The organism is Butyrivibrio sp. M55, from assembly GCF_900116865.1.
GTDB lineage: Bacteria > Bacillota > Clostridia > Lachnospirales > Lachnospiraceae > Butyrivibrio.
On sequence record NZ_FPCD01000008.1, the window covers coordinates 1 to 57,671 of the forward strand.

Annotated in this window: 52 protein-coding genes (1 of these 52 running past the window's edge); 41 read left to right on the forward strand and 11 right to left on the reverse strand. The window is 41.5% G+C overall.

The window, feature by feature from the left end; all coding sequences use genetic code 11:
• A partial coding sequence (locus BM398_RS17610; RefSeq protein WP_175531906.1) for a transposase zinc-binding domain-containing protein occupies positions 1-234 on the reverse strand: 234 nt, incomplete at its 3' end.
• A gap of 128 nt (positions 235-362) precedes the next feature.
• On the opposite strand from BM398_RS17610, the gene BM398_RS09990 reads away from it, so the two are divergent.
• From BM398_RS09990 to BM398_RS17155, 13 genes are all read left to right on the forward strand, one after another.
• Positions 363-1,178, forward strand: coding sequence for a VanW family protein (locus BM398_RS09990; protein WP_092337534.1), 816 nt, complete (start codon positions 363-365; stop codon positions 1,176-1,178).
• Positions 1,179-1,354: 176 nt separating this feature from the next.
• Positions 1,355-3,100, forward strand: a complete 1,746-nt coding sequence (locus tag BM398_RS09995; RefSeq protein ID WP_092337535.1) for an ABC transporter ATP-binding protein — start codon at positions 1,355-1,357, stop codon at positions 3,098-3,100.
• Positions 3,101-3,112: 12 nt separating this feature from the next.
• Positions 3,113-5,053 carry an ABC transporter ATP-binding protein gene (locus BM398_RS10000; RefSeq protein ID WP_092337536.1) on the forward strand — a complete coding sequence of 647 codons (1,941 nt, stop codon included), beginning with the start codon at positions 3,113-3,115 and terminating at the stop codon, positions 5,051-5,053.
• A gap of 327 nt (positions 5,054-5,380) precedes the next feature.
• A complete protein-coding gene (locus BM398_RS10005) occupies positions 5,381-5,971 on the forward strand; it encodes a hypothetical protein (RefSeq protein ID WP_092337537.1) in 591 nt (196 codons plus the stop codon).
• 396 nt (positions 5,972-6,367) lie between these two features.
• Positions 6,368-6,577, forward strand: a complete 210-nt coding sequence (locus BM398_RS10010) for a hypothetical protein (RefSeq protein WP_139233810.1) — start codon at positions 6,368-6,370, stop codon at positions 6,575-6,577.
• Between the two features lie 81 nt (positions 6,578-6,658).
• The gene (gene recQ, locus BM398_RS10015) at positions 6,659-8,542 is read left to right on the forward strand and encodes a DNA helicase RecQ (RefSeq protein ID WP_092337539.1); all 1,884 of its coding nucleotides are present in this window, start codon (positions 6,659-6,661) and stop codon (positions 8,540-8,542) included.
• Positions 8,543-8,675: 133 nt separating this feature from the next.
• Complete coding sequence (locus tag BM398_RS10020) at positions 8,676-10,253, forward strand: M56 family metallopeptidase (protein ID WP_092337540.1); 1,578 nt, start codon at positions 8,676-8,678, stop codon at positions 10,251-10,253.
• Between the two features lie 35 nt (positions 10,254-10,288).
• The gene (locus BM398_RS10025) at positions 10,289-11,002 is read left to right on the forward strand and encodes a DUF2845 domain-containing protein (protein WP_092337541.1); all 714 of its coding nucleotides are present in this window, start codon (positions 10,289-10,291) and stop codon (positions 11,000-11,002) included.
• Positions 11,003-11,026: 24 nt separating this feature from the next.
• Complete coding sequence (locus tag BM398_RS10030; protein ID WP_092337542.1) at positions 11,027-11,389, forward strand: BlaI/MecI/CopY family transcriptional regulator; 363 nt, start codon at positions 11,027-11,029, stop codon at positions 11,387-11,389.
• A gap of 3 nt (positions 11,390-11,392) precedes the next feature.
• On the forward strand, positions 11,393-12,697 hold the full coding sequence (locus BM398_RS10035) for a M56 family metallopeptidase (RefSeq protein ID WP_092337543.1): 1,305 nt from the start codon (positions 11,393-11,395) through the stop codon (positions 12,695-12,697).
• Between the two features lie 22 nt (positions 12,698-12,719).
• The gene (locus BM398_RS17150; RefSeq protein WP_175531907.1) at positions 12,720-12,968 is read left to right on the forward strand and encodes a penicillin binding protein; all 249 of its coding nucleotides are present in this window, start codon (positions 12,720-12,722) and stop codon (positions 12,966-12,968) included.
• Positions 12,969-13,006: 38 nt separating this feature from the next.
• Entirely contained in the window at positions 13,007-14,155 is a 1,149-nt protein-coding gene (locus BM398_RS10040; RefSeq protein WP_175531908.1) for a M56 family metallopeptidase, read from the forward strand.
• Positions 14,156-14,186: 31 nt separating this feature from the next.
• Positions 14,187-14,345 (forward strand): hypothetical protein, encoded by a 159-nt coding sequence (locus tag BM398_RS17155; RefSeq protein WP_175531909.1) that lies wholly within the window; start codon positions 14,187-14,189, stop codon positions 14,343-14,345.
• 365 nt (positions 14,346-14,710) lie between these two features.
• Here the strand turns inward: BM398_RS17155 and BM398_RS10045 are convergent, their stop codons facing one another.
• The 9 genes from BM398_RS10045 to BM398_RS10085 form a co-directional block, all read right to left on the reverse strand.
• Entirely contained in the window at positions 14,711-15,073 is a 363-nt protein-coding gene (locus BM398_RS10045; RefSeq protein WP_022764589.1) for a response regulator, read from the reverse strand.
• A 177-nt stretch (positions 15,074-15,250) separates the two neighbouring features.
• Complete coding sequence (locus BM398_RS10050) at positions 15,251-15,661, reverse strand: hypothetical protein (RefSeq protein ID WP_051199050.1); 411 nt, start codon at positions 15,659-15,661, stop codon at positions 15,251-15,253.
• Positions 15,658-16,188: a hypothetical protein gene (locus tag BM398_RS10055; RefSeq protein WP_092337545.1), complete on the reverse strand. Its 531-nt coding sequence runs from the start codon at positions 16,186-16,188 to the stop codon at positions 15,658-15,660. The genes BM398_RS10050 and BM398_RS10055 overlap by 4 nt, the downstream gene beginning before the upstream one ends.
• A 3-nt stretch (positions 16,189-16,191) precedes the next feature.
• Positions 16,192-16,686: a DUF4860 domain-containing protein gene (locus BM398_RS10060; RefSeq protein WP_092337546.1), complete on the reverse strand. Its 495-nt coding sequence runs from the start codon at positions 16,684-16,686 to the stop codon at positions 16,192-16,194.
• A 10-nt stretch (positions 16,687-16,696) separates the two neighbouring features.
• Positions 16,697-17,038, reverse strand: a complete 342-nt coding sequence (locus BM398_RS10065; RefSeq protein ID WP_026654157.1) for a hypothetical protein — start codon at positions 17,036-17,038, stop codon at positions 16,697-16,699.
• Between the two features lie 6 nt (positions 17,039-17,044).
• Complete coding sequence (locus BM398_RS10070) at positions 17,045-18,100, reverse strand: type II secretion system F family protein (RefSeq protein WP_092337547.1); 1,056 nt, start codon at positions 18,098-18,100, stop codon at positions 17,045-17,047.
• Between the two features lie 17 nt (positions 18,101-18,117).
• A complete protein-coding gene (locus tag BM398_RS10075) occupies positions 18,118-19,101 on the reverse strand; it encodes a transglutaminase-like domain-containing protein (protein ID WP_242949800.1) in 984 nt (327 codons plus the stop codon).
• 5 nt (positions 19,102-19,106) lie between these two features.
• On the reverse strand, positions 19,107-19,847 hold the full coding sequence (locus tag BM398_RS10080) for a GGDEF domain-containing protein (RefSeq protein ID WP_092337549.1): 741 nt from the start codon (positions 19,845-19,847) through the stop codon (positions 19,107-19,109).
• 139 nt (positions 19,848-19,986) lie between these two features.
• Positions 19,987-20,805, reverse strand: a complete 819-nt coding sequence (locus tag BM398_RS10085; protein WP_092337550.1) for a histidinol-phosphatase HisJ family protein — start codon at positions 20,803-20,805, stop codon at positions 19,987-19,989.
• A gap of 189 nt (positions 20,806-20,994) precedes the next feature.
• Here BM398_RS10085 and gap point away from each other — a divergent pair, with 189 nt between their 5' ends.
• The 14 genes from gap to BM398_RS10155 all read left to right on the forward strand — a co-directional run bounded on the left by gap (position 20,995) and on the right by BM398_RS10155 (position 38,451).
• Positions 20,995-22,020 carry a type I glyceraldehyde-3-phosphate dehydrogenase gene (gene gap, locus BM398_RS10090; protein ID WP_026654163.1) on the forward strand — a complete coding sequence of 342 codons (1,026 nt, stop codon included), beginning with the start codon at positions 20,995-20,997 and terminating at the stop codon, positions 22,018-22,020.
• Positions 22,021-22,098: 78 nt separating this feature from the next.
• The gene (locus tag BM398_RS10095; RefSeq protein ID WP_092337551.1) at positions 22,099-23,334 is read left to right on the forward strand and encodes a phosphoglycerate kinase; all 1,236 of its coding nucleotides are present in this window, start codon (positions 22,099-22,101) and stop codon (positions 23,332-23,334) included.
• A 126-nt stretch (positions 23,335-23,460) separates the two neighbouring features.
• Positions 23,461-24,207, forward strand: coding sequence for a triose-phosphate isomerase (gene tpiA, locus BM398_RS10100; RefSeq protein WP_026668197.1), 747 nt, complete (start codon positions 23,461-23,463; stop codon positions 24,205-24,207).
• A gap of 166 nt (positions 24,208-24,373) precedes the next feature.
• Positions 24,374-24,676 carry a hypothetical protein gene (locus BM398_RS10105; protein ID WP_092337552.1) on the forward strand — a complete coding sequence of 101 codons (303 nt, stop codon included), beginning with the start codon at positions 24,374-24,376 and terminating at the stop codon, positions 24,674-24,676.
• Positions 24,677-24,681: 5 nt separating this feature from the next.
• Positions 24,682-25,053 carry a hypothetical protein gene (locus BM398_RS10110; RefSeq protein WP_092337553.1) on the forward strand — a complete coding sequence of 124 codons (372 nt, stop codon included), beginning with the start codon at positions 24,682-24,684 and terminating at the stop codon, positions 25,051-25,053.
• A 26-nt stretch (positions 25,054-25,079) separates the two neighbouring features.
• Positions 25,080-27,017, forward strand: coding sequence for a hypothetical protein (locus tag BM398_RS10115; protein WP_092337554.1), 1,938 nt, complete (start codon positions 25,080-25,082; stop codon positions 27,015-27,017).
• 13 nt (positions 27,018-27,030) lie between these two features.
• A complete protein-coding gene (locus BM398_RS10120; protein ID WP_092337555.1) occupies positions 27,031-27,303 on the forward strand; it encodes a hypothetical protein in 273 nt (90 codons plus the stop codon).
• A 296-nt stretch (positions 27,304-27,599) separates the two neighbouring features.
• Positions 27,600-29,054 (forward strand): nitrogenase component 1, encoded by a 1,455-nt coding sequence (locus tag BM398_RS10125; protein WP_092337556.1) that lies wholly within the window; start codon positions 27,600-27,602, stop codon positions 29,052-29,054.
• Positions 29,054-30,343 (forward strand): nitrogenase component 1, encoded by a 1,290-nt coding sequence (locus BM398_RS10130; protein ID WP_092337557.1) that lies wholly within the window; start codon positions 29,054-29,056, stop codon positions 30,341-30,343. The genes BM398_RS10125 and BM398_RS10130 overlap by 1 nt, the downstream gene beginning before the upstream one ends.
• 226 nt (positions 30,344-30,569) lie before the next feature.
• The gene (locus BM398_RS10135; protein ID WP_092337558.1) at positions 30,570-32,336 is read left to right on the forward strand and encodes a 1-deoxy-D-xylulose-5-phosphate synthase; all 1,767 of its coding nucleotides are present in this window, start codon (positions 30,570-30,572) and stop codon (positions 32,334-32,336) included.
• Between the two features lie 123 nt (positions 32,337-32,459).
• On the forward strand, positions 32,460-32,897 hold the full coding sequence (locus BM398_RS10140) for a PH domain-containing protein (RefSeq protein WP_092337559.1): 438 nt from the start codon (positions 32,460-32,462) through the stop codon (positions 32,895-32,897).
• A 158-nt stretch (positions 32,898-33,055) separates the two neighbouring features.
• Positions 33,056-34,852, forward strand: coding sequence for an HD-GYP domain-containing protein (locus BM398_RS10145; protein WP_092337560.1), 1,797 nt, complete (start codon positions 33,056-33,058; stop codon positions 34,850-34,852).
• A gap of 10 nt (positions 34,853-34,862) precedes the next feature.
• Complete coding sequence (locus BM398_RS10150; RefSeq protein ID WP_092337561.1) at positions 34,863-35,363, forward strand: shikimate kinase; 501 nt, start codon at positions 34,863-34,865, stop codon at positions 35,361-35,363.
• 10 nt (positions 35,364-35,373) lie between these two features.
• Positions 35,374-38,451 (forward strand): DEAD/DEAH box helicase, encoded by a 3,078-nt coding sequence (locus tag BM398_RS10155; protein WP_092337562.1) that lies wholly within the window; start codon positions 35,374-35,376, stop codon positions 38,449-38,451.
• A 702-nt stretch (positions 38,452-39,153) separates the two neighbouring features.
• Here BM398_RS10155 and BM398_RS10160 read toward each other — a convergent pair.
• Positions 39,154-40,668 carry a DHH family phosphoesterase gene (locus tag BM398_RS10160; protein WP_092337563.1) on the reverse strand — a complete coding sequence of 505 codons (1,515 nt, stop codon included), beginning with the start codon at positions 40,666-40,668 and terminating at the stop codon, positions 39,154-39,156.
• A gap of 301 nt (positions 40,669-40,969) precedes the next feature.
• Here BM398_RS10160 and BM398_RS10165 point away from each other — a divergent pair, with 301 nt between their 5' ends.
• The 14 genes from BM398_RS10165 to BM398_RS10230 form a co-directional block, all read left to right on the forward strand.
• Positions 40,970-41,602, forward strand: a complete 633-nt coding sequence (locus BM398_RS10165; protein WP_092337564.1) for an endonuclease III domain-containing protein — start codon at positions 40,970-40,972, stop codon at positions 41,600-41,602.
• 80 nt (positions 41,603-41,682) lie between these two features.
• Positions 41,683-43,641, forward strand: a complete 1,959-nt coding sequence (locus BM398_RS10170) for a fructose-1,6-bisphosphatase (protein WP_092337565.1) — start codon at positions 41,683-41,685, stop codon at positions 43,639-43,641.
• Between the two features lie 135 nt (positions 43,642-43,776).
• Positions 43,777-43,974, forward strand: a complete 198-nt coding sequence (locus tag BM398_RS10175; protein WP_092337566.1) for a hypothetical protein — start codon at positions 43,777-43,779, stop codon at positions 43,972-43,974.
• Positions 43,975-44,186: 212 nt separating this feature from the next.
• Positions 44,187-44,486 carry a hypothetical protein gene (locus BM398_RS10180; protein ID WP_026654182.1) on the forward strand — a complete coding sequence of 100 codons (300 nt, stop codon included), beginning with the start codon at positions 44,187-44,189 and terminating at the stop codon, positions 44,484-44,486.
• Positions 44,487-44,503: 17 nt separating this feature from the next.
• On the forward strand, positions 44,504-44,986 hold the full coding sequence (locus BM398_RS10185; protein WP_092337567.1) for a flavodoxin: 483 nt from the start codon (positions 44,504-44,506) through the stop codon (positions 44,984-44,986).
• Between the two features lie 150 nt (positions 44,987-45,136).
• Positions 45,137-46,297: a hypothetical protein gene (locus tag BM398_RS10190; protein ID WP_092337568.1), complete on the forward strand. Its 1,161-nt coding sequence runs from the start codon at positions 45,137-45,139 to the stop codon at positions 46,295-46,297.
• Entirely contained in the window at positions 46,278-48,854 is a 2,577-nt protein-coding gene (locus BM398_RS10195; RefSeq protein ID WP_092337569.1) for a hypothetical protein, read from the forward strand. The genes BM398_RS10190 and BM398_RS10195 overlap by 20 nt, the downstream gene beginning before the upstream one ends.
• Positions 48,855-48,964: 110 nt before the next feature.
• Complete coding sequence (leuS, locus tag BM398_RS10200; RefSeq protein WP_092337570.1) at positions 48,965-51,385, forward strand: leucine--tRNA ligase; 2,421 nt, start codon at positions 48,965-48,967, stop codon at positions 51,383-51,385.
• Between the two features lie 367 nt (positions 51,386-51,752).
• On the forward strand, positions 51,753-53,093 hold the full coding sequence (locus BM398_RS10205; protein WP_092337571.1) for an ABC transporter substrate-binding protein: 1,341 nt from the start codon (positions 51,753-51,755) through the stop codon (positions 53,091-53,093).
• A 115-nt stretch (positions 53,094-53,208) separates the two neighbouring features.
• Entirely contained in the window at positions 53,209-54,063 is an 855-nt protein-coding gene (locus BM398_RS10210; protein WP_092337572.1) for a carbohydrate ABC transporter permease, read from the forward strand.
• Entirely contained in the window at positions 54,063-54,911 is an 849-nt protein-coding gene (locus BM398_RS10215) for a carbohydrate ABC transporter permease (RefSeq protein WP_092337573.1), read from the forward strand. Before BM398_RS10210 ends, BM398_RS10215 begins: the two co-directional genes overlap by 1 nt.
• 22 nt (positions 54,912-54,933) lie before the next feature.
• The gene (locus BM398_RS10220) at positions 54,934-55,947 is read left to right on the forward strand and encodes a LacI family DNA-binding transcriptional regulator (protein ID WP_092337574.1); all 1,014 of its coding nucleotides are present in this window, start codon (positions 54,934-54,936) and stop codon (positions 55,945-55,947) included.
• A gap of 52 nt (positions 55,948-55,999) precedes the next feature.
• Positions 56,000-57,487, forward strand: coding sequence for a 4-alpha-glucanotransferase (gene malQ, locus BM398_RS10225; protein ID WP_092337575.1), 1,488 nt, complete (start codon positions 56,000-56,002; stop codon positions 57,485-57,487).
• Positions 57,488-57,505: 18 nt separating this feature from the next.
• A protein-coding gene (locus BM398_RS10230) for a glycogen/starch/alpha-glucan phosphorylase (RefSeq protein ID WP_242949801.1) crosses the window boundary here: on the forward strand, positions 57,506-57,671 show its start. Its footprint extends 2,090 nt past the window's final position; 166 of the gene's 2,256 nt are visible here — the first part of the coding sequence; its start codon is at positions 57,506-57,508; its stop codon lies beyond the right edge, outside the window.

A 57,671-nucleotide genomic window follows, 5' to 3' on the forward strand; every position in this document is an offset into this window, starting at 1 on the left:
TCTCTCAATAGAGTACTTGGCACCGCAGGAGGGACAGAAACGAGAATGACATCGAAAAGGAACAAACTTAAAATTCCCGCATTTGGGGCAGCCATACATGGCACCTCCAAATGCAGGGTCACCACAGTTGATCATCTTGTCTATGTTTTCCGTGACAGATGACCGTGGATGAAGAGTATATTGAATTTCTTCGTAATGGTCGATGAACAATTCTTGTAATGTATTCCGTTTCATAAAACCATTATGGAAGATTTAAGGCAAAAAACAACCCCAACCCCTCATGAGTGAGGGGCAGGGGAGTTGAAGTGCCACAGGCACTTTTTTATTGAAAAAATCTAGAAAAAAGGAATTACGTGCAAGCAATGAGAAAGAAAAGTATTACTATGGCAATCGCAGTGCCGGTGCTGTGCGCAACAATCACCGGATATGGTAAGGTTTCATCAACATCTGAAGAAGTTTTTGTACACATGGAAGAAACATTTGCTCCGGGAGATCAGGAAGGAATTACCGAAACAGTTGAAGCCGGCGCAGAAGTAACTATTCCGGTTGAAAATAATGAAGCTACACAGGAAGTTGTAATTGAATCGCCCGTCGCTGAAGCTCCGGCTCCGGCACCTGAAAATATAGCTTGGGCAAGCATCGGTCATGAAGATATCATGTTGTATCCCGCTAATGAGGATGCAAATAACGTAAACGCAAGAGTTGCATGCGGATATATAAACGGATATATTGTAAAACCCGGAGAGACATTCTCATATGCAAGTACGATTGGAAGAGGAACACCACCTGAAAGAGGATATGTTATTGCACATGTTGTCGGAGGATATGATTACGGCGGAGGCGTATGTAAGATAAGCAGCGCTCTTTACCACGCAGCAATGAATGCCGGTTGCAAGATTGTTGAAAGACACAATCATTCAAAACCTGTTGACTACTATAAGCAGGGAGATGATGCAGCTATTGCATATAAGACCAGAAAAGATTTCAGATTCAGAAATATATTTGATCATGATGTTATGATACAGGCAGCATATGATGAAACAGGATATCATCTTGATATCCTTGCACCACAGCCGGCAGGAGCGCCTGCGGCACCTGCACCGCAGCCAGAAGGAACACCGGTTGTTCTTGCACCGCAGCCTGAAGGAACACCGAATACTCCTGATCCTCAGCTTTAAGAAAAATTGATTTACTATTAAAAATAGAAAGCACCTCTTTCTTGGATGTTGGTTCTAAACCAAGTCCGGTGATGAAAGAAGGTGCTTTTTTAATCTTAAATAACTATAAAATCAATTGAACACAATTTTTTTTAGTTATATAATACTTGATTGAAGATTACAACAGGAGAGAGACTATGATAAAAACGTTAGGTAAAGAACTAAAAGAATATAAGCTCGTATCCGTTTTGACGCCGCTGTGCATGATAGGTGAGGTTGCGGCGGAGATGATCATCCCAAAGCTCATGGGAAAGATTGTCGACAACGGAATATACGGCGAGAATATGGCGTACATTTTCAGAGTGGGTGTGATGATGCTTTTGATTGCTCTGTTTGGACTCGCTGCGGGACTTGGAGGAGCGTACTACGGATCAAAGGCGTCCACAGGCCTTGCAAAGAACCTTAGAAAGGCTATGTTCGATAATATTCAGACTTTTTCTTTTTCCAATATAGACAAATTTTCTACATCGGGTCTTGTAACAAGGCTTACAACCGATGTCACCAATATTCAGAATGCATATATGATGCTTCTTCGAATGGCAATGAGAGCGCCGGCGACCGTTATAGGCGCGATGATCATGTCATTTATGATCAACCCCAAGCTTGCTACGATCTATCTCGTGGCTGTAGGTGTTCTTGCCGCGTTCATGGTTATTATCATGAGTAAGGCGACTGTTTATTTCAAAGAAGTTTTTGAAAAATATGATGAACTCAATGAGAGCGTTCAGGAGAATGTTTCCGCAATCAGAGTGGTAAAGGCTTATGTTCGTGAGGACTATGAGAATGATAAGTTCAAAAAAGCTGCCGGAAACATTTACAACATGTTTGTAAGGGCAGAGATGAATGTTATCAAGATGGGACCCATGATGACAGCAACCGTTTATGTGTGCATTCTTCTGATCAGCTGGGTCGGTGCGCACATGATCGTTGCGGGAAGCCTTACAACAGGAGAGCTTATGGGACTTCTTGCTTATTGCATGAATATCCTTATGAGTATGATGTTTCTTGCAATTATCTTTGTTATGCTCACAATGGCACAGGCAAGCGGAAAGCGTATCGCAGAAGTCTTGGAAGAGACACCCGATATCACAAACAAGCCTGATGCGGTTACAGCTGTTCCCGATGGAAGCATCAGCTTTGAACATGTTAATTTTGCATACAATACGACTTCGGAAGAGCCTGTTTTAAAAGACATCAATATTGATATCAAGTCAGGTGAAACAATCGGAATTATCGGTGGAACAGGATCTGCCAAGTCTTCTTTGGTTAACCTTATCAGCAGACTTTATGATGTAACTGAAGGTGCCGTTAAGGTAGGTGGAATCGACGTAAGAGATTATGATATGGAGACACTCAGGGATCAGGTTTCCGTGGTGCTTCAAAAGAATGTTCTTTTCTCCGGAACTATAATAGAAAACCTCAGATGGGGCGATAAGAACGCGACAAAAGAGGATTGCATAAGAGCCTGCAAGATGGCTTGTGCAGATGAATTTATTGAGAGAATGCCCGATGGATATGACACATACATAGAGCAGGGCGGTGCCAATGTATCAGGCGGTCAGAGACAGAGACTTTGTATTGCAAGAGCGCTTCTTAAAAAGCCCAAGATACTTATTCTCGACGATTCAACAAGTGCGGTTGATACCGCTACGGATGCCAAGATCAGAAAGGCGTTTGCAGAGGAAATACCCGGAACTACCAAGCTTATAATTGCACAGAGAATCGCGTCCGTTCAGGAATGTGACAGGATAATCGTCATGGACGACGGTCAGATCAGCGGTTTTGGAACACACAAAGAGCTTCTTGAGAATAACACTATTTACAGAGAAGTATACGAATCGCAGACCGGTGGTGCAAATGCGGACTTTGATAAGCAGGCTTAAGGAGGATTCATTATGGCAGAAGAAGCAAAAGAGATAAAAGTAGGGCCGGGCGGCGGTAACAGACGCGGCATGCCAAAGCCTAAGATTGAAAATCCCGGAGCTCTTTTTAAAAGGCTCATGGGTTATGTGTTTAGATATTATCCTGTGCACATGGTTACTGTTTTGGTGTGCATACTTATAACGGTTGCCTCAAATATTCAGGGAACATTTTTTACAAAAAGTCTTATTGACTCGTATATACAGCCAATGCTCGACAGCGGAAGCAATGATTTCGGACCGCTTCTTGGTGCGATAGGAAGAGTTGCAATTTTCTATGCTCTCGGCGCATTGTCGGCATACGTTCAGTCAAGAGTAATGGTATATATCAATCAGGGAACGCTCAGAAGACTTCGTGAGGAGCTTTTTACCCATATGGAAAGCCTTCCCATCAAGTATTTTGATACAAATGCGCACGGCGATATCATGTCAATTTATACAAATGATATTGATACGCTCAGGCAGATGATAAGCCAGAGTATTCCTCAGCTTATTAACAGCGGAATTACGATTGTCAGCGTGCTGATATCAATGTTTATCCTTAGTGTGCCGCTTACTTTTGTGACTCTTGTTATGGTAGGAGTTATGCTTTTTTGCTCAGCTATGGCAACCAAGGCTTCGGGAAAAAACTTTATGGAGCAGCAAAAGAGCCTCGGTGCGCTTAACGGTTACATTGAAGAGATGATGACGGGACAGAAGGTGGTTAAGGTATTTAATCACGAGTCTGAGAGTATTGTGAAGTTTGATGAGCTTAATGAAGCTCTTTGCAGCAGTGCATTTAAGGCTAATGCTTTTTCGGGATCGCTTGGTCCCATCAACGCGCAGCTTGGTAATACAAGTTACGTTATCTGTGCGATGGTAGGCGGTGCGATAGCTCTTTCTGATAATATTGCCGTAGGCTTTACGGTTGGTGCGCTTGCATCCTTCCTTACATTTAACAGAAATTTCAGTATGCCGATCAACCAGGTCAGCATGCAGCTTAATTCGATAGTTATGGCTCTTGCCGGTGCGGATCGTATCTTTAAGCTTCTCGATGCACAGCCTGAGACGGATGACGGCTACGTAATGCTTGTCGATGCGATTGAGGAGAACGGCGAGATAAAAGAGGCCGATCATCATACGGGTCACTGGGCTTGGAAGCACTATCACAAGGCTACCGATACGACAACTTACCAGCCGATGGAGGGTGATGTAACTTTCAACGGCGTGGACTTTGGTTATACGGATGAAAAGATGGTTCTTCATGATATCGTTCTTCATGCCACACCCGGACAGAAGATTGCTTTTGTAGGTTCTACGGGAGCAGGAAAGACCACGATAACAAACCTGATCAACAGATTCTATGATATTCAGGACGGTAAGATCAGATATGACAACATCAATATCAATAAGATAAAAAAAGCGGACCTTCGCCGCTCGCTCGGAATAGTGCTTCAGGATACGCACTTATTTACGGGGACGGTTAAGGACAACATCAGATACGGCAAGCTTAATGCAACTGATGAGGAAGTAATCGCAGCAGCTAAGCTTGCAAATGCACACAGCTTTATCAAGAGGCTTCCCGAGGGTTATGACACCATGCTCACGGGAGACGGAGCAAACCTTTCACAGGGACAGCGACAGCTTCTTGCAATTGCCAGGGCTGCCATTGCAGATCCTCCGGTACTTATCCTCGATGAAGCTACATCATCAATCGATACAAGAACAGAGAAGATTGTTCAGGACGGTATGGACAGGCTTATGAAGGGCAGAACGACATTCGTTATCGCTCACAGACTTTCTACCGTAAAGAACAGCGATTGTATAATTGTCCTTGAGCAGGGCCGAATCGTTGAGCAGGGCACGCACGACGAGCTTATCGCAAAGAAGCAGAGGTATTACCAGCTCTATACAGGTATGAAATCGGAGACGGCGTAAAGTTATTGTGGCAAACAGGGATATGGATTAGTTTTATCACTAATTTCACGTATTGACATTCAAGGCATAAATAAGACAGAACCGAACATTCTTCGCTCCAAACTCGCCCATAAATGGGCTCAAACAGGTGGAGCGAAAACAGAATGTTCGGTTCTGTTTATTTATGCTCTTGAATGTAACAATCCATGAAAATAGTTCTAAAACTAATCCATATTCCCTTGCTTGCGTACAGAATAATTTAATGCGTAGATTATTGCCTGTAATTTTCTATGCATATTATAATCTAAATAACGATAATACATAAACTAGATTAGGAGGATTATGAGAATGGCAAATTTATTTTCGGTTATTTTTTTAGTAGCTCTTATAGTCGGTATTGTTTTTATTAGAAAAGCAGGTAAATTAAAAAAATCAGGAATGGATAATTCGCGATCAAAGAAAATAGGTATTGTTTCTATTGCGATTGCATTAGTTGCAATGGTTATTATTGGGATAATTACTCCAACTACGGAACCTTCCGCTGAGCCTGTAGCTACAAGCGATGATAAAGAGGAAGTGGAAGCTAAGGAAGAGGCAGAAAGTGCTATTCGTGAGGGAGGCATTATTATTAAGGATGCAGAAAAAGGAAAATATGGTAAGGATTTGGTACTTAATGAAGGCAGTGATGCGCCGGATAATATTATTGGACATTTTGTTCCCAGTGGAAAATATGAGGTGACAAATTTAGGAGATAAACCAACACAGGTTAATGTATATAAAAATGAAAAAGCTGTCACTGAGGAAGGTTGGGAAGAATGGGCAGATACAGGAGATATTGCTCTGCTTAAGCCTAATGAAAGTGCTGAAATTACAATTGAAGATGGGTATTTTGTTAATGCTGATGCTCCGGCATATATTGTTTTAAATCCTATAGGATAGTAGTTTTTTATTTCATTTCCTTGAAAATTGCTGATAGCGAGTATTTTCTAAAGAGGATTGGATGAAGCTTTATTTGCACGAGTTGTAATAGTCATGAGCATAAAAACAAAATCTTGCATTCTGCTTTCGCTCCATTTGTTTGAGCCCATTTATGGGCGAGTTTGGAGCGAAGAATGCAGGGTTCTGTTTTTATGTGCCATGACTATCAACAAGTGCAACAAAAGCTTCAGTCAATCCTCTTAGATTATATCGCTATCGCATATTTCAGATGACAGTGAGAAGCTGCATGATATAATAATGTCAGGAAGCGATGAATTAAAGGTGAAGACCGTTGAAATGATAAATATGTTTGCCGGTACCAGAATTTCTACAGATAATGCGAAAGGGGGGCAAGTCATGGTTAGTAAGGCGTGGAAGGAATTGGTTGATGCAGAAAGAGAGATAGGCCGCGAGGAAGGCTGGGAAGAAGGAATTTCGGAAGGCGGCGATATGCTTGCAAAACTCCTTAAGATTTTAGTGCCAGGTAGTATAGAGTTTGACAAAGCGTTAAATGCTACAGGTAATGAGCGAATGAAGCTTTATAAAAAGTATGGCATCTTAGATTAGCTTAATTAGTATGTTATGTGGCCGGATAGACAAGCGCTGTCCGGCTTTTTCTATGATAATAAAAAATAACATGGTGAAGGTATGAGTGACAATTTGAATATAAATAAAAAATATAAAAACCCTGAAGAGGTACTGAAAGTCCTGTTTGGATACGACACTTTCAGACCGGGGCAGAAAGATATAGTTGATGCAATATTAGATGGAAGAGATGTATTTGCCGTTATGCCTACGGGGGCGGGAAAATCTTTATGTTATCAAATACCTGCAATGATGTTGGATGGCATAACATTAGTGGTTTCTCCACTTATCTCTTTGATGCAGGATCAGGTTAATTCTTTGAATGAAGCGGGAGTTTCGGCTGCATATATTAATAGCTCTCTTTCTGACAGAGATTTTTTTGAAACGGTAAAAAAGACCGGAAATGGTGAATTTAAAATCTTGTATGTTGCGCCTGAACGACTTATGACGGAAGGGTTTATAGAACTTGCAAAGTCTGTAAATATTTCAATGATCACGGTTGATGAAGCTCATTGTATATCGCAATGGGGGCAGGATTTTAGACCAAGCTACATGAAAATTGTTGAGTTTGTGAAACTTTTGGGCAAGAGGCCTGTTATTAGTGCGTTTACTGCTACAGCGACTGAGACTGTCAGAGAAGATATTGTGTGTACACTTGGACTAGGTAATCCGTATGTTCTGATTGGTGGATTTGACAGGGAGAATCTTTATTTTCAAGTTGACAAACCGAAGAATAAGGAACAGTACATTTTGGATTATATCGATAATCATCCGAATGAAAGTGGAATAATCTATTGTGCCACAAGAAAGAATGTAGACAGCTTATATGAGATATTGACAGATAAAGGAATCGCGGCAGCAAAATACCACGCAGGGATGAATGCTTCTGAAAGAAAGCAGATGCAGGATGATTTTGTTTTTGATTACAAAAGTATTGTTGTAGCTACCAACGCATTTGGTATGGGGATTGATAAGTCGAATGTCAGATTTGTCATTCACTATAATATGCCTCAGAGCATGGAAAATTACTATCAAGAGGCGGGGCGTGCAGGAAGAGATGGGCTTGAATCAAAGTGTATTCTTTTGTTTTCACCGCAAGATATTGTTATAAATAGATTTCTGTTAGAGCACAAAGAAGTGGCAGATATTGATCCGGCAGATCTTGAAACAATCAGGGAACGGGATAATCAAAGGTTGCAGGTTATGGAAAGATATTGCTATACAACAGGGTGCCTTCGTAATTATATTTTGAAATATTTTGGAGAGAACCATGAAAAGCCTTGCGAAGATTGCGGCAACTGCAATCGTGAGTTTGAAACACTTGATATGACTGATGCGGCAAAAAAGATAATAAATTGCGTTTATGAAGCTAAAGGAAGATATGGCAGGGGAATTATCATAGATACTGTTCTTGGAGCAAAAACGGCAAGGTTAAAAGAAGTGGGGGCTACGAACTACAGATCGTACGGAGTGCTTAATTCAATAAACAGAAGTATGTTAATGAGAGTTATCGATCAGCTTGTTTATGAAAAATACCTTGTTGTAGGAGATTATCAGGTTTTGAAAATGGGAGATATAAGGAGGCTGAAAGATTCAGCTACCTCGGTTATGGTCAAGATAACAGATGAGGACAAGCGTCCTGTTAAAACACCAAAAGTGAGTAAGAAGGCAACTGAAAAGAGCTCTCTTACATCTTCGGGATATAAGCTTTTTGAAAAACTTAGGGAGCTTAGGCTTGAGATTGCCCGTGAGGAAAACATGCCTCCATACATTGTTTTTAATGATAAAACATTGATAGATATGTCAGCCAAGGTTCCGACAACAAAGGAAGAAATGCTGCAAGTTTCCGGTGTCGGAGAGAATAAATTTAAGAAGTACGGTGATAGATTTTTGAAAGCGATTTCTGAGTGCTGTAAAGAGCTTACGGAGCTTATCACGAAAAAATAAATTATTGGGATATGAAAGGCTTGAGCTTTTCATATCTTTTTTTGTATCAGAAGTATATTGACAGCGTGGTCTAATGGTAGTAGACTATAACTAAAGAGTTTACAATCAGTAGACCAAAGAAAGGAGGGAATGGATGGAGCAATTATTCATAGGTATTTTGAATAATGCCATTACCGTAAGCGCACTGATCGTTGCAGTCATCGTGGTAAGAGCATTTGGAAAAAAGATGCCTAAATGGATTTCATGCATGCTGTGGATGATAGTTGCGATAAAACTGGTTGTTCCCATACAGTTTGAAAGTGTACTTAGCTTGATACCTTCGGGAAAACCGATTCCAACAAACATCGTTTTGGAAGAAAATCCGCAGATAAGTTCCGGTATAAACGGCTTGGACAGTTTTGTTAATCCAATGATCAGTCAGAACTTTACACCGGATAAGGCGGTAAGTATCAATCCGTTGCAGATTTTTTTCCATATAGGTGCACTTGGGTGGCTTGCAGGAATGTCAGTAATGCTGATTTACGCTCTTATAACATACATACTTATAAGGAAAAGAGTCAGCACTTCGGTGAAGATTGATTCAAAGGTTTATGTGTGTGATGATATTTCAGATTCATTTATTCTTGGGACAATATCTCCGAAAGTTTATATACCGTCAACACTGTCTGATGAAGCAAGAAAGTACATATTAAAACATGAATTTGCACATCTGAGCAGGCGAGATCATGTTTGGAAACCGCTTGGCTTCTTGATCTTATCGGTATATTGGTTTAATCCGCTATGCTGGATAGCTTATATTCTTCTTTGCGAGGATATAGAGTATGCATGCGATGAAAAGGTAACTAAAAACATTCAAAAGGGTGAGAAAGCTGAATATTGCAGAATACTATTGGAAAATAGTATGCCAAGAACTATGATTTCGGCTTGCCCGGTGACATTTGGAGGGATAGACGTGAAGAAAAGAATTAAGAATGTTGTAAATTATAAGAGACCGGCTTTTTTGATCACAACCGCATCTATTATGGCGTGCGTTGCAGTAGGAGTGTGTTTTGCAACCAGCAGAGATGTGAAAGTTGAAAGTGATGAGCAGAAGTTACAGATGACCGAAGTTGAAAACAAAGTTATATCATCTGACGGCGTTGCCGAACTTGAGGAAAAAGCAGATGTAAAAGCTGCAGCCGGTGATTCAGTTGTGGCAGCCGGTACAGAAAATACAAGCAAGGGCGATCTTAAGGATACTGATTTTACATATAACGGAAAGACTGTATCTATAATGGATAATTTTGAAGCAGTAGATAAGGCTTTGGGAGGATATAATGCTTCAAATTCAAATATACAGGATGTGCAGTCATTATATTCATACGGAGATAAACAAGAAGTTGATATGATCACGCGAAATGATAACGGAACCGAAACACCGATCACTATCGGCACGTGTAAACCGGGTATGACTACTTCACGTGGTATCACAATCGGAAGTTCCAGAGATGAACTCATGGCTGCATACGGAACGCCAAACGGTAAGCACCCGACCGCATATGACGCTCAATCAGGAAGAGAATTGACTGAAGAAGAATACAAGCAGATTTTTGGAGAAGAATTCGACTACGATATGGGTGACTACACGATTGTTTTCACTGTTGAGAATGATAAGGTGGCATCAATTCAGTACAAAAACAATGTAAATTACAATAAGTTCAAGTGGTCATAACATGATTGGTTAAAAGATAATAGGAGAAGACTGAAATGAAAAATAAAACGACAGCAATTCTTTTGGCAACACTTATGATTTCCACACTTGTTGGGTGTGGCGCAGTTTCATCAAATGCATCTGAAGCAGGCGCAAGTATTTTGGATAGTACAAGTAGTGATAATGATGCTTTGGCAGAAAACGGGGAAGTAGAAGATGCAGCTTCTTCAGATACAGATGACGTCAATACAGATTCCGAATCATCTGAAGCGGCTTCGGGAGATCTTAAGGATGCCGGGTTTACGTATAACGGAAATTCTGCATCTGTAATGGATAGTTTTGAAGCTGTAGATAAAGCTATGGGAGGATATAATGCTTCGGATTCACATATAAATAGTGAGCAGTCATTATATTATTACGGAAAAGATGAAGAAGTCGGTATGATCACGCGAAATGATTCCGGAACTGAATCAATAATCACTATCGGCACACGTAAACCGGGCATTATTACTTCACGAAATATTAAAGTCGGAAGTACAAAAGATGAACTCGCAGCTGCATACGGAACACCAAACGAAACAAAGCCTTATTCACAGACTGAATACGTTTATGAAGAAGGCTCAAATGAAGAAAAAACTATAGATCATACCGGCGAAGAAATTGTATATGACTTTGGTGACTACAAGATCACATTTACTGTTGAGAATGATAAGGTAATGTCAATTGAATTTAAAAACAATGTAAATTACAATAAATTCGATTGGGGTTAAATTTTATAAGTTACGGAGGTAATGATGGAAGAACTGAGGTTAGGCGCTGTAGAAAGACAGTTTGCAGATATTATATGGCAAAATGAGCCTATCCCTTCAGGTGAGCTTGTAAAGCTGTGTGAGCAAAAACTGGAGTGGAAAAAGTCTACCACTTACACAATGTTGAAGCGCTTGTGTGAGCGTGGAATATTCAAAAATGAAAACGGTGTTGTATCATCTGTTCTCACCAAAGAGGAATTTGGTGCGGCACAAAGCGAAAAGATAATTGAGGATACGTTTGAGGGTTCACTTCCTGCATTCATTGCTGCATTTACTTCACGTAAAAAGCTTTCGGCCGATGATGTTGATGAGATACAGAAGATGATTGATGCAATAAAAGGGGAATAGCATATGGAGCGAGTTTTTTTGTTCGTGCTCAATAATGCCATTACGGTCAGTGCGCTTATCATAGCAATCATCATAGTAAGGGCTCTTGGAAAAAAGATGCCCAAATGGATTACATGCATGCTATGGATGATTGTTGCTGTAAAGCTGATTGTTCCTGTACAGTTTGAAAGTGTGTTCAGCATGATTCCTACAGGAGAACCGATTTCTGTAAATAATGTTGTGGGAAAAAGCATGCAGATTGTTTCCGGTTCGAAGGTTATGGAATTGTATTTTAAAATGTTTCATGTAGGCATGTTGTTGTGGCTTGTCGGAGTGGCGGTAATGCTGACGTATGCCGTGACAACATATGTGTTGATCAGGAAAAAAGTCAGTGCTTCGGTGAAAATTGATTCAAAGGTGTATGAATGCGATGATATTTCGGATTCATTCATCCTTGGAATTATATCTCCGAGAGTGTATCTGCCGTCGGCATTATCCGGAGAAGCAAGAAAGTATATATTAAAACACGAATTTGCACATTTAAGCAGGCGCGATTATATATGGAAACCGCTTGGATTTGCAATCTTATCGGTATACTGGTTTAACCCTTTGTGCTGGGTGGCATATATCCTTCTTTGCAAGGATATAGAGTATGCCTGTGATGAAAAAGTAACTAAGAATATCGAGAACGGCGAAAAGGCAGAATATTGCAGAATACTGCTTGAAAACAGCGTTCCAGGAAAAATGATAGCCGCATGCCCTGTGGCATTTGGAGGTATAGACGTGAAGGATAGAATAAAGAATGTTGTAAATTATAAGAAACCTGCTTTTTGGATCACAATCGCATCCATTATGGTGTGTATTGCAGTGGGAGTGTGCTTTGCAACAAATAAAGGCTCAAAAACTGTAGATGAGCAGCAAATGGCAGAAGCTGAGCAGCAGGCGGCTGTTGAGCAAAATACAGCAGATCAGCAGGAATCACAGATTCAGGGCAATGATCAGGAGGATGTTTCGGTAAAAACTGAGCAAAATGGAGATTTGATGCCTGTTTCAAATGTAGAAGATGCAGCTGCTTCCGTTGATTCTATACCTGAAGGAGCTAAATTGGTTGGATTGATTGAAACGCCTGAAGGTGTTCTCAAAGTTCGCCAAGCCCCCGGTGATGATGCTGAATGTATCGGTTATTTAGCTCCTGATGAAGTAGTTGATATTATTGAAGAAGCTGATGGCTGGTACAAGATTAAACTCGACGAAGGCGAAGGCTATATAAAAAGTGATTATGTAAACATTGGTTGGGTGAAGGATGTAACTAATTCGGAATCCAATTGACAAGATAAAGGGAGTATAGCGCATGGAACAAATATTTTTGTTCGTATTAAATAATGCTATCACAGTAAATGCGCTTATCATTGCGATAATCGCTGTTAGGGCACTTGGGAAAAAGATGCCTAAATGGATTATATGCATGCTATGGCTGATCGTTGCAGTAAAGCTGATCGTTCCTGTGCGTTTCGAAACCGGATTCAGTCTGATTCCTACAAGAGAACCGATTCCGACGGAAATAGTTATGGAAAAAGTGCGCAGGGCGATAGTGGAGTAAGTGGTCTTTATAATGAGAAGGATTTTGCTTCCGATACGATGACAGACAATTCATATGAAAACGTTACTCAGATATCGGATGCAGAGCTCACGGGAAATGCCGGCTCGGTAGATAATGACAGCATATTGGCGAAGGCAGAACAGGTAATGTTTTATCTGCATATTGGCGGGATTGTTTGGGATGCAGGCATGGGCGTGATGTTGCTGTATGCCGTAATAACCTACATTCTCATAAGAGAAAGAGTAAGCGCATCAGTTAAGATCGCATCAGGAGTCTATGAGTGTGATGATATTTCAGATTCTTTTATTCTCGGAATCATATCTCCGAAAGTATATTTGCCATCTACGTTATCGGAAGATGTGAAAGGATACATATTAAAGCATGAGTTTGCGCATCTGAGCAGATACGATCATGTATGGAAACCTCTTGGATTCGTGATTTTATCGGTATACTGGTTCAATCCTTTGTGCTGGATTGCATATATTCTTCTTTGCAGGGATATCGAATATGCATGTGATGAAAAGGTGGCAAGGAATATTGAAAAGATAGAGAAGGCAGAATACTGCAGAGTATTGCTGGAATACAGCATGCCAAGAAGTATGATTGCAGCGTGCCCGGTGGCATTTGGAGGAATAGACGTGAAGAGTAGGATAAAAAATGTTGCAAATTACAAAAAGCCGGCGTTTTGGATTACAGTGGCATCCATTATGGTTTGTGTCGGTGTCGGAGTATGTTTTGCCACAAGCAGAGGAACAGAAGGAGAGAAATTAAGTGATAAAGCGTCTCTAATACAGGCAGAAGTCGGCGAAAAGCTGAGTGTCGATAGCAAGTGGCATACAACTAAAGTTGCGGGAGATTGCGTCCTTTTGGAAAAAAAGCAACCAAATCAGGATGAAAATAATGCAAAAGATATTTACGATAGCCCTGAAGCTGCCCTTAAAGTTCTTGAGAGTGACGGCGAAGATTGGGGCATGATAGCTTCTGATGAGAATTATGTTATATTGACAAGACATGAACAGGCTGCAGATGGTGATTTGACTTCTGAAAGTGATGCTAAGTGGGATGAGAAACTACAGGAATCAAATAACAGTATTCTTGAAGAGTATATTACGGATGATTCTGTAGAATTTGATGATATGCTCAAGAAGCTGAACGGAATACCGGATAGAGATCATCTTGTAGAGTAAAAAACACCGAATGATCGAGAGGAGCGTCAGTATGTCAGCATTAATTACATTGATGGTGTTTGGGAACAGTATAGGAATATACCATGCTTTCGCGGGAATTATTTTGCTGGTTTGGCTATTTGTATTTTTTATCATAGGTGATAACTACGATATGAGAAACGATGTCCTTGCAAGCATGGGAAGCAAATAATTGAAATATATGTGACTAAAACGGAGTACATGACCCTGAGAGCTAAAAATGCCTTCTAGGGAATCGAAAACCTGCTTTATGTTTTACAGGCTATTTTCGTAGACAGCCCATCCTCAACGTATCTGTTTGGAAATGAGCAGTTCTAGGACGAGGATGATGATTTTCAAGATTCATGAATGAAGAGAACTCGACTGCTTCGAACAACGCTGAGAGGAGAGCTCTCTTCATTTATGAATCTTAGAAAATCACACCGCAGACGAAAACAAGCATTTCCAAACGGATACCTTGGAGAAAGGCATAAGAAAAGGCTGTCACACTAATTAGTGCGACAGCCTTTGATTTTACGCTTTGACATTATGTAAATATTATCCGATAGCTTTTTTAACGGCTTCAAGAACACGGTCTGCCTGGAAAGGCTTAACGATGAAGTCCTTAGCACCCGCCTGAATTGATTCGATAACCATCGCCTGCTGACCCATTGCGGAACACATGATACATACAGCGTTAGGATCTGCAGCCTTAATTCCCTTAAGTGCGCCAATTCCATCAAGCTCAGGCATTGTGATATCCAGAGTAACAAGGTCGGGTTTCAACTCATTATATTTCTCGATTGCGACTTTGCCGTTCTCAGCTTCACCCGCAATTTCATATCCATTCTTGGAAAGGATATCCTTAAGCATCATACGCATGAAAGCGGCGTCATCAGTAATGAGTATTCTTTTTCCCATATTGAACCTCCAAAAAGTATTTTTAGTTGCTAAAAAAATTTAAGCAATTTTTTTCAAAATTAAGTAATTCGGTACATAATATATTGTAACACATGATTATGATAAAGCGAGTTAAAACGTTATTTAAAAAATAAAAATTTGATAAAATTTCGTTTTTTAACCGGCTAAACTTATCTGTTACCTTGATTTCATTACCGGCAGAGAGTAGTCATACTCTGTATCGTCGTGATTAACGACCTGCCACTGAATTATACTACAAGTATTGTTTGAATTGAAGGATTTTTTTGCACTATTAGCAATTATCGCAATTTCAAGCGATTGTTTGTCGGTTAATGGTATGCTTTCCTTCATTATATCACCTGATATTCCTTTGCGATAGCCCGAATTTACAGCGGTGACAAAAGCATTGCCTTTATGACATGCTTCGTAGTAAGCGAGTTGTCTGTCGGACAGATTTTTACTTAAGTTGTAATCCGCTTTCGCATTTACTAGCGTAAGCGTTGCAAATGAGATAAGACACAAAACGGAAAAAACCAGAAGAATAGAGGCTGTTCCGATATTTATGCCGTGTTTACCTTTCTTTTTCACTTGGACTCCTTTTGGCTGAGCGGTGTGTCAACCGAATAACTAACTATTACGAGATCTTGGTCGTTTGGAATTGAAGAAATTACTTCATCGGTTTCCTTAACATTAAGTATTGCCACGTTACCTTTAATCGCTTTTCCGGAATATGTGGATCCGTAGTCTTTGACATCAGAGTAAACTGAAGAAGCATCTGCTTTCTCAGCCACCAGCAGAGCCTCATATGAGGCGTCTGAGTGAGCTTCCTGCAATACATTCCATTCTTTATCGAAAAAGAGAATTACGGCGTCTTCAGTGACGTATGCGTAGGGGTATAGTTCTGCAATCTTTGAAACGTCGCCGTTGCTTTCGTAAAAAGCTTCCGCAAGGTTCTGGGACCAGATTGTTGCATTGCTGAGTGCGGTGGACTTTTCTGTAAGTTTGTGTGCGCCGACGAAGAGTCTTATAGAAACCGCTGCGGCGAGGGAAAAGAAAAATACCGCTATTATAAGTTCCATCAGGAACAAGCTTGTTCTCGAATTATTTTCAGGCATCGTTTATTCCTCACTGACACTTTTTGTTTTGACAAGAAATGACTCTTCCGTTCCGTCTTTTAAAATAACGTAGACGGAAAGAGTATCATCTCCTACATATTCGATATCAAACTTGGTCAGTTCAAGTATCTTTTGCCCTGTCTGGGGATAAAGATCTTTGAGTTCATCCATGGCAAAGAGCTCCATGAGATTGCCCTCGTAGTCATATATGTAGGTGTCGTAAAGAATGCCGTCTTCCTCGTTCTGCAGAACAAGAGCATTCTGATCGAATATTTTTTTAATAAAAATTCCGCCCTTTACGTCGGACTGTCTGACCTTTTCCGTTATGTACGCACAGGCCGTACGCTTGTGGTAATTGTCATCAACAGCAGTGACATTCTTCTGATATATGTTCGCGCCTATGGTTATAACGCTGAGTGCGGAAAAGATAAAAAGAAACATCAGACATATAACGAAGACCATGTCTATGATGTGACTTCTTGCTCCTTCAAAATCCATAATAGTTCCTCTATCGTACTTTGATAACTGTTACATCCGGGTACATGTTCGATGCGATTGGCTGGTAGTCGACAAAAAAAGTAGATTCGTCGTAAACAAGACCGTAGTGTTCCTCGATGTATGAAAGGCTGGGTGGATATCTGCCTTCAATCGAATAGCACTGAACAATGTCCCTGTTAATGGCATTTTCAAGTGAAGTTTGCTGCTTTTCAATCGTGTTTCTTCCGGATGCGTCGATCGCAATGTAAAAAAGGATACATATTGCGATGAGTATCACAAGCGAAGACCATCTGTAAAAAGTATCCGAAATATGTGAAAATATGCCGTTTTTAGCTTCAAATCTGTTTGTCATAATATTTTATCCAATATTTGTCATAATTCCCATCAGAGGAAGAATTACTGACATTAGAATCATTCCTACGATAACCGAAAGGATTATTACGAGCGTCGGTTCCAAAACTGAGATGAGAGAGTAGATTCTTCTTCCCGTATCTCTTTCGTATCTCTCTGCGACCTGTTTCATGGCCTTATCCATCGATCCTGATTTAAAGCCTACCAATATCATCTGAGCATAAAAAGAAGAGAATATTGAAGCTTTTTCAAGTGCTTCGGGGAAGCTGTCGCCGTCGATAAGGAAATTTCTGCATTCCTCGATCTTATCCTTCATTTCCTTGCTTTCAACAAGTTTTTTTACAAGTAAAAGAGCTTCGAAAGTATCGATACCGCTTGAAAGAGTGAGCACCATTCCGCTTGCGAAACGTTCGCTTTCAAGTTCCTGCATAAGTCTTCTTGTGGGCGCAAATTTGATCATGAACTTTTTGAAGTTCCTTTTTCCGCTCGGAGTAAGAGAGAAGTAGAGGAACAGCATGGCTATTATCACAAGCAGTATTACAAGGGCAAAAGAGTATTTGTTCAAAAGATTTCCCAGATTCAAAAGCGACTGTGAGAAACCACTCATTCCGGTGCCGAGCTGTGCAAATACCTGCTCAAATATCGGGAGAACTTTGGCAACAAGGACAGTTACGATGACCATCATCATAAAGATCATGATGAGAGGGTAGCTGATCGCGTTTTTTACGCTCTCCTGAATGGAGTCTTCCCTTTCGTAGTAATCGGCAAGTGAATCCATAACTACGTCCATGTTTCCTGAAGTTTCACCGATTGTTACCATATGTACCACGTAATCGGGAAAAACATTGCTCATGGCAAGAGCTATGTGGAATTTTTCGCCGCTTCGCAAAGTCTGGCTGATACTTCCAAGAATCTTTTTTGCCGAATTGTCTTTGGAATCCTGTGTCAAAATATCGATTCCGTCTGCGGGAGCGATGCCTGCTTTAATAAGAAGAGCCATCTGCCTGCAAAAGCTTGCAATCTCATAACTGCTGAGACCTTTTTGTTTGTCTGTTTTTTTCATGGTGCCTCCGAAGATTATTAATAAACATACTTAACGGAATAATTGGATCCGTCTCCGATAAAGTTTTCGAGTTTTCTTTCTTCCGTATTTGATGCAAAAGTGGGATCGAGAAGTGACCAGTCTTTTCCGTCAAATTCGATCATTCCGTTTACCCAGCCTACATCTTTTATATAAGTGCTGAGCCATGCGTGATAAGCGGTTCCTGCGTAGCCGACTTCCATCTTTGTAGGGATGTTCTGGCTTCGAAGCATTGCAGCCATAAGCGAAGCGTAGTCGAGACAGATTCCTTTCTGGGTTATAAGAATCTCGTCAAGGTCGGGAAGATAGCCGCTTTGCACGGTTTCAGCTTCTTCATAGTCGTAAGTGATATTTTCTATCATAAAGTTATAAACTTCTGCGACGACCTCGATGTCGGAATTGCAAGGATAAGCAAGTGCCGCACCTTTTCTGACAGCCAGAGAGTCGGGGGCGAAGTTGATGAACTGATTTGGATACAGGAAAGGCTTATATCCGTTTGAAAGAGTTACATCTATCGGGAACGTGAACACCATTGAATACTTGGTCTCTGTGATGTTCTCATATACATTTATCATGTACTGCCCGTTTCCTGCCTGAAGAGGGAAGACCTCGCCCTCTTTTGAATTGTTTGAGATATCGTAAGTATAGGTGACCGTGTCCGGACCTGTGATCTGAAGCTTAACTTTGGGAGAACTTCCTTTATATGCCACGAAAATATAGCCCTCAGACATGTTTGAATAGTCGATACGGGCATATTCGTTTTCGAATGTGTCAGTTCCGGGAGCTGTGGGAACAAGGCAAAGAGGCGTGTTGTCGCGACTTCCCCTTACGGTCTCATCAATCTGCGCATCTTTTTTGTGGCCGGCTCTGTCAAGGAGCGTTACGCCGTGTTTGGAACCGCATGATGTGAGGAATAAAACCGAGCAGGTAAAAAGACAGATTAAAGAGAATATACGATTTTTAAAAAAGCTTTTTTCAATCATAATTTTCATGAGAGTGTTTGTGGTGCATCCTTAAGTTTCTTATAGGCAAAAGAGATAAGTTCTGACATTACGGATCTCTTTTCGTTAGAGTTGAGTACGCAAGCGTATGCTATCTCGAGAGGTGTTCCGACAGCCATTTCGTTGTAGCCGCGGATTCTTTTTGTTAGATCTGAAAGGAACATATCGCAGTCGGTGTCCGAACAATTTTCAATCAGAATAATAAATTCATTTCCGCCGTTTCTTCCGACATAACCATACTTTTCGCCGACATCCTCGAGAATAAAACAAAACTCGGTAATGAGGTTGTTGCCGTTATCATGACTTGTTGTCTGATTTACGGTCGGAAGATTATTTATTTTCATAACAATAAAGCCGACCCCGGGGAGTCTTTCCGAACCATTGAAACTTTCAAACAGAAGGTCACAACTGAATCTGTTGGGAAGTCCCGTCAGCCTGTCGAGGTAGGCAAGTCTGTTTAATCTGTAGCCTATATTTGTAGTCTTTTTTAATATATAAAAATCTATTATAACGGAAATAAATACCATTAAAACAAAGATTAAGACAGATAGCAAGAGCCTTTGCGAAGTTTTGTCCTTGGAAAACGTCATTTTTAGCAGGTCTGTCCTGCAATAAAAAGCCAGAATCGCGGTAACAACGCATAAACAGCAAAGAGTAACAGACTTGTATATGAATATGAAATTATATACGTTAGTTTGTTTACCTCTGGAGTAAAATTCTTCCCTCATATAGCCTCCGCGATGCGACCGCTGTCAAAAATACTCAGCATGAAAAATGTACGTATTTTTGATTTTTGACAAAAGTATCATTAACATTTTACTATATTTCGTTCATCTTATAAAGATATACCGAAATGAGCACTGTTACTTATAATTTGTGGAATATAGGCTTGCGGTCTTCGAAAGTGCAGTATTCGTCGAAGCCGCATTTTTTTGCAATGATACTTGCCTTTTCAAATGCGCCGGCAACGCCTTCGGGATTATGGGCATCGGAGCCGAAGGTGATTATCTTTCCGCCAAGTTCCTTGAATCTTTTTAAGACTTCGGGACTTGGATTCGTGGGGCCGCCCGATCTGAAAAGACGGCTGGTGTTAAAGTCGAGGCCTTTATCCTTTTTTATAAGATGAATCAAAATGGCGTCTATGATATCTGAATAAGCTTCATATGAATATGGATTGTTGCCTTCGGGAGCGTAGCGGGCGAGATAGTCGAGGTGCCCGAGGACGCAGTAGTCATCAAAGAGTTTTAAGTTTTCAAGCGTAAGTTCAAAGTAGTGCCTGAAAACTTCTTTTACATCAAGGTTTTCCCAGAATACAGGGTAGTAGGGGTCTTGCCCGTCAATAAGATGCATGGATGCAATGACGAAGTCAAAAGATTCCGAGCGAACGTAATCTGTGTTCTCCTTTGCTATATGATCCTGCATGCCTACTTCAACACCGAATTTTACAGAAATCTTGTCTTTGTACATCTCCTTATACTTATATAACTCTTTTTTGTAAGGAGGAGTGTCCAGTAAGAAATAATCCTTCGGGGTATCTTCGGTTATAGGATAGTCCATGTCCATGTGGTCGGTAAAACAGATCTCTTCAAGACCTCTGTTTATGGCACTTTTGATCATGTCTTCCATGGGTGCTTCGCTGTCGCCCGAATTGTGAGTGTGTAAATGGTAGTCTGCCGGTAAGATCATATGGGGTTCTCCGTGATTTATTAAATGATGAATGAACGCATTTTTGACTTTTTGACACCTATATCATAATATTCTTACTTGATTTATGCTACATTTTTTATTAGAATTAGAGTTGCTGATAAAAAATTATCAATAAGTGTGATATTAAGCAGCAATTAAATATTATATTCATTTTAGGAGGAACTTAAAATGGCAGTTAAAGTAGCAATCAATGGTTTTGGTCGTATCGGACGTCTTGCTTTCAGACAGATGTTTGAGCATGAAGGAACAGAGATCGTAGCAATCAACGATCTTACAGATCCTAAGATGCTTGCTCATCTTCTTAAGTATGATTCATCACAGGGCAAGTACAAGTACGCTGACAAGGTTTCTTACAGCGAGAATTCAATCACAGTTAATGGCAAGGAGATTACAATCTACAAAGAGGCAGATGCTAAGAACCTTCCTTGGGGCAAGATTGGTGTAGACGTTGTTCTTGAGTGTACAGGTTTCTACACATCAAAGGCTAAGGCACAGGCTCATATCGATGCTGGTGCTAAGAAGGTAGTTATTTCTGCTCCTGCAGGAAACGATCTTCCTACTATCGTATACAATGTTAACCACGAGACACTTACAGCAGATGACAACATCATCTCAGCTGCATCATGTACAACAAACTGCCTTGCACCTATGGCTAAGGCTCTTAACGATTTCGCACCTATCCAGTCCGGTATCATGGCAACAATCCATGCTTACACAGGTGATCAGATGATCCTTGACGGACCTCAGAGAAAGGGTGACCTTAGAAGAGCACGTGCAGGCGCTGTTAACATCGTTCCTAACTCAACAGGTGCTGCAAAGGCTATCGGCCTTGTTATCCCTGAACTTAACGGAAAGCTCATCGGAGCTGCTCAGAGAGTTCCTGTTCCTACAGGTTCAACAACTCTTCTTTTCGCAGTTGTTAAGTCAAGCACAGAGGTAACTAAGGAAGCTATCAACGAGGCTATGAAGAAGGCTTCTGATCCTGAGACATTCGGATACAACGAGGATGAGATCGTATCATCAGATATCGTTGGAATGACATATGGTTCACTCTTCGATGCAACACAGACAATGGTTAACAAGATCGGTGATGACCTCTATGAAGTTCAGGTTGTTTCATGGTATGACAACGAGAACTCATACACATCACAGATGGTTCGTACAATCAAATATTTTGAAAAATTTGTTAAGTAATTTGGATTAACTAAAAGGGTCCGGTCCGTTAGGACCAGACCCTTTATCTATTTATGAACATTACAAAGGAGAATAATAATGAGTCTTAATAAGAAATCAGTAGACGATATCAACGTAAAGGGAAGACGCGTACTTGTTCGTTGCGACTTCAACGTTCCTCTCAAGAACGGTGAGATCACAGACGAGACAAGAGTAGTAGCAGCTCTTCCTACAATCAACAAGCTTATAAAGGATGGCGGCAAGGTTATTCTTTGCTCACACCTTGGAAAAGTAAAGAACGGCCCTAACGAGGGTGAGTCACTTGCACCTGTTGCAAAGAGACTTTCTGAGAAGCTCGGTAAAGAGGTTAAGTTCATTTCTGATTACAACGTAACAGGCGCTGATGCAACAGCAGCTGTAGAAGCTATGAACGAGGGAGATGTTGTTCTTCTTCAGAATACTCGTTTCAGAGGCAAGGAAGAGACAAAGCCCGAAGAGGCAGGCGATGCTTTTGCAAAAGAGCTCGCAGAGCTTGCTGATGACTATGTATGCGACGCTTTCGGATCAGCGCACAGAGCACACGCTTCTGTAGCAGGCGTTACAAAGTTCATCACAGAGAAGGGTGGAAACAATGCAGTTGGATATCTCATGCAGAAGGAAATCGATTTCCTCGGAAATGCAGTTGAGAATCCTGTAAGACCTTTCGTAGCTATCCTTGGTGGTGCTAAGGTTGCTGATAAGCTCAACGTTATCAATAACCTTATCGAGAAGTGCGATACACTTATCATCGGTGGTGGTATGGCATTCACATTCCTCAAGGCTCAGGGCTATGAGGTTGGTAAGTCTCTTGTAGACGATACAAAGCTTGATTATTGTAAGGAAATGCTTGAGAAGGCTAAGGCTAACGGCAAGCAGCTTCTTCTTCCCATCGATACAGTAGTATCAACAGGATTCCCTGATCCTATCGATAACCCCAGCATCGAGACAGAGATCGTTCCTTCAACTCAGATTCCTGCTGACAAGGAAGGTCTTGATATCGGTCTTAAGACACGTGATCTCTTTGCTGATGCTGTTAAGTCAGCTAAGACAGTTGTTTGGAACGGACCTATGGGTGTATTCGAGAACCCTGTTCTTGCTGAGGGAACAAAGGCAGTAGCTAAGGCTCTTGCAGAGACAACAGCTACAACAATTATCGGTGGTGGTGATAGTGCAGCAGCTGTTAACCAGCTTGGATTTGCGGACAAGATGAGCCACATCTCAACAGGTGGTGGTGCATCACTTGAGTTCCTTGAAGGAAAAGCACTTCCCGGTGTAGTAGCAGCTGATAATAAGTGAGACTCCGACGAGGTTTTTTCGAGTCGGTAGTTCGAACTTAGTTCTGGCGAGCACCGATAGGTGCGAGAGCAGAACTTCCTTGTGAAAATCAAGAAGTAAATATTTCAAAATATAGAGGTGGAAAACATGGCACGTAGAAGAATAATCGCCGGAAACTGGAAGATGAACAAGACTCCCAGCGAGGCTGTAGCTCTTTGCGAAGAGCTCAAGGATCTTGTAAAGAATGATGCTGTAGACGTAGTTTACTGTGTACCTGCAATCGATATCGTACCCGTAGTTAACGCTGTTAAGGGTACAAACGTACACGTAGGTGCAGAGAACTTCTACATCGTAGATAACGGAGCATTCACAGGAGAAATTTCAGCTCCTATGCTTAAGGATGCAGGTGTAGAGTACATCATCATCGGACATTCAGAGAGAAGAGATATCTTCGGAGAGAACGATATCCTTATCAACCAGAAAGTAAAGAAAGCATTTGCTTCAGGTCTTACACCTATCCTTTGCTGCGGTGAGTCTCTTGCACTTCGTAAGGCTGATACTTACAAAGAGTGGATCGAGAGACAGATCACATGGGATCTTGACGGTGTAACAGCTGACCAGGTTAAGAAGCTTGTTATCGCTTACGAGCCTATCTGGGCTATCGGAACAGGTGAGACAGCTACAGCTGATCAGGCTGAAGAAGTATGTAAGCTTATCCGTGAGCTTATTGCTAAGCTTTACGATCAGGCTACAGCTGATGAGGTTCGTATCCAGTACGGCGGATCTATGAATGCAGGAAACGCTGCTGAGCTTCTTTCAAAGCCCAACATCGACGGCGGACTTATCGGCGGAGCAAGCCTTAAGGCTGACTTCGGAAAAATTGTTAATGCATAATTCAAAGCATATATATAAATCAAACTGCCATTGAAAAAATATATAAGGCGGTGCGTTAGATGAAATAATCTAAAGCACCGTCTTTTTGCATATTATTGATTTAGATTATAGCGTATGATAAAATGTTAATGTTTTATTAAAAAAGCAAGACACAAAAGGTTATGAGATGGCATTAAAAAGTATATACATGGACACCAACGTGTTCACAGATATTGTTGAAGATATAAGAAACACAACTGCAAAATGTGCGTATTCAGAGGAATCTTTTAGTAAGATAAACGTCTTTGAGACAACGGATGTTGGTCGGGAAATGAATGAAATACTCAAGCTTTTTTATAAATCTACAGAAACATACAGACACGAAGCTTCCGAGTCGCTCCCAAGGGCACTTTTTACGCTTCGTGATGGAATGATTGAGCAGGATAGGATTCTTAGTGAAGGGCTTGATGTAGATATACATCGGAGGTAATAACGATGGGACTTCATTCGAGATTAGCAGAAAAAGAGCATGAGAAAAGAGTATTGGAACGAGATCTTGCTGATTGTGAGGAAACATATGAATTTATAAGCAGAAAACGAGAAATACTTGAGACAGATATATACAATCCCGATAAGGTTTACGATATGACTGCATCGGGGGAGTGGCGCGGAAAACTTGAACGGGATGCAGAAGAATACAGAAATGAAAGCTGTTCAATGATCGGAGCTATATTAAGAGATGCATCAAGACTTTTGTCCAATCTTCAAATGGCGATGGAAAGAATTCGTGAACTTATTAGAGAATGTGAGGAAGAGATAGAAGAGCTTGAAGAAGAAATCCGTGCTCGAGAAAGAAGTGTTGAGTAAAACTTGTATTATTGGGGATAGTTTTAATGGGGAAGAGTTGGGATACAAAGAAGGTAAACGAATTTATCGAATATTTCGAACATGCCGCTTGCCGTTATATGGAATCTTTGGGTGATGTTTATGCATCTTATGAAAGATATAGGAATAATGAGACATTTGTAGGCGGAGGAGCTGAACAATCAAAAGCATTCATAGGCATTAAACAGGAGGAGTATAATCGCCTTCAATATGAGCTTTCAAGAGAAATGGTCAAAAGATATGTAGATATTGATGAAACTTTTAAGACCATGGTGGATCCTGATACTGATGCAAGGATAGATACAGATGTTGTAAGAATGATAAAGTCGCATTTTATGGAACAGCTTGAAGAATTTGAAAGCGAAGCATTTGCAATTCAGCAAAAGTCTATGGAGGCTGAAGGAAAATTTAAGAAATATTGCGGAGACATCGAGGAAATATATGTTAGGGACGCGGTAAGACATTATGACGAATTTTGTAATACCGGTGGATTTTTGCAGAACTGCATAGATAAGATGGAAGAATTTGATACTGAAGCGAGCAATCGATTGAATCGTTCTGGACTTAAAAATGCTATAAATGAACATATAGCTGAGATGTCAGTTAAAGCAAGTGAACTTGATTCGATACAATTTCATACTCAGAGTGTATCAAAGCAAATAGTAGGACTTGTTGCATTTGGTGCTACTTTGGGAGTCAAAGGGATTCAGGATGCTGCAAGTGAACGAAAAGCACTTGATATCAAAGTTGATAAATGGCTATTGCCTAATTATAAGTTGTCTCCTGAAGAGGTAAAAGAAGCACAACAACTTGCAAAAATAAAACTTAGTTCTTTAAAGTTTGATCCTATACTCGGATGTCCGATACTAAGGACTAAAGAAGAAAAGGAATTATATAAGAGGTATTCGGCTCTGGCCAACAAAGTTTCAAAGTTGGGCTGTTTTATGATGGGAGTAAGAAAACCGATATATAATCTTTTGAATTTTACGCTTGATTGCTCTGATTTTATTATGTCGCATACTACAGGACTAATTATTGAAAAGGGCTCAGATCTTATCGACCATTGTTTTGGAACGGACACTAATAAGTATATCCATCTTTTTGTGAATTCATATAAAGATTTCAGGGGTGATGTAGATAAAGAGATGGAAATGGCTATAGAGAATTCTAAATTGCAGAATTCAAGAGAATTTGGATATGGTGAAGCAACAGGAGTTCTTCTTTTATACTATATAACATCAGAAATTAGTTCGACACTTGAAATGGGAAAAGAAGTCGGATTTGCCGCAAAACAAGCGAAAGAAAACATTCAGGATCTTGTGATAGATACTAGAGAATTGTATCAGGAGCTTTCAAGAGACGGAGAATTATCAAAATCCGATTGGGCGCTACTGGGTGAAAATGTAGCCGGGAACTTCTCGATGAATCTGTTCTTCGGAGGATTTAGTGAAGTAACAGATATCTTTAAAGTCGAAAAAGATCTTCATCTTAAAAAAGTTGAAAAAGTTGCTGAAGAGGCGGAGAATGTTAAGAAGGTAGAGAAGGCTGTTGATGGAGCAAGTGATGTTACGAAGGTGACTGGCGATACTGCTGAGGATGTTGCAAAGGCAGGGAAGAACAGCTATAAAAAGTTGAGTGAAAAAAGTACAGCCAATTACTTAAATGATATTGAGTATAAAAATGGAAAATATTTCACCAATAAAGAAGTAATAGATGAGATAGGGCGGATTGAAGCAAGAGGAGAAGATTTTTCAAATTTAAACAAAAAAGCAATGAATATGAGACCGTCAACAGAGGGTGGGATTTCTGTTGTCTATAGATATAGTGACAATAATGGAACGAAATATATGATTCATGAGGTTACTGATGGCAAAGGAAATATAATTCATAGGGATTTTGATGCTTTGAAAATTCCATCGGGACAAATAATTAATAAGGGGCATTAGAAGGAGTAGTGTTATGTATTATGATGAATTAGTACAATTAATTGAAAAAGTATTGAACGGTGATTTTGAAAAAAAAGTACTTGAGCAATATATGGAAGAAACGTTTGATTTTGAAAAAATATATGATTCGGATGATGAATTACTAACGGATGTATTTTTTACCTTAAAACATTATTTGAGTGGAGAAGAGGAAGTGAATAAAAAAGAATGGTTGTATCTTAAAAAATGTTTGTTGGGTAGATGCGGGTATAGCATGGAAGAAAAAATGCGTGTTATTACAGAATAAGGTGGAAAAAGCATTAGTTATAGAACTCAGCTTCTATTGAAATGTGACATAAGATTTTTTAATGATTGTGAAATATACTGGTTTTTATATTTTGTTTAAATCCTTTTTCTGCCAGCGATAACCACAGCTGATTGTCACTGATAAGTTTTCTCAAATTTTCACGATATACATACTATGATAAGATTTGAGCATCACAGAAATGCGATGCTGACCGGAAAGCCGGAGGTGTTACTAGTGTACTAGATACTACCTCCGGCTTTTTTCTAAAAACGGCAGTTTTCGGGAGAGGTAAAGCAATGCCAAATATACAGTATTCGGGAGTCCGGGAGAGCATACCGGGCAGGATAAATGACTTAGGTACAACGGGAAAAGAAGTTGCGGAAAATTATAAAAAGGGATGTCTTAAGAGGGCAGACAGGAGCTTTGCTCAGGGACTTCAGTGCCAGCAGATAAACAGCATGGCGGCACTTATGTCTTTGGAGGATTCTGTCTTTATTTCGCATTCGCCGCAAGGGTGCGTAGGATGCGCTATCATGGCGGTAGACATGTACCGTGTCGGACAGATTCACAGAGGAATCAAGGCTGTTAAGAATCCAAGACTTATCGTTACAAATATAGATCAAAAGAGTGTTGTTTTTGGCGGAGAGCAAAAACTTAGAGAATCGGTGCAGAAAGCCGTTGACAGATATCATCCCAAGCTCGTGTTCATATATGCATCCTGCGCTTCAGGAATCATAGGAGATGATATCGACGCGATAACACAGGATCTTCAGTCAGATTATCCTGACACCATTATTGTTCCAATCCACTGCGAGGGATTTAAGTCTAAGGTTTGCGCGTCAGGCTTTGATGCAGCTTTTATTTCTATAAACAAATATATTTTGAAAAAAGAGAAAGTCGAAAAGGAAAAGGGACTCATAAATCTTTTTGCCCCGACGACAGTCAGCTTTGCCGATCAGAAGGAGATGGAGAGAATGCTAAATCTTCTTGGTGCGAAGGTAAATTACATTCCCTTTTACAGTTCTCTTGAGAAGATAAAAAAGATTCCTGCAGCGGAAGCCTCGACTTCCATATGTAAGGTTTTTGCCGATGAGTTTATGAAGACTCTTTGGGAAGATTACGAGATTCCTTATTCTCATACGGTAATGCCTATCGGAATCAGAAATACCGATAAGTGGTACAGAGGAATTGCCAAGGTAATAGGAAAAGAAAAAGAAGTCGAGGAGATCATTGCTTCCGAACATGAGAGAATAGAGCCTTTGGTAGCTAAGCTCAGAGAAAGACTTCAGGGAAAAAGAGTATTTATCTGCGGCGGAACAGGAAGGTCTTTTGCGGCAGCAGCTCTTATCGATGATTTTGGAATGGAACTTGTGGGCCTTGAGACTCCGACATACGATGCGGATGCGCAGGTTGATATCGAGTATCTTAACGGAATCCACAAGAATTTTGTTGTGGACATTGCCAATATGCAGCCTTTTGAGCAGGTGAATCTACTTAATAAGCTCAAACCCGACGCATTTATCGGAGTTCCCGAATGGGCAGCAAAGCTTGGACTTCCGACTACGCATGTTCTTGATGGAAAAAGACCTACGATGGGCTATGACGGACTTCTTTTCCTCGGAAATAAGATAGCAGATCAGCTTGAAAATCCGGGATTTAATAAGAAACTGGCTAAACATGTGAAGCTCCCTTACAAGGATTCGTGGTACCGGGAAAATGCGTTTAAATATATTTTAGGGGGAGAAGGTTAATGTCACAGATAATGGAAAATCCCAAGGGTGGATGCGTTCTTGCGGGAATCAACTCCGTACTTGGTGCAATAAACAGAGTTTGCCCCATATATCATTCAGGCCCCGGATGCTGCATGCAGACTACGGCGGCAGATCAGGGACAGTCGGGACACAAGCACTCATGCTTTGTAAACGGAGTATCAATTCCGTCAAGTAATATGCTTGAAAAAGAGGTGGTATTCGGCGGAGTTAATAAACTTAAAACCACCATACAGGGTGCGATTGACATAATGGACGCAGATGCATTCTTTGTTCTTACAGGCTGCACGGCCGGTATTATCGGAGATGACATCGAAAGCGTTACAAGTGATTTCAGAGAAAACGGACACGAAGTCTATGCGATAGACACGCCGGGCTTTGCGGGAGACAGTAACCTCGGATATGAGGTAATCTGGAATACTTTTATAGATAAGGTTATTGAAAAAGATGTTCCAAAGGACGACAAACTTGTAAACATCTTTGGAATCGTGCCTTACCACGATCCGTTCTGGAGCGGTACGCTTGAAGAAATAGATAGAATTCTTTCAAAGCTCGGGCTTAAGGTCAATACCTTTTTTACGAAGCATCAGGGAATTGAAGATATCAAAAAGAGTTCCGGTGCTACGCTAAATATCATAGTTAATCCGTGGCTCTTTAACGGACCTGCCAAGAAGTTTGAGGAAAAATTCGGCGTTCCGAGTATAAGGATCCCGGGCCTCTTCGTCGGCGCGACAGATACCACTAAATTCATCAGAGAAGTGCAGAAGGCACTAAAACTTGATGAAAAACTTACAGAGGATGTGATCGAGGCGGAAGAGGACTATGTTTACAGCTATCTCGGACAGTCAATCGGTGTTGTGAGCTGGAAGAGATTTGCCGTTGTTGCGGATGCAAACAGCGCTGTCGGATATACGAGATATCTTGCAAATGACTACAGCTTTACGCCTGTTCTGGTGATAGTATCTGAGCCAATTTTCAGACAGGAGGATAAGGACAGGATCGTAAAAGAGATTCAAGACCTTGAGTATGCTCAGCCTCCGAAAGTTCTTTTCCTTACGGATCAGTATGAGATCAACAAGGCGATACGTGAGGAGGAAAAAGAGATCACGCTCCTTGTCGGAAGCAGCAACGAGAGGGAAATTGCTCTGGAAAAAGAGATACAGTTTATTCTCGGAGCTTTTCCTGTGAATGAGAGACTTATTTTCAACCGCACATATGCTGGTTACAGAGGTAGCCTTACATTTACGGAAGATATTTATGACAACAATTAACTAAAGAATAAAAACGGAAATGTTCTGTTATCTATTAAGGGTAGCAGAACGTTTTTACTATAAAAAGAAAAAAATAAATAGGACAAAATATGATAGCGCAAAAGACAAAAAATGGTAAGTGAATATCCATTTCTGATTCTATAATGTAAAATGGTGATGTCGTTTTTGCGTCACAGAAAGTATTGTTCTGTGATAAAAGAGACATAACCGGAAAGGAAGAATTACGATGATGGATTATAAGTTACTTAGCAATATACAAGGCCCTGCAGATGTAAAAAAGCTGTCACAGGCAGAGCTTAAGGAGCTTGCTACGGAGATAAGAGAAGCTCTTTTTAACAGGACTACCAAGATAGGCGGACATTTTGGACCGAACTTCGGAGCGGTGGAGCTTACTATTGCACTTCATTATGTCTTCGATTCGCCAAAGGACCAGTTTGTATTTGACGTTGCGCACCAGACCTATGCGCACAAGATGCTTACTGGAAGGGCAATCGCGTATACAGATGATGCGCATTTTGGCGATGTGTGCGGATTTACCAATCCCAAGGAGTCTGAGCATGACATGTTTTACATCGGACACACATCTACTTCCGTCAGCCTTGCGACAGGTCTTGCCAAGGGAAGAGATATTTCTGGTAAAAAAGGAAATGTCGTTGCGATAATAGGTGACGGCTCACTTAGCGGCGGCGAAGCACTTGAAGGTATCGATTTTGCAGGTGAGATGGATACTAACCTTATCATCGTTTTAAATGACAATGAGCAGTCTATCGCCGAGAATCACGGCGGACTTTACAAGAATCTTGAGCAGCTTCGAAAGAGCGGCGGAACATGTGAAGTAAATCTCTTCAAGGCAATGGGGCTTGATTACAAATATGTCGAAGAGGGTAATGACATCGAGACACTCATCAAGGCATTTAGCGAAGTTAAAGATATCGATCATCCTATTGTCCTTCATGTTCACACACAGAAGGGAAAGGGATATGCTCTTGCTGAGAAGAACAAGGAAGAGTGGCATTATTCCATGCCTTTTAACAGAGAGACGGGAGAACGTGTAAGTTTCGGAAACGGTGAATCATATCAGGCTATATTCGGAAAATATATGCTTGATAAGATTGAGAAGGACAAAAGCGTTGTCTGTATGACTGCGGCTGTTCCGGGTGCTGTCGGACTTGAGCAGGATGTGAGAAACAAGATGGGTAAAAACTACGTCGATGTAGGAATTGCCGAAGAGCAGGCTGTGGCAATGTGTTCTGGTATCGCAAAGAATGGCGGAAAGCCTGTATTTGTGACCAATGCCACATTTGCGCAGAGAGTCTACGATCAGATGACTCAGGATGTCAGCCTTAACGGAAACGCCGTTACTACAGTTCTTTTCTCAACATCAATTTACGGAATGGGAGATGCAACACATATCGGAATATCTGCGATGAGCATGTTTACTAATATTCCGGGCGTTGTATATCTTTCGCCCACATGCAAAGAGGAGTTCCTTGCAATGCTTGAGTATAGCATTGAGCAGAGTGACCATCCGACAATCATCGCTGTTCCTTGCGATGGCGTAAACAACGCGGTTTATCATGTTGATAATAATTACCATGATACGGATAAATATCAGGTCTGCGAAGTCGGTGAAAAGATCGCGATTCTCGCCCTCGGAGATTTCTTTGATATAGGTGTAAAGGCTGCGAAGCTCATAGAAGATAAGACGGGCAAAAAAGTGACACTCGTAAATCCCAGATTTGCATCGGGCGTTGACAGAGTTCTTTTAGACAGGCTTACAACAGAACATGATATCTTTGTTACGCTTGAAGACGGAATTCTCGAAGGTGGTTTCGGACAAAAGATTGCATCATATCTTGGAAGTAAGAATGTAAGAGTGCTCAACTACGGCTTTATCAAGAAGTTCTATGACGGAATGAGCGCCGAGGATGCTCTTAAGGAGAGCAGGATTACACCTGAGTGCATACTTGAAGATATTGAAGCACTGCACTGATATTACATGAGAAAATTGAAAGTCTTGGCTATGAGCCAAGACTTTTATTTTCTCAATTTGACCTTAAATGAAAAAAAGCGTAAATTGAAATGGTAACATTTCATTCATTTAAGGAGAGAGAATATGGCAAAAATCTTAAATCCCGAACAGTATCAGGAGTCTATGAGCGCCAAAGGCGAAATTCGTTATCAAGAGACACAGAGACTTTTGTTCTTTGGACTTCCATGGACTTTTACCAAATATGAACTTAGAGACAATGACCTTACAATCATCAAAGGTTTTTTGACAGTGCGCGAAAACGACTGTTATATGTACAAAGTATCTGATGTTGAGATAACAAGAACACTCATGCAGAGAATCTTTGGATTATCGACAATTATATGTTATACCTCTGATGTTACGGATAAGACTATCGTAATGAAGAATATCAAGCACGGCCGCGAGATTAAGGATTTCCTTCTTCACGCATCCGAGGCAGCAAGAATCCGCCGTAAGACTGTAAGCATGCAGAACATTGGATTTGACTCCGATGATATGGATGATTATCACGACATGCACTAAGTTAAGTAATCACCTGGCGAGGTATTTCACGAGCTTGGTGTACTACTTAGTTCGATCTCGCACGCAGTGTGAGAGTCGAACTTCCTTGTTTAAAAGATATGTGCTAAATTATATATAGCAACGTTTTTTAGTTAATAATATACCTATACGAGGATGATATGGTAAACATAGTTGATGATCGCAAAGTTAACTCCGGGGCAAGAGGAGTTTATCTTGCATTAATGGTATTTGGCGGAATATTGATGAATATTTGTGGAAGTAAATTTGTCGGTCGCTTCGAAATTCCGCTGTATCTGGATTCTGTAGGTACTATGACCGTATCTATGCTGGGAGGATTTCTTCCCGGTATATTTGTCGGTTTTTTCAGTTCGTTCTTAAACAGTATTTTTACTGATTCCGTGGCGATTTCCTACAGCATGATAAATGTTCTTATCGCTATACTTACCACTGTTTTTTATGAAAAAAAGTGGTTCAAAGATTTCTATAAAATAATCCTGGCAGTACTTATATACGGCTTTGTCGGAGGCGTTTTGGGAGCAATACTCACGGGTATTATCTACGGCTTTGGCTCTGAGACTGCGTCGTTGAATTTTTTAAAGATAATCTATGAATCCGGTAAGATGTCGGCATTTCAGGCAGCACTCATTGCCGATTATGTGGTTGATGTTGCAGATAAGATGGTGAGCGTTCTTATAGCTCTTTTGATCACATTTATTGTTCCTGCAGGTGTCAGAGACAGAATTAATGTGAAGTACTGGAAGCAGGCGCCACTTACGCCGGAAGCCTTGCAGACTTTGAGAACCGGAAAGAGCCGTCGTATATCGCTTAGAATGAAGGTTGTTATCCTTCTTACTCTTGCAACGGGACTTGTCGCTTTTTGTGCTATTTTTATCAGTACGATGTTGTTCAGAGATGCGATAGTTCAGACAGGAAAAAATACTGTTCACATTGCGCAGGAAATAGGTAGTTATTCGGGTGTTGACCTTTCCGGAATATCACCGTACTCGGAAGAAGAGACGGGAAGAGAGGTCTTTAAATTCGCAACCAGACAGATATCTCTTTTCATCGGATTATACATATTCATTCTCGGCGTAGGTATCTATATGTCGGAGTATCATCTGATACTTCCGATCAATACGATGGCGCTCTCGTCGTCGCGGTTTTCTGACGGAAGCGAGGAGAATCTTGAAAAGACGGCGAAGATGTTTGAAGAGATCAAGATTGGAACCGGCGATGAGATTGAAAACATGTACGATGCGCTTCTTAAGATGATAGAGGCACACGTTGCATCTGTTAAGGCACTTAAGAGTAGAAACGAGACCATTACTGCACTTCAGAATTCAATCATCTATGCTCTTGCAGATCTTGTTGAAAGCAGAGATCAGAGTACGGGTGAGCATGTTAAGAATACAGCGGAATATACCAAGATCATCATGAATGAGATGATAAAAGAGGGCGTATATACAGATCTTTTGACACCACAGTTTGTTTCGGATGTTTATCATTCGGCACCGCTTCACGATGTAGGAAAGATCAGTATTTCCGATAATTTCCTTAATAAGCCGGGTAAACTCACACCCGAAGAATTTACGATCATGAAGACTCATTCAAAGGAAGGTGCCGTGATCATCGATAAGGTTATGAGCAATCTTCCCGAGCAGGATGCGGGCTATCTGAAAGAAGCCAAGAATCTTGCCATGTACCATCACGAGAGATGGGACGGAACCGGTTATCCTATGGGACTTAAGGGAGAAGAGATTCCTCTTTCCGCAAGGATAATGGCGGTAGCCGATGTATTTGATGCGCTCATCTCGGAGAGAAGCTACAAGAAAGCGTTCCCGTTTGATGAGGCAATTAAGATTATTAAGGAGAGTTCCGGTACTCATTTCGATCCGAAGGTCGCACAGGCTTTTTTGAATGCGCTTGAGGAAGTAAGAAAGGTAGCGGAAATCTGAAAGGATTTTTATGAAAAAAGACAATATTATTTTGGTTGGGATGCCTACATCCGGAAAGAGTACGGTAGGAGTAATACTCGCCAAAATATTGGGATATAACTTTGTTGACGCTGATATAGTTATCCAGAAAAAAGAAGGAAGAAGACTTTCTGAGATAATAGAGCAGGAGGGCGTTGACGGATTTATTGAAATCGAGAACAAGATAAATGCAGGTATTGAGACGGAGAGAACCGTCATAGCAACCGGCGGAAGTGTAGTATACGGCAGAGAAGCTATGGAGCATTATAAAAATATCGGTAAAGTAGTGTATCTCAAAGTCGGAATGGAAGCTTTGACAAAGCGACTTAAGGATGTAAAACAGCGCGGGGTTGTTATGAGACCCGGACAGTCCCTGATCGCACTTTATAATGAGCGAAGCGTTCTGTACGAGAAATATGCCGATATCACTATCGATGAAAAAGATAACACAATGGAAGAGGTCGTTACAGACTTAGTCGCAGCACTCAAATAATAAGGCATGAATGAATAATGGAGCGAACGAAACTAAAAAAGGCGAATACATAACCGGCTCGGGAAGGCGGTTTGTTTCTGATGCGCCCAAAGAGTTTCACTACACGTCGTTTGAGACAAAAAGGCTTCTTAGAGAGTATGCGCCTGTGAGTGAGGTGCCTCTTTTGTACAAAGATACTTCACTTGCCGTTCTGGAGCCGCATGCCGTATTAAACAGAGAAAAGCTTGTGGTATCTTTTTGCATAAAGTCTGAAAAGGGCGGCCACAGCTATGTTCTTAAGGATATAGCCGAGCTTCTTGATGCGATAGAAAAGCACAGTTTCTTAAGCTATGGTAAGCATCTTGAGTTTACGCATGATATGTCTTCGTTTTCTGCGGATTCCCAGAAGATAATAAATTTCTTATTCGACTATTTCAGAGGTAGAAGAGCGGGAGACCCTTATCAGGTCTATTCGCGTTCAAAGAGCCGAAGCAAGAACATCGAGCTTTGCGGTAATGAGATTGATGAGTTTTTTAAATCGGTAAAAGAGACTTTTTTCCTCAATTCCGATTTTAGGGCGAGGTACAGCGAAGAGCGCCTTCTTGAGATAGTTCCTGTTTTCCCTGACATTGATCTTCATATTGAGAAAAAGAACTTCGGAGTCGTTTTCGAATCCGGCTCTTTTACCATGTTCGAAGGATATTCAAATATTTATTTCGAAAGAAAGAGAAAGCTTCACATGATTCCCCGAAGCGATTGCGCGGAGATTATTCCGGTGCTCAAGTTCCTTGCGGCGAGAAGAACTGAGAACGAGCTCTTTATAGCTGAAAAAGATCTGCCTCTTTTTTCGGAAGGTCTTTTCCCTGTGATCAATGAGTTCTTCAATGTGAGCACGGACGGCTTCGAGGCTTCGAGATACGCGCCTGATATTCCAAAGTTTGAGATTTATTTAGATATGCCTGATGCAAATAGCATAACCTGTAAGGTAAAGGCTGCGTATGATGCCGGAAACGGTATGAAAGAGAGCTTTGACATTTTTGAATCTCAGGACATGGATAAGTTTGGTGATGAGCCGGCGACCAATGTGAAGAGGAACAGTTATCTGGAGAACAGAACTGCAAAACTGATAAGCCCGTATTTTGACAGGCTTGACTCTGACAGGAAAGCGCTGGTACTTACGACGGATTCATACACGGATGATAAGCTTTACGTTTTTCTTGCGGAAAAGATGGGATATCTTTCTACCATAGGCGACGTATTCGTATCGGATGCGATCAAGGCGGTAAGGATCGAGAAGGGGCTCAAGGTGAATCTTGGCGTCTCTGTTGTTTCGGACCTTCTGGAACTTTCGATGGTGCCTGAAACGCTTACGCCTGATGAGCTTGGTGAGATACTGAGTCAGTACGACAAAAAGAGAAAGTATTATAAATTAAAGAGCGGCGAAGTGGTGAGCGTTGCGAGCGATGACGCCAAGATGCTGTTTGCGCTTAAGGACGGACTTGGAATAACGGCGAAGCAGATCGTCGAAGGTCACGCAGAGGTACCGAGATACAGAGCTCTTTTTATCAATGATATCGCGGAAAAAAATATTGAAGAGGGCGGTTCTTCTATCGGAAGAAGCAAGAGCTTCAAGGAATTTGTGTCGGGATTTGCATCGCCTACGGATGAGCGTTTTAAGGTTCCTGAGAGTCTTGAGGATGTTCTTAGGGATTATCAGAAGACGGGATTTTTCTGGCTTAAAGCTCTTTCACATAACGGATTTGGAGGCATTCTTGCCGATGACATGGGACTTGGTAAGACGATTCAGGTTCTTGCATATCTTCTAAGTGCAAAAGAATGTGCGCTGAAAGAGGGAAGAAAGAACAGGTGCAGTCTTATTGTGTGTCCGGCGTCACTTGTTTACAACTGGCAACATGAGATCAGAAAGTTCACACCGCTTCTTAACTGCGAGATAGCTGTCGGCGTAAAGCCTGACAGAGTGCGGATTACGTCGGAGATTGACAGTGAAGAGACCGATGTTATCATCACGTCATATGATCTTTTAAGAAGAGATATCGAGCTGTATAAGTATTTGAATTTTGACTGCTGTGTTATTGATGAAGCGCAGTTTATAAAGAACCCGGGTACGCTTATTGCGAAGGCTGTAAAGAGCATAAATGCGGCATTTAAAGTGGCTCTTACGGGAACGCCCATCGAGAACAGACTGAGCGAACTCTGGAGCATATTTGATTTCTGCATGCCGGGATATCTTTTTGGATATAAGCAGTTCCGTGACAATATTGAGGTTCCCGTTGTTTCGGACGGGGATGAGTCTTCGACCGAGATGCTCAGGAAGATGATAGCGCCTTTTGTGATCAGAAGGCTTAAGAGTGATGTCTTAAAGGATCTTCCCGACAAGCTTGAAGAGAATATCTATGCGCCTATGAACAGTTCTCAGAGAGAGCTTTATGATGCGCACCTTCAGAGAGTTAAGCTTATGGTCGAGGGAACTGATGAGGAATCTTTTGGAAAAGACAGGATAGTAATCCTTTCGGAACTTACAAGGCTTCGCCAGCTTTGCTGCGATCCGGGGCTTGTGTATGAAAACTATACAGGCGGAAGCGCCAAAACAGATCTTCTTATCGAGATGATAAAGAGCGCCTCCGAAAGCGGTCACAAGATTCTTTTATTCTCGCAGTTCACATCAATGCTCGACAGAATAACAAAGGAACTTGAAAATGCGGGAATATCGCACTACCTTCTTACAGGGTCCACGAAGAAGGAAGACCGCATAAAGCTCGTCGATGCCTTCCAGGAGGATGACACTTCGGTATTTTGCATATCTCTTAAAGCCGGAGGCACAGGTCTTAACCTAACAAGCGCGGACATCGTCATTCACTTCGATCACTGGTGGAACATCGCGGTCGAGAACCAGGCAACCGACAGAGCCCACCGAATCGGCCAAAAGAATGTTGTCACCGTATACCGCCTGATCATGGAGAATACCATCGAAGAGCGTATCATAACCCTTCAGAACCGCAAAAAAGAGCTGGCCGACAAGCTCCTCAATACCGGAACCATGAGCAATCCGACCCTCACCAAGGAAGAGCTCCTCGAGCTCCTCGGATGACAGTAGCACTAAGACCCGGCCGCTCACAGCTTTGGCACAGACAGCCCCTTTAGGGCCACCCACGGGCAGTGCGGATATGTTTTTTGGAGTTGCTCCATCACTTGGATTCACTAGGCTCCGAAATCAGCCATAAAATTCTATCGGCTCAAAACTCCATTCGGTCCGCCTTATAGCGGGGAGCCATGGGCTTATGTTTTTGAGCATTTCACGAGAGGCCACATTTTTATAGGGGTTCGACTGTTTTTCCTGCGCATGTGGAGACGTTGTTTGAGCATCCCGATGCATTTATCAGAATTGTAATACGCTGCTTTGCAGCTATAAAAATAACCAAAACCATCTCTGCAAGCTAGAAAGTTTGCGAGAGTGGTTTTGGTTATTTTTTCACGCCCGCGTAGGCGGGCTATTACAATTCTGATAAATGCATCGGGATGCGAGTTTAGTCGAGACATGCGCCAACAAAGAAAAACGGCCGAACCCCTATAAAAATGTGAGCCGGAGTGATTGTGAAAAAACATAAGCCCATGGCTCCCCGCTATAAGGCGGACCGAATGTCAAACAGTGAGCCTCAAAGCAGAATTTTATGGCTGATTTCGGAGCCTAGTGAATCCAACGTTCCCTCGAGAAACTCCAAAAAACATATCCGCACTGCCCGTGGGTGACCCTAAAGGGGCTGTCTGTGCCAAAGCTGCGAGCGACCGGGCCTTAGATCTCGTGGTAGAGGACCGGGAAGAGGTCGGCACGGATTATGAAGATGTCGTGAGGGTTGTCTTCCCTAAAGGCGATGTAGTCGCCAATCTCGCCGGAGTAGTAGCGCTCCTCGTTTGATGCGGTAAAGAGCTTTACTTTTTTGGTGAGAGGTTTAGCGTAGATGTTTACTTCGTCTAAGCTTATGGCAGTTTTGGCGAAGGACATTACGATTTTCTTTTTGCCGGTGGCGGTGTTTCTGATGCTGGGTGCGTATTCAAAAGTCTTGTTGAATGGCTTGTCCAGGGTCTCATATGAGCTTCTGAGTTTACTCTCAGAGATTGGGTAAACTTCACCGGAAAGACCGATCATCAGATAAGTTGTGGTGTCTATGAGGACATCCATATCGCCTTTCAATGTTCTGACTGTTATCTCCGTGTTGTCGGGGAAAATGTCGTCAAGCTTTACATAGCCAAGTTCCTGAGTGGTCTTGGCGTATTTTTTCATCTCGGTTGTATCGAGCGTCATTTCCTTTGCGTATATTATTTCATAAGAGTCAAAGTACATTTCCATGCGCTCGTGAAGAATCTTTGCAGCGAATTCCGCGTATTCCTCATCGGTCTGCATGGGGAAAAGATGCATAAGCTTTTCCGGACGAAGTGTTCCGCCGGCCTTGTAGATATGGCCGCCACCGCCGCCGAGTCCTTTTGCAAGGAAAGCAGCAAGTTCGTCTGCATGTACCTCTTTTATGCAACTTCTAACAGAGAATTTTACTTCACTCTGTCCGATGTAATAACTAAGGCATACGTCTACACCTGCTGTTTCGAGCGAAAAATCACTCATGACTCCGAGAATGTTCGGGTCGCAGGGCTCTGACTTTATTATCAGATACTTATTTTTATCAAAATACTCGTAGTTCAGTATTGCATTTCCTGTTACCTTGAGCTCATCAAGGGAAATGTTTGAATTGCTCATTTCCACAATAATACTTCTGTTAATAACAAGCTCGTCTTGCATATCCTTATCAAGAGGGTGGGAGATTTCGGAGAGTTTGTTCGTATCAGTATAAAGACCGTAGTAAAGAGCTGTTGCAAGGAGAGGCTCGTCGTTTACGTCTACGCCTTCCTTTTTGAGCAGATCCCATATGATGGTAGAAGCACTTCCGATTGCGTTCTTGATCTCAGAATGCTCGGGAAGATCTTCAATTACCTGATGATGATCTATTATCGCAATATGTTTTGCGGGTGTTTTTGTAACATTTCTTTGTCCGTATTGGCAGTCAACAGTTATCAAAAGCTCCGGAACATCAGCAAAATCGGGTTCATAGCTTACCGGTATCTTAAGCTTGTCGAGCATGATAGTAAGATTGCTCTTTCTGATCACATTTTTTCCACGATATATGAATCGCGCATTCTTTCCGTTGTTCTTAAAATACCACCACAAAGCGTATCCCGATGCCAGTGCATCAGCATCCGGATTATCGTGACACTGTATGACAATATCATTGTATTTCAGTAATTCGTTCAATCTCATAACTAAATAAATCCAAGTAAGTTCAGGCCTTGTGCGATACAAGGGGGTGAACGGTAAAAAATCATTTCAATGGACTAACGTATAAAAGCCCACTATCTTTATAATAATCAATTTTTGTATTATGTAAAGGTAAGAATATAAGCTATTTTAATAAAAAAATCGTCGTAAATGCGATATGGGTCCAATATCACGACTAATTTTAATATGAAATATTAATTATAAAAAAATAAAATTATTCTTACATGCTAGGATATAATATATATTGAAAAAATACAAGAAAAGAATGTATTATAAATAGACTATGACAAAGAAAAAGCTTGCTCTCGAGGTAATCGAGAGGTTGAAAAAAGAATATCCCGAGGCAAAATGTACTCTTGCCTATGATAAAGCCTGGCAGCTTCTGATAAGTGTGAGGCTTGCCGCGCAGTGCACGGATGCAAGAGTAGACATGATCACGCCTCTTTTATATGAAAAATATCCGACGGTCAAGGCTCTTGCCGAGGCTCCCGTGGAGGAGATTGAAAAGATAATCCGCCCGTGCGGACTCGGTAATTCCAAAGCAAGAGATATTTCTGCATGCATGAAAGTCATTAACGAAAAGTACGGCGGCAATGTTCCCGATAACATGAAGGAACTCCTGGCACTTCCCGGTGTCGGCAGAAAGAGCGCGAACCTCATAATGGGAGATGTTTTCGGTCAGCCCGCTATCGTCACAGACACACATTGCATCAGGCTTTCCAACCTCATCGGTCTTGTCGACAACATAAAAGAACCCGCTAAAGTCGAAAAAGAACTTTGGAAGATTATCCCACCCGAAGAAGGCAACGATCTTTGCCATCGCTTTGTTCTTCACGGCAGAGCAGTCTGCATCGCCAGAAGACCCGGCTGCGCAAACTGTTGCTTAAGGGATATATGTAAAAGCGCTTCTTTTTGATTTTGCTCAAATTCTCTTTTACCACAATATGATAGATTAGTGGAGGATTCACGAGACCTACGAATCCAAAAGGAGAGAGAATGAGAGATATCGAATATCTTAAGCTTCTTGGCAAGGAGTTTCCCACATCAAGGAAAGCCGGTGCTGAGATTATCAATTTGCGGGCAATCTGCGCGCTCCCAAAGGGGACGGAATATTTCTTTTCGGATATTCATGGGGAGTATGAGAGTTTCTCGCATCTTTTACGAAGTTCATCAGGTATTATAAGAGCCAAGATAGAAGAGACTTTCGGAAATATGATGTCCGAAGAGGACCAGCTTGAGCTTGCAAATCTGATCTACTACCCGAATGAAACAATTGAAAAAAAGAGGCATGATGAGAACGCCACGATCAAGCAGCTCCACGACGGACAGAAGATTACGATAAACAGGCTTGTTGCCATATGCAAAGTCGTAAGCTCCAAATACACAAGATCCAAGGTGAGAAAAAAGATGCCGCCCGATTACGCTTATGCCATTGATGAGCTTATGCATCTTGATATGAACGATTTCAATAAAAAGGCTTATTACAACGAGATCATAAACGGAATAATCGAGATCGAGTCGGCAGATGAATTTATCATCGCGCTCTGTGAGCTGATTCAGAACCTCACGATTGATTCGCTTCATATAATAGGAGACATTTTTGACCGTGGCCCAAGGCCCGACCTTGTAATGGAAGAGATCATGAATTTCCACGACGTCGACATTCAGTGGGGCAATCATGATATTGACTGGATGGGCGCTGCATGCGGAAATACGGCGTGTATTGCAAATGTCTTGCGAATAGGAACAGGCTATAACTCTTTTGATGCCCTTGAAGATGGCTACGGAATAAACTTAAGACCGCTTTCCATGTTTGCCGCCGAAGTTTACGGGGACGATCCGTGCGAGAATTTCAGGCCGCATCTGCTTGATAAGACGGAGTATGATTCCGTGAATCCAGATCTTGCTGCGAAGATGTGCAAGGCAATCACCATTATCCAGCTAAAGCTTGAAGGGCAGATCATAAAACGCCATCCTGAGTACGGCCTTGAGGACAGGCTCCTTCTTGATCGGATTGACTTTGGAAACGGAGACATAGATATTCAGGGAAAAAAATATAAATTAAGCGATACGAACTTTCCGACTATAGATCCGAAGGCTCCTTACGGGCTCACACCTGAAGAAGAGGAACTGATGCATACTTTAAAGCTAAGTTTTATGCATTCCAAGCTTCTTAGAAAACATGTGCAGTTTCTTTATTCACACGGAGCGATGTACAGGACGATAAATAATAACCTTCTTTATCATGGCTGCATTCCGATGGATGACGATGGGAATTTTGCCTGTATGACGACTTTAGATGGCAGTTTCTGCGGCAAAGAACTTATGGATTACCTTAATTCCAAAATCCACGATGCTTTTTTCCTCGACATCAGAGATGACAGGGAGAAAAAGCAGGATGCCATCGATTTTATGTGGTATCTGTGGTGCGGTCCGAAGTCGCCGCTTTTTGGAAAAGACAAGATAACTACATTTGAACATCTTTTTCTTAAAGAATATAAGGAACTGTGCGTGGAAAAATACAATCCGTATTATAAGTATTCGGCGGAAGAGCGATATGCTGACAAGATTCTGAAAGAATTCGGCCTTGATCCCGAGTGGGCGCACATAATAAACGGACATGTTCCGGTCAAGACAACGAAGGGAGAGAGCCCTGTTAAGGCAAACGGAAAGCTCTATATAATAGACGGAGGTCTTTCCAAAGCCTATCACGAGCAGACGGGAATTGCGGGATATACACTCATATACAATTCAAATCATCTTGCGCTTGCGGCACATAAGCCGTTTGTGAAGGGACAGGAGAATACTCCGACAATCCGGATAACGGAAACGACCAAGAAACGCATACTTGTAAAAGATACGGATATAGGAAAAACGCTGATAGGGCAGATTGAGGACCTTAAGGAACTTCTTTTGGCCTATGAAAGCGGACTTATCAGGGAAAATAGTCATTAATTCCTTATAAATAGTTTATAAAAAAGTTATTTGACGTATTTTGCCCATTTGTTTAAAATAACTATAACCTAGAAAGTTTGTGCATATTTATTTTTCATGTAGAGAAACAGAGAGACGAAGGGAAAAGGGTCTGATATGGATACTAACGGACTTAGTGCTGAACAGCAGGCTTTATTGGCCAGTATAATGGGTAAATCCTCACAGGCCGGAGGGGGCGGATTCAATCCTTCGACACCGGCAGTGCCCGGAGGAGCAGCGCCGTTACCTGCAGATAATGGCAAGATGCTCAGCCAGGCAGAAATAGATGCCCTGATTGCGTCAATGGGTAAGTGAGGATACGAAGAGAGTAATTTATATAGGGTTTTTGTTTGGTTTTTTTGACGTCGACACATATGTGTCGGCGTTTTTTTGCGCTTAATGGGTTTAAGAATCGCAGAAAATATATTATCATTATATTGTGAATAATTAATTGTTTATCAGAGTATTAAATTCACGCGGTCTTTTTGTTTCTTATCGGATAGCCTAAATGTCTGGAGGGGAATAACATGTATATTGCGATGCAGTGCAGTGACAGCAACGGGACACTAAATACGGAAGTTTGTACCTTCTGCGGGATAAGATATGACACCAGGTACAAATCGGCGGTCATTTCCACGGAACATATCAATCATGACTATGTTATCCCGATGGAAGCAAAAGATTATGAGAACGCTGTAAAGCAGATAATGGACGCGCTTAAGAACCATGCGGATATTATAAACATTGAGCAAGGCATTGTTTGCCGCGGAAGAAAAGGGGAATCAAGACACGTTGAACCACAAAAGCTGGTGATAGTGCAGATATGACAACGAGGAGGAATACAATGGATAAAAAAGTATTGGTGGCTTATTTTTCTGCCAGCGGAGTTACTGCGAAAGTTGCAAAAGAGCTTGCTTCTTCTATAGGAGCTGACATTTACGAGATTGTTCCGAAAGAGAAATACACATCGGAAGATCTTAATTGGCAGGATGAAAAATCGCGAAGCAGTATAGAAATGAAAGATGTCGCGTCGCGTCCCGAGATTGCGGATAATTCTGCAAATGTGGACACGGCAGATGTAGTTTTCATCGGATTTCCCATCTGGTGGTATACAGCGCCACACATCATAAACAGCTTCCTTGAATCCTATGATTTTGCAGGTAAACATGTAGTTCTTTTCGCAACATCGGGTGGAACCGACATAGAGAAGAGTGTAAAAGACCTCCAGAATACCTACACTCGAATCCGCTTCGACGGAGGTAAAAAGATAAGCGTCGGAACTCCCGCAGACGAGCTTAAAGCTTGGGCTGGAAAATACGTATCGTGAAATATTGAAGGATGTAGTCAAAATGATGGCTACATCTTTTTTTACGGCTTTATACAAAAATTTTTCACAGATAAGAATTTTTTCATATGCTATTATTCATAATGAAAAGATTTAACAGGGGAGAAATATAGGAGAAAGAAGTAAAAGAGTATGAGGAAAAGAGGTTTATTGTTACTGCTTGTAAGTGCTGTCCTGACAGGGTGTCAGCCATCGGATATAAGCTCGATAATTGGGGATGTATTGGATAAAGAAGAGGCTGTGGAAGCAGATGATGCTGCAGAGGCTGCGACCGATGCGGGCGCAAGTGATGAAAGCGGTGCCGGACAGAGCAATTCTGCGGCAAGTGATGAAGACTACGGAGTGTATGAAGATCTGATCTCCAAGATTAAAGAAGGTCTTGAAAAGGAAGATTTAAAGCTGAGTGAGCTTGATCTTTCAGAAAAAACAGTTTTACCTTATGTGCCTGAAACAAGTGAAGATTATAAGGATAATGAAGATAACGATGTTTACGGCTATCTTACAAAAGATCTGGATGGTAACGGTACAAAAGAGCTCATTCTCGGAGCAAATTCATATATAGCTGGAACAAAGGTTCCGCTTGGAAGCTATGATTCGGTCATATATGACATATTTACGCTTAAAGACGGAAATTTGGTTCATGTGCTAAAAGCTAATAAAGATGAAAGGTACTTTTTTGCCGCAGACGGAGAAATCTTCAAAGAACAGGGAGGAGAAAATGTAACTTTCCCTATATGCGTTGTCGGAACCTTTTACAAATTTGCAGGAGATAAACTTGATATTGTTGACGGCATCAGATGTGAATTTGATAAAGAAACCGAAGAGGATATTTTTTATTATTCGACACAAGATCCGTACAAAGACAGTTCAAACGCGGTTTCCTTTGAAAAGATTGATGAGATCATTGATAAGAGGTGCAATGAATTTGTAGAATTCACAAAGTTTGTTGACTCCTCGGAGTCTGCAAAGAAAGCTACGGTGTACACTCGGACTATGAGTGAAGGCTTTAGGTATTCTGAACTGGGATGTTGGGTAGATAGATATAAGGCATATATTAAATTTTATGATGACAATACCGGAGAGCTGGATTTGAAATACAACGGCGAAGGCGGATATTACAAATTTACATATGACGAAAATAAAATCCATGTTACCGGTTGGATTAATAATCCCGATGCAGGGGTCGGTGACAAAATAGACGGAATAGAATATGAATACAAGATTGAAGGAAATACGCTCAAGTTTAAAGATGAAGAGGGCGAGTGGTCGGACTTTGTCAAAGAAGAGAATTAAGCTTGCTTTCTCAGTGCTGATACTTACATTGGCCTTACCTGCTTGTTCATCGGATGATGCGGGAAAAAAACAAGAAACTGAATTAACAGAAGATGAACTTGCAGGATTTACGAGGCTTTTTAACACAGATGAATATAAAGGTTTTTTGAGATATGCATTTTCCAAGCCGGAAGAGATAGACTGGAAGGATATTATTGAACAAGGGGCAATAGCTCAAAAAGGAAAATGCAGTGAAGAACAGATAGATGATTATCTTAAGATTATAGATAAAGACATTGATGAGGTTTATAGACCTTGTTATTCCTTTAAAAAAAGTGATGTTGCCGATTTTGTTAAAAGACATTCCGGATTGGATAGGGTTCCTGCTATAGAACAATTTTATTGGAAATATATAAAGAAGTACGAGTCTTATTTTTCAGAGTATTTCCTTGAGGATAAAATGGTTTACAAGTGTATATCGGGGAAAAAATCAGAGAATCGCTATGTTCTCAGATTTCAGGCAATAGATGGCTTGTCAGGAATACATTCTGATAGACTTCTTACTGTGACAAAAGCAGGTGACGACTATGTAATGGTATCAAATGAGTTTCTAAAAAATTGTTATTATGACAAGCAATCTTTCGAATTAGACGTATATTCAAATGAAACGCCTATAGCAATTGATGTTGTGTACTCCGAATTAGATTTGGACTCTTATGATGGTGATCCTCGTTATGGGACATCATTTGTTGCCAATATCAATGCCATAGCGAAAAAAACTATAGCGAGATTCGGCTGCAAAGTTAAGGTTCTTGCTGTGGATTCTTATGATTATAATGCTGATAATAGGAAAGATGCGGTATTTATAATAGAATCCGATGAAGGCAAACAGGTTTTGATGTTTGACGGTGAGACCCTTTGTGAATTTGCATCTTATGATAAAGATGAACTTGCAAAAATCGGAGCAGATTTTACGATAGACAGTATCAGATCTGCCATGGATAAGATAAACAATGCCATCAGTGGTGATGAAGGTTACAAGAAGGCATACGCCGAGCTGGCAAAAAAAGAGCTTTCGGAAATTAAGGGCTTAAGGTTTAATCTTATCTATGTTGACGACGATGATATCCCAGAGCTTTCTATTGACGCTCCCGGATATCACCAAAGTGTTTATGCGTATAAAAACGGTGAGGTAAAAGAAATCTTTTTTGGCCCTTACGGCATGCATGGGTGTGAGGGATATTATTATTCTCCGAAAAAAGGAGTTTTTTCAACCTTTTGTACCGAATACGCAGGATTGATGTACGATTACATATATTATTCCATTTCTGAAACCGGAGAAGTTGAGGAAGATTGTTACCTTAAAGGCTTTAATTATGATGATCTCGACGGAGACGGTGAGCCTTCTGAGGAAGAAGAAAGGTTGGCACAAGAGGGAAAAGGAGGCGGTAAGATTGAATACCACTCTTCACTTGATGAGAATATTCCTGAATCTGAAGTAAAAGCAAGGTTTGAGCAATATGAAAGCTATGACGCTGATTTGGTAGCCGGAGATATGGATTATATGGAGCTGCTCTCGGAACTTGCAAAAGAACCGGAAGAAGATCCGGGGATCGCTGTATATGAGGCATTCCTTAATGGAGAGAGCACGGTAAGTTTTGATTATTATATGGAAAACATATTTACCGATTGCGAGTGTCTTTTGGACGCTGATAAAAATATTTCCCTTATAGATACCGATAAAGAGTACACATTAAGCGGACTTGTGGATTCGTTTAAAGATGCCTTTTTTAAAGATTCAAATAAAGACAGCAGGGAAGACATACATATAAACGCGAAATATTCGTACCTTGATTGCGGCGCAGACGGTGAAAAAGAACTGGCTGTTGAGCTGGACGGACCGTTTTCAATTGCAGAACTTCATGCGAAATTGACATTTGTGATCAAGGAACTTGCCGGGAAATTACAGGTTATATACGCTTTTCCAAACAGAGAGGGCAACGAGAATGAGATAAACGAATATGGCCTGATATGGGGAAAAGAGCATGTGGATTCGGAGGTCTATAAGACTGATGTAAGATATATAAACTCTGACGGAAAGTATATATTCGGCTATCATGATCATTTTGACAGACTCTATAATCCGGTCGGACTGTATACAGATGAGCATATTCTCTGGCTGGATGAGTATGATCAAAATAAGGAAGAATATCCGTATTACGTTGAAAATGTGGAGTACGGTTATTGTTCGATGTATTCTGAAATAGGTAGTTATGATGCAACGGATCCGTATTATGAAGATGAACCGGACTATAAAAAAGAAGGTGTTCATTATAAAGAATATGATTCGGAAAATGCCGAAAATACGCAACTTGCTAAAGAAGCATATTTACACGAATGCAGCTATCTAAATGACCGTGCAGAATATGGCGCTGAGCTTGTTCGCCGCGTCGACGGATCATTAAAAACAAAAGAAGAATACTACACAGCAAAAGCCGAAAGGCTCCGCTCCATCGGCGTTACCGGCAAAATACTGAATGGACTTCCGGCTGCATTTGAAGTTATTGTTTCGCGTTGAGTGTGGTATTTGACATACGTTTTGCTTGTGGTAAAATTTTGTAGATAGTCTATGCTTTTATTGATTAGCTAAGCATAGTTTGAATAGTTATATTGGAGGAGTAATATCTCATGTCAGAAGTATACAATCATCATGTAGTTGAAAAGAAGTGGCAGCAGGTCTGGGACGACGAGAAGGCTTTCGCTGCAACAAATGACTTCACAAAGCCTAAGTACTATGCGCTTGTAGAATTTCCTTATCCTTCGGGACAGGGACTTCACGTAGGACATCCACGTCCTTATACAGCGCTTGATATTGTAGCAAGAAAGCGCAGAATGCAGGGATATAACGTACTATATCCTATGGGCTGGGATGCGTTCGGACTTCCTACAGAGAATTATGCCATTAAGAATCATATTCATCCCAAGATCGTTACAGAGAATAACGTAAAGAGATTCAAAGAGCAGCTTCATTCACTCGGATACTCTTTTGACTGGGACAGAGAGATAAATACAACAGATCCTAAGTACTATCACTGGACACAGTGGATCTTCAGAAAGCTCTTCGAAGAAGGACTTGCATACAAGAAGGAGATGCCTATCAACTGGTGTACTTCATGTAAGGTTGGTCTTGCGAACGAAGAAGTTGTTAACGGTGTCTGCGAGCGTTGCGGATCACCCGTTGTTCGTAAGGTAAAGAGCGAGTGGATGCTCAAGATCACTGAGTATGCAGACAAGCTTATCGACGGACTTGATACTGTTGATTACATTGAGAGAGTTAAGACTTCTCAGAAGAACTGGATCGGACGTTCAACAGGTGCTGAGGTTGACTTCGCGATCAAGGATACTGAGGACAAGCTTACAGTATATACAACAAGATGCGATACACTTTTCGGTGCTACTTATATGGTAGTTTCACCCGAGCATCCTTATCTTGATAAGTACAAGGACAAGATCGCAAACTTCGATGCAATCCTTGCTTACCGTGAGGAAGCTGCCAAGAAGTCTGACTTTGAGCGTTCAGAGCTTGCCAAGGATAAGACAGGTGTGCAGGTTGACGGTATCGTTGCCGTTAATCCCGTTAATGGAAAAGAGATTCCTATCTGGGTTTCAGATTACGTACTCATGAGCTACGGAACAGGTGCTATCATGGCGGTTCCTGCGCATGATGACAGAGACTGGGAATTTGCAAAGAAATTTAATCTTCCAATCATCCAGGTTGTTGCAAAGGATGGAGAGGAAGTTGACGTTAATGCTGCTGCATTTACAGACGTTGCTACAGGAGTGCTTGTCAATTCAGGATTCCTTGACGGACTTTCAGTAGCAGATGCAAAGGCTAAGATGATCGAGTTCCTTGAGGAAAAGAAAATCGGTCATGCCAAAGTTAATTATAAGCTCCGTGACTGGGTATTCTCACGTCAGAGATATTGGGGTGAGCCTATCCCTGTAGTTCACTGCGAGAAGTGCGGATATGTAGCACTTCCTGAATCAGAGCTTCCTCTTCTTCTTCCCGAAGTAGAGAGCTATGAGCCTACAGATAACGGTGAGTCACCTCTTGCAGCCATGACAGACTGGGTTAATACAACATGTCCTTGCTGCGGCGGACCGGCTAAGAGAGAGACAGATACAATGCCTCAGTGGGCAGGATCTTCATGGTACTTCCTCAGATACTGCGATCCTACAAACGATAATGAGCTTGCAAGCAAAGAAGCTCTTAAATACTGGATGCCTGTAGACTGGTATAACGGAGGAATGGAGCATACAACACTTCACCTTCTTTATTCAAGATTCTGGCACAAATTCCTCTATGATCAGGGCGTAGTTAACACTCCCGAGCCTTATCAGAAGAGAACTTCTCACGGAATGATCCTTGGTGAGAACGGCGAGAAGATGAGTAAGTCAAGAGGAAACGTAGTTAATCCTGACGATATCGTAAGAGATTACGGTGCAGATACACTTCGTACTTATGAAATGTTCATCGGAGCATTCGACCTTGCAGCAAGCTGGTCAGAGGACGGAGTTAAGGGATGCCGCAGATTCCTTGACAGAGTATGGAAGCTTCAGGATATCATGACTGATGAAGAGGGCTATTCAAAAGACCTTGAGACCAAGATGCACCAGACAATCCAGAAGGTTTCATTTGACTTTGAAAACCTTAAGTACAATACAGCTATCGCAGCAATGATGGCACTTATAAATGACTTCTATAAGAAGAATGCTGTTACAAAGGGCGAGTACAAGACACTTATCACACTCCTTAACCCTGTTGCTCCTCATATCACAGAGGAAATCTGGCAGGCAATCGGATGTGAAGGACGTGTATATCAGCAGAGCTGGCCTGAATTTGACGAGGCTAAGACAGTTACAAACACTGTTGAGATCGCAGTTCAGATCAACGGTAAAGTAAAGGCAACTCTCAACATCAGCAAGGATGACCCTAAGGACGAAGTTATCGCAAAGGGTAAAGAGCTCATTGCCGATAAGCTTGAGGGCAAGACAATAGTTAAAGAGATTTATGTTCCGGGAAGAATTGTAAATATCGTGGTTAAGTAAGCTTGAGAGCAGAACTACCTTATAAAAAAATATCAGACTAATGTAAGAAGCAATAATCGCAATCGATTATTGCTTCTTTTTTGTGCAGCGCTATAAAAAATCAACGCGTTATCTCAATAAAGAAAATTGGAACAAAACGGGCGGTTCCAAAAATATTTCGAATTATTTTTTCACAAAATCACCAAAAATAATGTAACAAACTTGTAAAAAAGAGAGGAAATAATACTTTTGCACAATATGTACTTGCAAAGTGTTATAAAGTGTTGTAAATTTGCACTATAAGAAATTGGAAACGATACCACAAGGATGTGACATATATCGTGGGTAAGTAAAAAACTGATCCTAAGAATTAAGGAGGGAAAGAAACATGAAAATGAAGAAGTTTTTTGCAATGGGGCTGAGCGCAGTGCTTTCGCTCGGAGTACTTGCCGGATGTGGAAACACTGGAACCGCTACAAGCGCAGGCACAGACGGTAGCACAGACACGACTGCATCTGCAGCTGCAGCAAATGGTGCCGCAGGCAAGGTATATTATCTCAACTTCAAACCTGAACAGGATCCTCAGTGGCAGGAACTTGCAAAGACTTATACCGAGAAGACAGGAGTACCGGTAACAGTTGTAACAGCAGCTTCAGGTGAGTATGAGACAACTCTTATGAGTGAGATGGCTAAGTCTGATGCGCCTACATTGTTCCAGGTTAACGGTCCTGTAGGTCTTGCAAACTGGAAAGATTATTGCTACGATCTTTCTTCTGCTCCTATAGCAAATGAACTTACAAGTGATGCTTTCGCACTTAAGGACGGAGATGCAACTTATGGTATAGCTTATGTAATAGAGTCCTACGGAATCATTACAAATAAAAAACTTCTTGAGAAGGCTGGATATAAGGTAGAGGATATCAACAGCTTTGATAAGCTTAAGGAAGTGGCTGATGATATTCAGGCAAGAAAAGGAGAGCTTGGTGTAAAAGGTGCTTTCGCATCAACAGGTATGGATGGTTCATCTGACTGGAGATTCAAGACTCACCTTGCAAACCTTCCCATCTACTATGAGTATCAGAAAGATGGTATCGGTTCAACAGACGCTATCAAGGGAGAATTCCTTGATAAGTATAAAGCAGTATTTGATCTTTACATCACAGATTCTACTTGCGATCCCAAAGAGCTTGCAGCAAAGACAGGTGATGACGCAAGAGCTGAATTTGTAAACGGTGAAGCAGTATTCTATCAGAACGGTTCTTGGGAGTACAGCTCTTTATCAGAGAAATTCTCTGATGACGATCTTGCAATGATCCCTATCTACTTTGGTGTTGATGATGCTAAGCAGGGACTTTGCACAGGTACAGAGAACTTCTGGTGTGTAAACAAAGAGGCTGCTCAGGAAGATATCGATGCAACTCTTGAGTTCATCAACTGGTGCGTAACAAGCGAAGAAGGCACTAAGTGCATGGGTGAAGATATGGGATTTGTAATTCCTTTCAAGAAAGCAGTAGAGTCTAAGAACGTATTCGTAAAGCAGGATAACGAGATCACTGCTTCAGGTAAGACTCCTGTTTCATGGAACTTCCCTACAATGCCTTCAGAGAACTGGAAGAACGGAGTTGGTTCAGCGCTTACAGCTTATGCTGCAGGAACAGGTGACTGGGACGGCGTAGTAACTGCATTTGTAGATGGCTGGAAGACAGAGTATGCTCTTTCTGCTCATTAAGACATAACAGATTCTGTATTTCCGGACTGCTTACCACAGCCCGGAAATGCAGTTTGATCCTTACATAGTTTGCTCCTGTAACGACAAACGGTAAGATCACAAGGAGAAATATTTTATGATAGGTAAAATGACCAAAAAGTATTGGCCGATATTTATTCTTCCGACATTTGCAGCATTTTTGATCGGATTTGTATGGCCCTTTATATGGGGTATATACCTTTCTTTTTGTAAATTTACGACTGTCGGAAACGTTAAGTTTGTTGGATTCGACAACTACAAAAACATTTTTATCGATAACACATTTACACATGCATTTGGATTCTCGGTGAAATTTACGATTGTTTCATCTGTCCTCATCAATCTGCTCGCATTTATTGTGGCACTTTTGCTTACAAGGGGACTTAAGGGAACCAATATTTTCAGAACGGTATTTTTTATGCCAAACCTCATCGGAGGAATCGTACTCGGCTATATCTGGCAGACAATATTAAACGGTGTTCTGTCGGTGATGGGGCAGCCGCTTTTGCAGCTCTCTGAAAAGAACGGCTTCTGGGGAATGATCATCCTGCTTTGCTGGCAGCAGATCGGATATATGATGATCATATACATTGCCGGACTTAACAATGTGTCTCCCGATTATATCGAGGCGGCAAAGATTGACGGGGCAACTGATTTTGAGACACTTATCAAGATTAAAGTGCCGATGATCATGCCTTCAATTACAATATGTACATTTTTGACACTTACAAACGGCTTTAAGATGTTCGATCAGAATATATCACTTACAGCCGGTGAACCTGCAAAGAATTCCCAGCTGCTTGCACTTAATATCTATGATACTTTCTATGCAAGAAGCGGACCTCAGTGGAAGGGAATAGGCCAGGCAAAGGCAGTAGTTTTCTTCCTGGTAGTTGTGATCATCTCATTGATCCAGCTTAAATTTACAAGATCAAAGGAGGTGCAGGCATAATGGATAAAAAGAAAAAATTATCTCCGCAGAACATTGCTTTGACTGTTCTGTTATCGCTTGTATCACTCGTTTGGATCTATCCTGTTTTTAATATCGTGATAAATTCACTTAAAGAAAACAGATTTATCACAACAGCCGGAGTTTTCGAACTTCCAAAAAGCGAGTCTTTTATAGGAATAGCAAACTATATAGAGAGCATCAACGGAATGGACTTTTTACGTTCCTTTTGGTATTCTCTGATTATCACGGTTAGCTCGGTGTGCCTGATAATGCTGTGCTGCTCAATGGCGGCCTGGTATGTTGTCAGGGTAAATAATCTGTTTGCCAAGATATTTTATTATCTTTGCATTTTCAGTATGGTAGTTCCTTTCCAGATGGTTATGTTCACTCTGGCGAACACCGCTGACAGACTTCATTTGAACACACCTTACAATATCTGCGTGATCTATCTGGGCTTTGGCGCAGGACTTGCGGTATTCATGTTCTCAGGTTTCGTTCGTTCGATTCCGCTTGAGATTGAAGAAGCTGCTATGATCGACGGATGCAGTCCGTTGCAGATTTATTTTCATATAATCATTCCAATCCTTAAGCCGACGATCATTTCAACGGCGATTCTGGATACCATGTGGGTTTGGAACGACTATCTGTTGCCTACACTTGTTTTGGACATCAAGAAGTATCGTACCATTCCGATGGCAATCCAGTATTTCAGAGGGAGCTTTGGAACGGTTAATATGGGAGCCATGATGGCTAGCATCGTGATAGATATAGTACCGATCATCGTTTTGTACCTGATATGTCAGAAATACATCATTGAGGGTGTTGTAGCAGGAGCGGTGAAAGGATAATCACACGAAAAGGAAAACAGTTATGACCATCAAAGACATAGCAAAAGAATCGGGATACGGCGTAGGAACAGTTTCCCGAGTACTTAATAACAATCCCAATGTTAGCAAGAAGGCTAGGGACAGGATCATGGAAGTGGTCAATGCCCATAATTATCAGCCTAACGCCAATGCGCGTCATCTTAAGATGCAGGCGCAGCAGGGCATAGCTATCATTGTAAAGGGCGCGCAGAACCTTCTTTTCAGCAGTATTCTTGAAAAAATGAATCCTGTAATAGAAGAGCGCGGCTATATAAGCTATGTTACTTACATCGATCAGGATGCCAATGAGATTGTTGAGGCAGCCAAGCTTATCGAGGACAAAAAGCCTCAGGGCCTGATCTTTCTTGGATCTAACTTTGACCAGTACGGTGTAGAGGAAATTGAGACACTGAATCTTCCGTGCGTTACGGTAACCAGTAACTCTATTTCTTATAATTTAAAAAATCTGTCCTCTTTATCAATCGATGATACCGCTGCGGCTATGTACGTTATGGATTACCTCCATCAGTGCGGCCATGAGCATATCGGCATCATCGGTGGTGATCCCTATCTGTCGAGCCCTGTACAGGCGCGTCTTATGGGATGCAGGATGGCTATGATCCATGTAGATGGTCAGCTGGATATGGATAAACAATATGCCTATTCACGTTTCTCAATGGAGAGCGGATATAAGGCAGCAAAAGAACTTATTGCAAAATACCCCGAGATGACGGCGGTGTTTGCAATGAGTGATATTATCGCTATGGGTGCGATCAGAGCATTTTGCGATATGGGTAAAAGAGTACCCGAAGACATTTCCGTTGTGGGCTTTGATGGAATCAGCTCCGCGGAGTACTTTGTACCCAGGCTTGCGACCGTAAGACAGAATGCGGAGCGCTTTGCCGTAAGAGGTGCGGAAATAGTGATCTATGCGATCGAATCGGGCGGTCAGGCCGTCCACGAGATCATTCCTTTTGAGTTTCAAAAGGGAGAGAGCGTTAAAGTTCTGAAGAAGTAATTATAAAATAAGCGCTCTCATAGGTCTGCATAAATCGGAGGACATAAAATAAATGAGAGCAGGCGGGGTGTTAATGCCCATAACCAGCCTTTCCTCGCCACATGGCATCGGAAGCATGGGGAAGGAAGCATATGAATTTGTGGATTTTTTACGGGATGCGGGACAGACTTACTGGCAGCTCTTGCCAATCTGCCCTACAAGCTACGGCGACAGCCCGTATCAGAGTTTTTCCACATTTGCGGGTAATCCGTATTTGATCGATCCGGAGAAGCTGATCGAAGACGGATATCTTTTCAGAAATGAACTTGACAGTATTGATTGGGAGACGACGCCTGACCGTGTGAATTATGAGGTCATGTATAAAAAGCGTTTCCCGATGCTGAAAAAGGCAGTAACGCGATTCTTGGAAAATCCCGAGAAGGAATATGAGAAGTTTATAGAGGATAACGGATTTTGGATTGAAGACTATGCATTGTTCATGGCGCTCAAGGATGCTCACGGCGGAAAGTCGTGGCAGATGTGGGAAGATTCTGTAAGACTGAGGGAAAAAGATACATTGGAACAGATGTGTCGGGAATACAGGCAGCAGATCGATTTTTGGAAGGCAGTGCAATATCTTTTCAAAAAACAATGGGATAAGCTTAAAGCATATGCCAACGAAAACGGTATTTTCCTTATCGGTGACCTGCCAATCTATGTAGCACTTGACAGTTCAGACGTCTGGTCAAGACCTTCCCAGTTTCAACTTGATAAAGATCTGATACCGACCGAAGTGGCAGGATGTCCGCCTGATGGTTTTTCTGCTGACGGACAGCTATGGGGCAACCCTCTGTTTGATTGGGATGCGATGAAAAAAGACGGCTACTCATGGTGGATAAAGAGAATCGAACATATCTTTTCTCTGTTCGATGTTCTAAGGATTGACCACTTCAGAGGATTTGCCGGATACTACGCGATTCCTTACAAGGATAAGAATGCAAGGAACGGCAGATGGAGAAAAGGGCCGGGCATGGATCTTTTTAAACATATTGAAAAGAAGCTTGGCCGCAGGAAGATTATTGCGGAGGATCTCGGATTCTTAACGCCCGATGTAAGGGAACTTTTGAAAGAATGCGGATATCCCGGAATGAAGGTGCTTGAGTTTGCGTTTGACTCGAGAGACGGAGACGGGAATGATTACAGACCCTACCGTTATCCCGAAAAGTGCATAGCATATGTGGGAACACATGATAACGATACGGCTTGCGGATGGATGAAGACTGCACCATACAAGGACCGCCGCATAGCCAAGGAATATCTTGGATTGTCGGGCCGGGAAGGCTATAACTGGGGAATGATGCGTGCTATCTGGGCAAGTAGGGCAGATACGGCTATCGTGACTTCTCAGGATCTTCTGGGACTTGGCAGCGAAGCGAGGATGAATATCCCTTCAACTGTAGGTAATAACTGGGTATGGCGTGCTATGCCCGGCGTGTTTGACAAGCAGCTTGCGAAAAAAATCCGCGGAAAAATGGAAATTTATGCGAGACTGCCTCAATAAGAAAAGGAGAATGGACCTTTGAATACAAAAAAACTGACAGATTATACCGGAAAGGCTCTTTGCGAGTGCTCTGTATCGGAACTTTATAATGCGCTTTTACTTATGACGCAGGAAGCTGCAGAGCATAAGGGTTATCATAACGGAAAAAAGAAACTTTACTATATTTCTGCCGAGTTTTTGATCG

Bases quoted from the DNA above. Each gene is read 5' to 3' on its own strand.
- BM398_RS10025 (WP_092337541.1), top strand. From the start codon at position 10,289: ATGAAAAATAAAACGACAGCAATTCTTTTGGCAACACTTATGATTTCC.
- BM398_RS10145 (WP_092337560.1), top strand. From the start codon at position 33,056: ATGGTAAACATAGTTGATGATCGCAAAGTTAACTCCGGGGCAAGAGGA.
- BM398_RS10045 (WP_022764589.1), bottom strand. From the start codon at position 15,073: ATGGGAAAAAGAATACTCATTACTGATGACGCCGCTTTCATGCGTATG.
- BM398_RS17155 (WP_175531909.1), top strand. From the start codon at position 14,187: ATGTCAGCATTAATTACATTGATGGTGTTTGGGAACAGTATAGGAATA.
- BM398_RS10035 (WP_092337543.1), top strand. From the start codon at position 11,393: ATGGAGCGAGTTTTTTTGTTCGTGCTCAATAATGCCATTACGGTCAGT.
- BM398_RS09990 (WP_092337534.1), top strand. From the start codon at position 363: ATGAGAAAGAAAAGTATTACTATGGCAATCGCAGTGCCGGTGCTGTGC.
- BM398_RS10135 (WP_092337558.1), top strand. From the start codon at position 30,570: ATGATGGATTATAAGTTACTTAGCAATATACAAGGCCCTGCAGATGTA.
- gap (WP_026654163.1), top strand. From the start codon at position 20,995: ATGGCAGTTAAAGTAGCAATCAATGGTTTTGGTCGTATCGGACGTCTT.
- leuS (WP_092337570.1), top strand. From the start codon at position 48,965: ATGTCAGAAGTATACAATCATCATGTAGTTGAAAAGAAGTGGCAGCAG.
- BM398_RS10150 (WP_092337561.1), top strand. From the start codon at position 34,863: ATGAAAAAAGACAATATTATTTTGGTTGGGATGCCTACATCCGGAAAG.
- BM398_RS10215 (WP_092337573.1), top strand. From the start codon at position 54,063: ATGGATAAAAAGAAAAAATTATCTCCGCAGAACATTGCTTTGACTGTT.
- BM398_RS10110 (WP_092337553.1), top strand. From the start codon at position 24,682: ATGGGACTTCATTCGAGATTAGCAGAAAAAGAGCATGAGAAAAGAGTA.
- BM398_RS10180 (WP_026654182.1), top strand. From the start codon at position 44,187: ATGTATATTGCGATGCAGTGCAGTGACAGCAACGGGACACTAAATACG.
- BM398_RS10210 (WP_092337572.1), top strand. From the start codon at position 53,209: ATGATAGGTAAAATGACCAAAAAGTATTGGCCGATATTTATTCTTCCG.
- malQ (WP_092337575.1), top strand. From the start codon at position 56,000: ATGAGAGCAGGCGGGGTGTTAATGCCCATAACCAGCCTTTCCTCGCCA.
- BM398_RS10170 (WP_092337565.1), top strand. From the start codon at position 41,683: ATGAGAGATATCGAATATCTTAAGCTTCTTGGCAAGGAGTTTCCCACA.
- BM398_RS10055 (WP_092337545.1), bottom strand. From the start codon at position 16,188: ATGCCTGAAAATAATTCGAGAACAAGCTTGTTCCTGATGGAACTTATA.
- BM398_RS10120 (WP_092337555.1), top strand. From the start codon at position 27,031: ATGTATTATGATGAATTAGTACAATTAATTGAAAAAGTATTGAACGGT.
- BM398_RS10040 (WP_175531908.1), top strand. From the start codon at position 13,007: ATGACAGACAATTCATATGAAAACGTTACTCAGATATCGGATGCAGAG.
- BM398_RS10160 (WP_092337563.1), bottom strand. From the start codon at position 40,668: ATGAGATTGAACGAATTACTGAAATACAATGATATTGTCATACAGTGT.
- BM398_RS10080 (WP_092337549.1), bottom strand. From the start codon at position 19,847: ATGAGGGAAGAATTTTACTCCAGAGGTAAACAAACTAACGTATATAAT.
- BM398_RS10065 (WP_026654157.1), bottom strand. From the start codon at position 17,038: ATGACAAACAGATTTGAAGCTAAAAACGGCATATTTTCACATATTTCG.
- BM398_RS10155 (WP_092337562.1), top strand. From the start codon at position 35,374: ATGAATAATGGAGCGAACGAAACTAAAAAAGGCGAATACATAACCGGC.
- BM398_RS10095 (WP_092337551.1), top strand. From the start codon at position 22,099: ATGAGTCTTAATAAGAAATCAGTAGACGATATCAACGTAAAGGGAAGA.
- BM398_RS10165 (WP_092337564.1), top strand. From the start codon at position 40,970: ATGACAAAGAAAAAGCTTGCTCTCGAGGTAATCGAGAGGTTGAAAAAA.
- tpiA (WP_026668197.1), top strand. From the start codon at position 23,461: ATGGCACGTAGAAGAATAATCGCCGGAAACTGGAAGATGAACAAGACT.
- BM398_RS10085 (WP_092337550.1), bottom strand. From the start codon at position 20,805: ATGATCTTACCGGCAGACTACCATTTACACACTCACAATTCGGGCGAC.
- BM398_RS10020 (WP_092337540.1), top strand. From the start codon at position 8,676: ATGGAGCAATTATTCATAGGTATTTTGAATAATGCCATTACCGTAAGC.
- BM398_RS10140 (WP_092337559.1), top strand. From the start codon at position 32,460: ATGGCAAAAATCTTAAATCCCGAACAGTATCAGGAGTCTATGAGCGCC.
- BM398_RS17150 (WP_175531907.1), top strand. From the start codon at position 12,720: ATGGAACAAATATTTTTGTTCGTATTAAATAATGCTATCACAGTAAAT.
- BM398_RS10185 (WP_092337567.1), top strand. From the start codon at position 44,504: ATGGATAAAAAAGTATTGGTGGCTTATTTTTCTGCCAGCGGAGTTACT.
- BM398_RS10130 (WP_092337557.1), top strand. From the start codon at position 29,054: ATGTCACAGATAATGGAAAATCCCAAGGGTGGATGCGTTCTTGCGGGA.
- BM398_RS10010 (WP_139233810.1), top strand. From the start codon at position 6,368: ATGGTTAGTAAGGCGTGGAAGGAATTGGTTGATGCAGAAAGAGAGATA.
- BM398_RS10190 (WP_092337568.1), top strand. From the start codon at position 45,137: ATGAGGAAAAGAGGTTTATTGTTACTGCTTGTAAGTGCTGTCCTGACA.
- BM398_RS10070 (WP_092337547.1), bottom strand. From the start codon at position 18,100: ATGAAAAAAACAGACAAACAAAAAGGTCTCAGCAGTTATGAGATTGCA.
- BM398_RS10115 (WP_092337554.1), top strand. From the start codon at position 25,080: ATGGGGAAGAGTTGGGATACAAAGAAGGTAAACGAATTTATCGAATAT.
- BM398_RS09995 (WP_092337535.1), top strand. From the start codon at position 1,355: ATGATAAAAACGTTAGGTAAAGAACTAAAAGAATATAAGCTCGTATCC.
- BM398_RS10175 (WP_092337566.1), top strand. From the start codon at position 43,777: ATGGATACTAACGGACTTAGTGCTGAACAGCAGGCTTTATTGGCCAGT.
- BM398_RS10060 (WP_092337546.1), bottom strand. From the start codon at position 16,686: ATGGATTTTGAAGGAGCAAGAAGTCACATCATAGACATGGTCTTCGTT.
- BM398_RS10075 (WP_242949800.1), bottom strand. From the start codon at position 19,101: ATGATTGAAAAAAGCTTTTTTAAAAATCGTATATTCTCTTTAATCTGT.
- recQ (WP_092337539.1), top strand. From the start codon at position 6,659: ATGAGTGACAATTTGAATATAAATAAAAAATATAAAAACCCTGAAGAG.
- BM398_RS10000 (WP_092337536.1), top strand. From the start codon at position 3,113: ATGGCAGAAGAAGCAAAAGAGATAAAAGTAGGGCCGGGCGGCGGTAAC.
- BM398_RS10205 (WP_092337571.1), top strand. From the start codon at position 51,753: ATGAAAATGAAGAAGTTTTTTGCAATGGGGCTGAGCGCAGTGCTTTCG.
- BM398_RS10220 (WP_092337574.1), top strand. From the start codon at position 54,934: ATGACCATCAAAGACATAGCAAAAGAATCGGGATACGGCGTAGGAACA.
- BM398_RS10030 (WP_092337542.1), top strand. From the start codon at position 11,027: ATGGAAGAACTGAGGTTAGGCGCTGTAGAAAGACAGTTTGCAGATATT.
- BM398_RS10105 (WP_092337552.1), top strand. From the start codon at position 24,374: ATGGCATTAAAAAGTATATACATGGACACCAACGTGTTCACAGATATT.
- BM398_RS10125 (WP_092337556.1), top strand. From the start codon at position 27,600: ATGCCAAATATACAGTATTCGGGAGTCCGGGAGAGCATACCGGGCAGG.
- BM398_RS10005 (WP_092337537.1), top strand. From the start codon at position 5,381: ATGGCAAATTTATTTTCGGTTATTTTTTTAGTAGCTCTTATAGTCGGT.